Source organism: Microbulbifer bruguierae, assembly GCF_029869925.1.
Classification (GTDB): Bacteria; Pseudomonadota; Gammaproteobacteria; order Pseudomonadales; family Cellvibrionaceae; genus Microbulbifer; species Microbulbifer bruguierae.
Genome location: NZ_CP118605.1, coordinates 1915344 through 1973014, shown reverse-complemented (window position 1 = coordinate 1973014; position 57671 = coordinate 1915344). Strand labels below are relative to the sequence as shown.

The 57671-nt window shown below is 58.0% G+C and carries 44 protein-coding genes and 5 tRNA genes (2 of these 49 cut by a window edge); 38 read left to right on the top strand and 11 right to left on the bottom strand.

Features of this window, described 5'->3' with window-relative positions; genetic code table 11:
• The 4 genes from PVT68_RS08495 to PVT68_RS08480 form a co-directional block, all read left to right on the top strand.
• Positions 1 to 444: the final stretch of a DUF1329 domain-containing protein gene (locus PVT68_RS08495; protein ID WP_280322301.1), read on the top strand. It extends 936 nt beyond the left edge of the window; the window shows 444 of its 1380 coding nt (coding positions 937-1380); its start codon lies beyond the left edge, outside the window; it ends in the stop codon at positions 442 to 444.
• Positions 445 to 654: 210 nt separating this feature from the next.
• Complete coding sequence (locus PVT68_RS08490; RefSeq protein WP_280322300.1) at positions 655 to 1104, top strand: MarR family winged helix-turn-helix transcriptional regulator; 450 nt, start codon at positions 655 to 657, stop codon at positions 1102 to 1104.
• A complete protein-coding gene (locus PVT68_RS08485; RefSeq protein WP_280322299.1) occupies positions 1097 to 2224 on the top strand; it encodes an HlyD family secretion protein in 1128 nt (375 codons plus the stop codon). Before PVT68_RS08490 ends, PVT68_RS08485 begins: the two co-directional genes overlap by 8 nt.
• 135 nt (positions 2225 to 2359) lie before the next feature.
• Positions 2360 to 3880 carry an MDR family MFS transporter gene (locus tag PVT68_RS08480; RefSeq protein WP_280322298.1) on the top strand — a complete coding sequence of 507 codons (1521 nt, stop codon included), beginning with the start codon at positions 2360 to 2362 and terminating at the stop codon, positions 3878 to 3880.
• 198 nt (positions 3881 to 4078) lie between these two features.
• On the opposite strand, the gene PVT68_RS08475 is transcribed toward PVT68_RS08480, so the two are convergent.
• Positions 4079 to 4495 carry a DUF2147 domain-containing protein gene (locus PVT68_RS08475; RefSeq protein ID WP_280322297.1) on the bottom strand — a complete coding sequence of 139 codons (417 nt, stop codon included), beginning with the start codon at positions 4493 to 4495 and terminating at the stop codon, positions 4079 to 4081.
• Between the two features lie 237 nt (positions 4496 to 4732).
• Here PVT68_RS08475 and PVT68_RS08470 point away from each other — a divergent pair, with 237 nt between their 5' ends.
• The gene (locus PVT68_RS08470; RefSeq protein WP_280322295.1) at positions 4733 to 5410 is read left to right on the top strand and encodes an NUDIX hydrolase; all 678 of its coding nucleotides are present in this window, start codon (positions 4733 to 4735) and stop codon (positions 5408 to 5410) included.
• Between the two features lie 104 nt (positions 5411 to 5514).
• Here the strand turns inward: PVT68_RS08470 and PVT68_RS08465 are convergent, their stop codons facing one another.
• Together PVT68_RS08465 and PVT68_RS08460 are read right to left on the bottom strand one after the other, a co-directional pair.
• On the bottom strand, positions 5515 to 7125 hold the full coding sequence (locus tag PVT68_RS08465) for a glycoside hydrolase family 43 protein (RefSeq protein ID WP_280322293.1): 1611 nt from the start codon (positions 7123 to 7125) through the stop codon (positions 5515 to 5517).
• 24 nt (positions 7126 to 7149) lie between these two features.
• Positions 7150 to 8553 carry an MFS transporter gene (locus tag PVT68_RS08460; RefSeq protein WP_280322292.1) on the bottom strand — a complete coding sequence of 468 codons (1404 nt, stop codon included), beginning with the start codon at positions 8551 to 8553 and terminating at the stop codon, positions 7150 to 7152.
• A 289-nt stretch (positions 8554 to 8842) separates the two neighbouring features.
• On the opposite strand from PVT68_RS08460, the gene PVT68_RS08455 reads away from it, so the two are divergent.
• The gene (locus PVT68_RS08455; protein WP_280322291.1) at positions 8843 to 10051 is read left to right on the top strand and encodes an endo-1,4-beta-xylanase; all 1209 of its coding nucleotides are present in this window, start codon (positions 8843 to 8845) and stop codon (positions 10049 to 10051) included.
• A gap of 70 nt (positions 10052 to 10121) precedes the next feature.
• On the opposite strand, the gene PVT68_RS08450 is transcribed toward PVT68_RS08455, so the two are convergent.
• Positions 10122 to 11591: a protein adenylyltransferase SelO gene (locus PVT68_RS08450; RefSeq protein WP_280322290.1), complete on the bottom strand. Its 1470-nt coding sequence runs from the start codon at positions 11589 to 11591 to the stop codon at positions 10122 to 10124.
• A gap of 13 nt (positions 11592 to 11604) precedes the next feature.
• Positions 11605 to 13104, bottom strand: a complete 1500-nt coding sequence (locus PVT68_RS08445; RefSeq protein WP_280322289.1) for a Ppx/GppA phosphatase family protein — start codon at positions 13102 to 13104, stop codon at positions 11605 to 11607.
• Between the two features lie 172 nt (positions 13105 to 13276).
• On the opposite strand from PVT68_RS08445, the gene ppk1 reads away from it, so the two are divergent.
• The gene (ppk1, locus tag PVT68_RS08440) at positions 13277 to 15325 is read left to right on the top strand and encodes a polyphosphate kinase 1 (protein WP_280322288.1); all 2049 of its coding nucleotides are present in this window, start codon (positions 13277 to 13279) and stop codon (positions 15323 to 15325) included.
• Between the two features lie 182 nt (positions 15326 to 15507).
• Here the strand turns inward: ppk1 and PVT68_RS08435 are convergent, their stop codons facing one another.
• Both PVT68_RS08435 and aceK read right to left on the bottom strand, forming a co-directional pair.
• Positions 15508 to 16011: a hypothetical protein gene (locus PVT68_RS08435; protein WP_280322287.1), complete on the bottom strand. Its 504-nt coding sequence runs from the start codon at positions 16009 to 16011 to the stop codon at positions 15508 to 15510.
• Between the two features lie 113 nt (positions 16012 to 16124).
• On the bottom strand, positions 16125 to 17885 hold the full coding sequence (aceK, locus tag PVT68_RS08430) for a bifunctional isocitrate dehydrogenase kinase/phosphatase (RefSeq protein WP_280322286.1): 1761 nt from the start codon (positions 17883 to 17885) through the stop codon (positions 16125 to 16127).
• A 67-nt stretch (positions 17886 to 17952) separates the two neighbouring features.
• On the opposite strand from aceK, the gene PVT68_RS08425 reads away from it, so the two are divergent.
• Positions 17953 to 18561, top strand: coding sequence for a MarC family protein (locus tag PVT68_RS08425; protein ID WP_280322285.1), 609 nt, complete (start codon positions 17953 to 17955; stop codon positions 18559 to 18561).
• 176 nt (positions 18562 to 18737) lie between these two features.
• Here the strand turns inward: PVT68_RS08425 and PVT68_RS08420 are convergent, their stop codons facing one another.
• Positions 18738 to 18884, bottom strand: a complete 147-nt coding sequence (locus tag PVT68_RS08420) for a lmo0937 family membrane protein (protein ID WP_280322284.1) — start codon at positions 18882 to 18884, stop codon at positions 18738 to 18740.
• 290 nt (positions 18885 to 19174) lie between these two features.
• Here PVT68_RS08420 and msrP point away from each other — a divergent pair, with 290 nt between their 5' ends.
• Together msrP and PVT68_RS08410 are read left to right on the top strand one after the other, a co-directional pair.
• On the top strand, positions 19175 to 20188 hold the full coding sequence (msrP, locus tag PVT68_RS08415; protein ID WP_280322283.1) for a protein-methionine-sulfoxide reductase catalytic subunit MsrP: 1014 nt from the start codon (positions 19175 to 19177) through the stop codon (positions 20186 to 20188).
• Entirely contained in the window at positions 20188 to 20805 is a 618-nt protein-coding gene (locus tag PVT68_RS08410) for a protein-methionine-sulfoxide reductase heme-binding subunit MsrQ (protein ID WP_280322282.1), read from the top strand. Before msrP ends, PVT68_RS08410 begins: the two co-directional genes overlap by 1 nt.
• A gap of 79 nt (positions 20806 to 20884) precedes the next feature.
• Here PVT68_RS08410 and PVT68_RS08405 read toward each other — a convergent pair whose 3' ends face one another.
• Positions 20885 to 22837, bottom strand: coding sequence for a PhoX family protein (locus PVT68_RS08405; protein WP_280322281.1), 1953 nt, complete (start codon positions 22835 to 22837; stop codon positions 20885 to 20887).
• Positions 22838 to 23043: 206 nt separating this feature from the next.
• Here PVT68_RS08405 and PVT68_RS08400 point away from each other — a divergent pair, with 206 nt between their 5' ends.
• From PVT68_RS08400 to PVT68_RS08390, 3 genes are all read left to right on the top strand, one after another.
• Entirely contained in the window at positions 23044 to 25635 is a 2592-nt protein-coding gene (locus PVT68_RS08400) for a TonB-dependent receptor (protein ID WP_280322280.1), read from the top strand.
• 174 nt (positions 25636 to 25809) lie between these two features.
• Positions 25810 to 27753, top strand: a complete 1944-nt coding sequence (locus PVT68_RS08395; RefSeq protein ID WP_280322279.1) for a phytase — start codon at positions 25810 to 25812, stop codon at positions 27751 to 27753.
• 95 nt (positions 27754 to 27848) lie between these two features.
• The gene (locus PVT68_RS08390; RefSeq protein ID WP_280322278.1) at positions 27849 to 28763 is read left to right on the top strand and encodes an aldo/keto reductase; all 915 of its coding nucleotides are present in this window, start codon (positions 27849 to 27851) and stop codon (positions 28761 to 28763) included.
• A 120-nt stretch (positions 28764 to 28883) separates the two neighbouring features.
• Here PVT68_RS08390 and PVT68_RS08385 read toward each other — a convergent pair whose 3' ends face one another.
• Positions 28884 to 29840, bottom strand: coding sequence for a hypothetical protein (locus PVT68_RS08385; RefSeq protein ID WP_280322276.1), 957 nt, complete (start codon positions 29838 to 29840; stop codon positions 28884 to 28886).
• Positions 29841 to 29994: 154 nt separating this feature from the next.
• On the opposite strand from PVT68_RS08385, the gene PVT68_RS08380 reads away from it, so the two are divergent.
• From PVT68_RS08380 to tuf (PVT68_RS08260), 25 genes are all read left to right on the top strand, one after another.
• Positions 29995 to 31521: an alpha/beta hydrolase gene (locus tag PVT68_RS08380; RefSeq protein WP_280322274.1), complete on the top strand. Its 1527-nt coding sequence runs from the start codon at positions 29995 to 29997 to the stop codon at positions 31519 to 31521.
• Positions 31518 to 32267 (top strand): ABC transporter ATP-binding protein, encoded by a 750-nt coding sequence (locus PVT68_RS08375; protein ID WP_280322273.1) that lies wholly within the window; start codon positions 31518 to 31520, stop codon positions 32265 to 32267. The genes PVT68_RS08380 and PVT68_RS08375 overlap by 4 nt, the downstream gene beginning before the upstream one ends.
• Positions 32264 to 33466: an ABC transporter permease gene (locus tag PVT68_RS08370; RefSeq protein ID WP_280322272.1), complete on the top strand. Its 1203-nt coding sequence runs from the start codon at positions 32264 to 32266 to the stop codon at positions 33464 to 33466. The genes PVT68_RS08375 and PVT68_RS08370 overlap by 4 nt, the downstream gene beginning before the upstream one ends.
• Positions 33467 to 33496: 30 nt before the next feature.
• Positions 33497 to 34627 carry an alanine racemase gene (alr, locus tag PVT68_RS08365; protein ID WP_280322271.1) on the top strand — a complete coding sequence of 377 codons (1131 nt, stop codon included), beginning with the start codon at positions 33497 to 33499 and terminating at the stop codon, positions 34625 to 34627.
• Between the two features lie 36 nt (positions 34628 to 34663).
• On the top strand, positions 34664 to 35704 hold the full coding sequence (birA, locus tag PVT68_RS08360) for a bifunctional biotin--[acetyl-CoA-carboxylase] ligase/biotin operon repressor BirA (protein WP_280322270.1): 1041 nt from the start codon (positions 34664 to 34666) through the stop codon (positions 35702 to 35704).
• Positions 35694 to 36497 (top strand): type III pantothenate kinase, encoded by an 804-nt coding sequence (locus PVT68_RS08355; RefSeq protein ID WP_280322269.1) that lies wholly within the window; start codon positions 35694 to 35696, stop codon positions 36495 to 36497. Before birA ends, PVT68_RS08355 begins: the two co-directional genes overlap by 11 nt.
• Positions 36498 to 36552: 55 nt before the next feature.
• Positions 36553 to 37296: an SPOR domain-containing protein gene (locus PVT68_RS08350; protein ID WP_280322268.1), complete on the top strand. Its 744-nt coding sequence runs from the start codon at positions 36553 to 36555 to the stop codon at positions 37294 to 37296.
• Positions 37297 to 37436: 140 nt separating this feature from the next.
• A tRNA-Thr gene (locus PVT68_RS08345) sits at positions 37437 to 37512 on the top strand.
• A 110-nt stretch (positions 37513 to 37622) separates the two neighbouring features.
• Positions 37623 to 37706: transfer RNA gene (locus tag PVT68_RS08340), tRNA-Tyr, on the top strand.
• Between the two features lie 80 nt (positions 37707 to 37786).
• Positions 37787 to 37860 (top strand) — tRNA-Gly (locus tag PVT68_RS08335).
• Between the two features lie 110 nt (positions 37861 to 37970).
• Positions 37971 to 38045, top strand: a tRNA-Thr gene (locus PVT68_RS08330).
• Between the two features lie 172 nt (positions 38046 to 38217).
• A complete protein-coding gene (gene tuf / locus PVT68_RS08325; RefSeq protein WP_280322258.1) occupies positions 38218 to 39411 on the top strand; it encodes an elongation factor Tu in 1194 nt (397 codons plus the stop codon).
• Positions 39412 to 39533: 122 nt separating this feature from the next.
• Positions 39534 to 39609 (top strand) — tRNA-Trp (locus PVT68_RS08320).
• A gap of 117 nt (positions 39610 to 39726) precedes the next feature.
• Entirely contained in the window at positions 39727 to 40095 is a 369-nt protein-coding gene (gene secE, locus PVT68_RS08315; RefSeq protein WP_280322267.1) for a preprotein translocase subunit SecE, read from the top strand.
• 10 nt (positions 40096 to 40105) lie between these two features.
• Positions 40106 to 40639 (top strand): transcription termination/antitermination protein NusG, encoded by a 534-nt coding sequence (gene nusG, locus PVT68_RS08310; protein WP_077406736.1) that lies wholly within the window; start codon positions 40106 to 40108, stop codon positions 40637 to 40639.
• A gap of 178 nt (positions 40640 to 40817) precedes the next feature.
• The gene (gene rplK / locus PVT68_RS08305) at positions 40818 to 41249 is read left to right on the top strand and encodes a 50S ribosomal protein L11 (protein WP_280322266.1); all 432 of its coding nucleotides are present in this window, start codon (positions 40818 to 40820) and stop codon (positions 41247 to 41249) included.
• Entirely contained in the window at positions 41250 to 41948 is a 699-nt protein-coding gene (gene rplA, locus PVT68_RS08300; RefSeq protein ID WP_280322265.1) for a 50S ribosomal protein L1, read from the top strand.
• Between the two features lie 280 nt (positions 41949 to 42228).
• A complete protein-coding gene (gene rplJ / locus PVT68_RS08295) occupies positions 42229 to 42723 on the top strand; it encodes a 50S ribosomal protein L10 (RefSeq protein ID WP_280322264.1) in 495 nt (164 codons plus the stop codon).
• Positions 42724 to 42820: 97 nt separating this feature from the next.
• Positions 42821 to 43183, top strand: a complete 363-nt coding sequence (gene rplL, locus PVT68_RS08290; protein WP_280322263.1) for a 50S ribosomal protein L7/L12 — start codon at positions 42821 to 42823, stop codon at positions 43181 to 43183.
• A gap of 294 nt (positions 43184 to 43477) precedes the next feature.
• A complete protein-coding gene (rpoB, locus tag PVT68_RS08285; protein ID WP_280322262.1) occupies positions 43478 to 47551 on the top strand; it encodes a DNA-directed RNA polymerase subunit beta in 4074 nt (1357 codons plus the stop codon).
• 135 nt (positions 47552 to 47686) lie between these two features.
• Positions 47687 to 51916, top strand: a complete 4230-nt coding sequence (rpoC, locus tag PVT68_RS08280) for a DNA-directed RNA polymerase subunit beta' (protein ID WP_280322261.1) — start codon at positions 47687 to 47689, stop codon at positions 51914 to 51916.
• 246 nt (positions 51917 to 52162) lie between these two features.
• Positions 52163 to 52537, top strand: coding sequence for a 30S ribosomal protein S12 (rpsL, locus tag PVT68_RS08275; RefSeq protein ID WP_280322260.1), 375 nt, complete (start codon positions 52163 to 52165; stop codon positions 52535 to 52537).
• Between the two features lie 115 nt (positions 52538 to 52652).
• Positions 52653 to 53123 (top strand): 30S ribosomal protein S7, encoded by a 471-nt coding sequence (rpsG, locus tag PVT68_RS08270; protein WP_010130334.1) that lies wholly within the window; start codon positions 52653 to 52655, stop codon positions 53121 to 53123.
• 122 nt (positions 53124 to 53245) lie between these two features.
• A complete protein-coding gene (gene fusA / locus PVT68_RS08265; RefSeq protein ID WP_280322259.1) occupies positions 53246 to 55354 on the top strand; it encodes an elongation factor G in 2109 nt (702 codons plus the stop codon).
• A 62-nt stretch (positions 55355 to 55416) separates the two neighbouring features.
• Positions 55417 to 56610: an elongation factor Tu gene (gene tuf, locus PVT68_RS08260; RefSeq protein WP_280322258.1), complete on the top strand. Its 1194-nt coding sequence runs from the start codon at positions 55417 to 55419 to the stop codon at positions 56608 to 56610.
• 78 nt (positions 56611 to 56688) lie between these two features.
• On the opposite strand, the gene PVT68_RS08255 is transcribed toward tuf (PVT68_RS08260), so the two are convergent.
• Positions 56689 to 57671: the 3' portion of an alkaline phosphatase PhoX gene (locus PVT68_RS08255; protein ID WP_280322257.1), read on the bottom strand. It continues 520 nt past the right edge of the window; only the last 983 of its 1503 coding nucleotides appear in the window; its start codon lies beyond the right edge, outside the window; its stop codon occupies positions 56689 to 56691.

The window sequence follows — 57671 nt, the reverse complement described above, 5'->3', positions numbered from 1 at the left end:
CGCGAGCTGTACATCCCGTACAACGACTACAAGCTGCTGGACACCTCTCTGAAGTACGACGACATCGTACAGGCCGGCCACCTGAACCCGGAGTACCTGCGTTATGAGCTGCACCGGGTATGGGAAGTGGAAGCGACCCTGAAAGACGGCGAGCGCCATATCTACGCCAAGCGCACCATGTTCCTGGATGAGGACACCTGGGGTGTATCGGTGGTGGATCACTACGACGGCCGTGGCAATCTGTGGCGCCTGGGCGAGGGCCACAACGTGATGTTCTATGACGTGGGCACCCCCTGGATGTCCGCCGAAGTGTTCCACGACCTGGATTCCGGCCGCTACCTGGTGACCGGCCTGGCCAACGAAGAGCCGAAATTCATGGAGTGGGGCAGTAAGGTCAACCGTCGGGACTTCTCCTCTGCGGCACTGCGCCGTATCGGTCGCTGATCCGTTTGGTTTCCTGACACGCCTGACAGGGCCGGCATTGCCGGCCCTTTTCTTTTCTGTACCCTCGGCTCCCCTTCTCACTCTCCCTCGATTTATTTTCAGGCTTCGCAAGCAAGTAAGAAGCGGCATCTGGTGCGCAGATGGCTTGCCAAATTAGTAAGCATCCTTACAATAAGCGCCCTCAAGAAGACCTGATATAAAAGCCACTCTGTGAATAAATCTGATATCGCAGCGCATTTGGGGTTTGAGCTGCACACCGCCGCTCGCTTGCTAAAGCGCAATTTCGATCGCCGCGCGAAAACCCACGGCCTGACCCGCGCCCGCTGGCAGGTGCTCTGGATCCTGCACAAGAACCAGGGCATGAAGCAGGCAGAACTGGCCGAGCGTATGGACGTGGCCCCCATCAGCCTGACCCGCCAGATAGACCTGTTACAGGCGGAGGGGCTGGTGGAGCGCCGCCAGGATCCCCAGGACCGGCGCTGCTACCGCATTTATCTCACCGGGGCCGCCGCTCCGGTGTTACAGGCCCTGCACGGTCTCGCCGAGCAGACTCGCACCGAGGCGCTGGAGGGACTGTCGCAGGAAGAACAGCAGCAATTGCAGAATTTACTGAGTCGGGTGCGCGAGAATCTGAGTCGCGAGGAGACGGTGTGTGACTAACGCACTGGGAAACAAACCGCCTGTGGAAAACCAACTGCCCGCAGAAAACAATCGGAAGGAAAACAACATGGTGCAGAAGCTGAAATCCCGACGTGCGGGTTTTACTCTGGGGATTTTGATCGCCGGCGCGGTTGCCGGTTGGTGCATCTGGGGTGCTGACAGCAGCGTACACACGGAAAACGCCTATGTGAAAGCGGACAAGTTTGCGCTTGCGCTGGAAGTGAGCGGCATTGTCGCCGAGGTGCCGATTCGCGCGAACCAGCACGTGAATAAAGGGGATCTGCTGGTGCGCCTGGATGACACCGCCTTCCGCCTGGCGGTGGCGGAGGCCGAGGCCCATCTCGCCCAGGTCAAAAACCAGGTGCATGCGCGCCAGGCGGAGTACGCCGAAGCGGAAGCGGAACTGCAACAGGCCCAGAGCGATGCGGAATTTTTCCGTCGCCAACTGGACCGCAATGAAAAACTTGGCAAGGTGGCGCTGTCGGAGTCGCAGCTGGACGAATCCCGCCAGAAGTTGGATCAGGCCCGCGCCCGGATTGCGGTCAACACCGAGAAACTCGCCAGCCTGCGCGCGGAGCTGGGGGGCAATTCCCAGGTGCCGCTGGAACAGCAGGCTGACGTGATGGTGGCGCAGGCGAAACTGGATAAAGCGCGCTACCAGCTTTCCCGTACCCGTATTACCGCACCGGTTTCCGGTGTTATCGCCAACGAAGCGCCGCAGGTCGGTGAAATGGCGGCGATGGGTCTGTCGGTGGTGACACTGCTCAGCACCGAAGATATGTGGATCGAAGCCAACCTGAAGGAAACCCAGCTCGAGCACGTGCACGCGGGGCAACAGGCGGAAGTGACCGTAGATGCCTATCCCGGGGTGAAATTCCAGGCGCTGGTCGAAAGCCTGAGCGGCGCCAGCGGCAGTGAGTTCGCGCTGATTCCGCCGCAGAATGCCAGTGGCAACTGGGTGAAAGTGGTACAGCGGGTGCCGGTTCGCCTGCGCCTGCTGCCGGCAGAGGAGGCTCCGGTGCTGCGCGCGGGCATGAGCGCGGAGGTGATCATCGACACCACCGAAGACAAGAAACTGGTTTCTGCCCGCGCCGCCGATGACCACCGCGTCGTACTTTAAGTTGTTCTTTGAGTTGTACGCACCGATGTATGCACCGATGTATGCACCGATGTATGCACCGATGTATGCACCGATGTACCGACCGATGTACCCCGTGTCGTACTGCCAGCCGGATTGGAAAAGGACGCAGCGCACATGAGCCAGACGCTACAGCCCGGTGCCCTGTCCGCGCCGGCACCACAGGCAAAGGCATCGACCAGCGAGGCGCTGGTCGCGCTCAGTGTGATGCTGGCCACCATTATCCAGGTGCTGGATACCACCATCGCCAACGTGGCCCTGCCGCATATGCAGGGCAGCCTCGGCGCCAGCAGTGACCAGATCACCTGGGTACTCACCTCCTATATCGTGGCCGCCGCGATTATGACCGCGCCGGTGGGTTATATGGCCCAGCGCTTCGGTCGTCGTCGCCTGTTCCTCTGGTCCGTGGGCGGGTTCACCATTACTTCCATGCTCTGTGGCCAGGCCAGCAGTCTCAACGAGATGGTGCTGTGGCGGCTGTTGCAGGGGGTGTTCGGCGCGTCTCTGGTGCCGCTGTCCCAGGCGACACTGCTCGATACCTATCCAAAGGAGAAGCACGCTTCCGCCATGGGAATCTGGGGCGTGGGGGTGATGATCGGACCGGTGCTGGGCCCGACTCTCGGCGGCTGGCTGACGGAGTACTACTCCTGGCGCTGGGTGTTCTACATCAATCTGCCGTTCGGCATCCTGTCCATGCTCGGGATCTACTTCTTTGTGCCGGAGAGCGAGACCCGCAAACAGCGCTTTGACGCCCTGGGGTTTGCGCTGTTGGCTCTGGCGGTGGGCGCGCTGCAGATGTTGCTGGACCGCGGCGAACTGGTGGACTGGTTCGAGGCACTGGAAATCCAGCTCTACGCCATCGCTACCGCACTGGGCGTGTACCTGTTTGTGGTGCACTCGCGCACCACGCCGACCCCGTTCCTGTCTCTGGACCTGTTCCGCGATCGCAATTATGTGTCCGGGGTGGTGTTCATATTTGTTGTTGGGATCACACTGCTGGCCACCATGGCCCTGCTGCCGCCGTTTCTGCAGCAGTGGAAGGGTTACCCGGTGATGACCACCGGCATGGTGCTGATGCCCCGCGGGATTGGCACCATGATCTCGATGATGCTGGTGAGCAAGCTGATGCAGCGCTTTGATGCGCGCGGGCTAATCCTGCTGGGAATGGGGCTGATTTCCATTTCCCTGTGGGTGATGAGCGGTTTCACCCTGCAGGTGAGCCAGCACGATCTGGTCTGGACCGGGATTCTGCAGGGGCTGGGACTGGGCCTGGTGTTTGTGCCCATCTCCACCCTGGCCTACGCAACTCTGGCACCGCAGCTGCGAGGTGAGGCGACGGCGCTGTTCAGTCTGTCGCGCAACCTGGGAAGCAGTATCGGCGTGTCGATTGTAATGGCGGCACTGACGCGTAATCTGTGGATCAATCAGCAGCAGCTGGGGGAGCGGGTACAGATTCCACCGGGAATGGGACTGCCTTCGATGGACCAGGTCTCGGCGCTACCGGCGGAGCTGATGAACACCATCAGTCAGCAGGCGGCGGAAATTGCCTATGTGAACGATTTCCAGATGCTGATGTGGATCAATATTGCGGCCATGCCGCTGGTATTTTTGCTGTCTAATCCAGATCGGAAGGGATAGCGGCATGTGTGCGGTGCGATAGAGGGTTGGCTGGCAGCCTCTTGGTGGCCCTGTGCTCCACAACCTCATCGGCAATCGTTCCGCACAGGGCCACCAAGAGGCTTTCACATCTAGGCCTGTGTACAGAAAAGCAGGTAATGTGGTTTAGAAAACCTGCTTCTCTGTACCAGTCCGCCACAGGGCCTCAATCGAGAAAAGCTAGTTTGCCGGATACCACGTCTGGGTACGGTAAAAGAATCCCAGATAACCCCGCACTTTCAGGTTGCCGTCTTCCAGCCACATTTTGCAGTCGTAAACCTTACCCGTCACCGGATCGAGAATCTGCCCGCCTTCGTACCTGTCTCCGGTTTTCACCATGTTGGTGATGACATTCATGCCGACGATTTTCTTGCCCTTGTTGTCGCCGGAACAGGCGTCGCAGACGGTGTCGTCCGGCTTCATCAGCAGGTCTACCACGCGCCCGTAATACTTGCCGCCCTGTTCGTAAATCTCCACGATGGACTTGGCCTGGCCGGTTTCATCATCAATCGTTTTCCAGCGTCCGATCACGTCGTTGGCAAAGGCAAGCTGGGTAGTGAAAAGTAGGCTGATAAAGGTAAGGAATAGTGTCTTCATTGGGGTATCCATCGCTAACAGACCAGGTGTGAACATAACACCTAATGCGGTCGCTCTCCGCTGCGGGTTTCATTTGAGTGTAGTTGCTACGGGTCATCGCGCCGCGGGCTCTGGCCACTGGCGCTGCCAAGCTCGGTTAACTGTGGAATAATCCGCAACTCAAGCGGGCCCTGGTTCGGTCCCGGATGCAAGACGCCGGTGAGAAGTGCAGGCCGGGGATACAAAGAACATGCTTATATGGATACGCCAAAACACGCACTGACCGTAGACAATGTCATTTTCGGCTTCGACGATGGCGAGCTCAAGGTGTTGATCGTCAAGCACGGCGAGGGGGAAAGTCGCGGTCGTTGGGGGTTGCCCGGGGACTGGTTGTACCCGGACGAAACCCTGGAACAGGCCGCGAGCCGGGTGCTGCTGGACCGCACCGGGGTGCGGGATATTTTTCTTGAACAGCTACACGCGTTCAGCGAGCCGCAGCGGCACCCGGGGGAGCGAATTATCACCGTCGCATTTTTTGCGCTGGTGCGCTCCGATGCACATGCGCTCTCGGTGGGGAAAACCGAGCTGGATGCGCGCTGGGTCAATGTGCGTGAGACGCCGGAACTGATCTTCGATCACAACACCATCCTCACCAAGGCGCTGGCGCGCCTGAAGCACAAGGTGCGGCACGAACCCATCGGGTTCAATCTGCTGCCGGAAAAATTCACTCTGCTGGAACTGCAGCGCCTGTATGAAGCGGTGCTGGATATTTCTCTGGACAAGCCCAACTTCCGCCGCAAGATGATGAAAATGAACCTGCTGGTTTCCACCGATGAAAAACAGTCCGGTGTGAGCTATCGCGCGGCCAATTTGTACCGCTTTGATCTGCGGGTATACAAGGAACTGACCGAGCAGGGGTTTGTTTTCGAGGTATAAAAAAAAGCCCGGAGTGCAACGCTCCGGGCATGAAGTGTGAGAGAGACGACTCACCATTTACCACAGTAACTCCTGAAACCCGGGGGGAGCTTCAGGCTTTGATTTCAACCAGAACCTTCTAAATACTCGAAGAAATCAAAGTCGGCGGGGCGATTGGCCCCGGAAATATCCTGACAGGCCATGCCGACAAAAGCACCGGTAAAACTGGCGCCCTCACCGCGGCCCGCCTCGTCGGAAACGATGCTGTAATCCAGCGTTTGTCCAATCTTCTGCCAGTTTTCTCCGTCGCTGGACCAGAGGAAATCCAGCTTTTCAAAATTCACTTGTGCACGCAGGTAGATGGGCGCGTCTTCGGGCACGGCGACAACGCCTTCTGTTCCCGACCCGTAGTTGCCCAGAGGAAACTGAAGGTCGGTCACTTCGCCGTCGCTGTGGCTCATGATGCCCAGGTGTTTACCGTGTTCGTCGTCGTGGGAAATATACAGGTAGTGGAACTTCTGCCCGTTGTAGTAACAGGTGATGCCCGCCATCTGCTGAAAGGTTTCCGGTTCAAACGTCACGCAGGTGGTGGCGGTAAAACAGAATGCCTGCTGGCGGCGGGCGAGCAGTGCCTGCTCGAAGGTATTGCCGATGGACTGCTTGCCGTACAAACGCAGATATCCTGGCCGGTCCTTCAGGCTGTAGAAGTTTTCCGGGTAGGGCGTGCGCAGCCATTGATAGTGCATGGGCAGCACATCGCTGTTGAACTCGTCCCGCGCTGGGTCGCCAGGCCAGGGGTGTGGTGCCAGGTCAGGTGCATCCAGTGTGGCGCGGGGCTGGTTGTTACCGTGGGCGAGACGCAGCCAGCCATCGACACTCCAGTGCGCGCGCTGAATCGCGGTTTCGCGCCCAAGTGGGCTGCGCTTCAGGCCTGGTAGCGGGCGGGTGCTCAGGTGCACGGCGAAAATCTCGCCCTGTGGGGTTTCCACAAAGTCGCCGTGGCCGGAGCGCTGCAGTACCAGATCCGGGTTGTCCGCAGAGGTGAGGAAATAACCCTGTGGGTCCAGCTCGTAGGGACCCTCGATATTTTTCGCACGCGCAAAGGTCATACGGTGTTCATAGCCGGTGCCGCCTTCCGCGGTGAGCAGGTAGTAATAACCGTTGCGACGGTAAATATGCGGCGCTTCCGTAAGGCCCGCTTCGGTGCCGCGGAAAATATTGGTGATCGGCCCCACCAGTTTTTTCGCAATCGCATCGTATTCCTGCAACAGAATCCCGCCGAACGCGTTTTTGCCGGTGCGGTGATCCCACACCATATTGGTAAACCACTTGCGGCCGTCCTCGTCGTGAAACAGGGAGGGATCGAAACCGCTGCTGTTCACATACACAGGATCGCTCCACTCGCCGTCGATAGTGGCGCTGGTGGTAATGTAGTTGTGCGCATCCTTGTAATTGCCGTTGAAGCGCTTTACATCGGTGTATACCAGGTAAAACAGGCCGTCGCAGTAGGACAGGCAGGGCGCCCAGATACCGCAGGAGTCTGGATTGCCACGCATATCCAGCAGTGCTTCCCGATTCAGCGGGCGGCTGATCAGACGCCAGTTCACCAGGTCTTTCGAATGATGAATCTGTACCCCGGGGTACCACTCGAAGGTGGAGGTGGCGATGTAATAATCGTCACCCACCCGTACGATGGAGGGATCCGGGTTGAAGCCTTTCAGAATTGGATTGTTCATCACGTCCTTACTTCGAATACATGCTTAGTTGGAAACTGTTTGGGTTGCGGGCTTGCGGTGTGAGACTTCGCCCGACACGTCGTCCTCAGCCATACCCTCGGCGATATAGGCGTTGGTGAGTCGGTAGTAACGGAAAACCGCCATGGTGATCAGGGTGCAGATCACCGGGCCCGCGGCGTAGATCAGCACGATGCCGTTCAGAGTGCGTTCGCTCTGCTCGGCGTTGGGAACATAGTCGAAGTAGCCCAGCAGCCAGCCGGCACTGGCGCCCCCGAAAGCGAGGCCAAGCTTCAGTGCCATCAGGTGGCCGGAGTAGGCCATGGCCATTTTTTTCGGGTGGCCTTTCTGGGCAAACCAGTCCACGGTGTCAGGCACCATGGAGAAAATCAGTGGAATAGCGATCATGTGTACGAAGTTCGCCGCCATCGCCAGTACCAGCGCCAGGTACACCTGATCCCGCCCCAGTGGCAGCAGCGCCGCGTGGGTGACGATCACACCGATCATCGACCAGTTGAACAAACGCGCCTTGCAGAAATGTTTGGTGAGAAAGTTAGTGCACACCGCACCGGCGACACCTGCCAGCATCGGCAGGGTAACGAACATGCTCACCAGGCTTTCCGACTGGAAGTAGTAGGTTACATAGAAGGGGGTGACGGCACCGCGCATGGCCACCAGTACCAGCAGGAAGAAGGTCGCTGCGGCGATGACGGCCCACTGGCTGTTGCGGAACAGGTTGATAAAGTCCGCGGCAAAGTTGACCGCCACGTTTTGCTTTTCTGCGGCTGCGACTTCCGCTTCCGGCTGCACCCGCTCACGGGTACTCCAGAAACAGATAAAAAAGCACAGCGCCGCAATGGCCGCCATCACCGCCATCGCCATCTGGTAGCCGAACGCCTTGTCTCCCTGGCCGAGCAGATTGACCAGTGGCAATGTGAGTGCCGATACCAGAGCGCCGCCGACCATTGCCATGGCAAAGCGGTAGGACTGGATCGAAGCGCGCTCGGTAGTGTCTTCGGTAATTACCCCACCGAGGGCTGAGTAGGGAATATTGATGGCGGTGTAGACAGTCATCAGTAGTGTGTAAGTAATGTAGGCGTAAACCAGCTTGCCGTTTTCACTCAGGTCTGGAGTGGTGAACGCCAGCACTGCGAGGCCCGCATAGGGCAGCGCCATCAACAGCAGGTAGGGCCGGTAACGCCCCCAGCGGGAGCGGGTGCGGTCTGCCATACCGCCTACTAATGGATCCGTTATTCCGTCAAATATCCGCACGACCAGCAGCAATGTACCTGCAGCGGCGGCGGAGATGCCGAACACGTCGGTGTAGAACACCAACAGAAAATTGATTACCACCTGGAATACGATGTTGCTGGCGGTATCCCCGAGGCCGTAGCCGATTTTTTCACGGATGCTGATGCTGGACGCAGGCATGGTGTTTCTCTCATTCGTTATTGTTATTGATTTTTTATTCGTCACTATTGATGACGGCGCCGTCGCTATGTCGGCGGTTACCGCACCGGCTTCTTGGCTGGTGTCGATAAGCTTCACAGTTGGTTTTTACTGCTGTTATTTTGTTCTGGCTTTCATTGACCATTAATAATAGTCTCAGTGACTATATCACAGAGGCAAGGGCTGTCTAGCATTTTGCGCCGACTGGGATATCGTCCTGTTCAGATTAAAAAATAATCAGAAAAATAAGAAGGCAAATAAAGGTAGGAAGATGAAAAAAACGATGATGAGTGATCTGAGTGATCAACGGCGACAGTTTTTACGCAACGCCCTCACCGTCGCAGGAATCGGCCTGGTGCTTGGCAGTGCCAGCCCCCGGCGCCTGTTGGCGGAAGCGTTGAGCGCCAAAGCCGGACCATCTACACCGGGCCTCGGTGCACTTTTTGCCGGGGATTTCAAAGTCGGTACCGCCCTGTCCAACACCACACTCCTCGCGCAGAATCCGGAACTGGAAGCACTGGTGTCCCGGGAATTCAGCGCCATCACCGCGGAAAACGCGATGAAGTGGGAGGAAGTCCACCCGCAGGCGGATACCTGGGACTGGCAACGGGCCGATCACTTTGTGGATTTCGGCCATCGCAAACAGATGTACACCATCGGCCATACCCTGGTTTGGCACTCGCAGATACCCGAGTCCGTATTTGTCGACACCCACGGCCGACTGCGCAAGCGCGGCGAGATCGTGCGGGCAATGGAGACTCATATCGGCACCCTGGCGGGCCGATACCGGGGCAAGATCCAGGCGTGGGATGTGGTCAATGAAGCGGTTACCGACGACGGCCAGTGGCGCAAAAGCCTCTGGTACAACACGCTGGGGGACAGCTATTTTTCCCGCGCCTTCCACCTGGCCCGGGAAGCCGACCCCGGCGCGGAACTGTTGTACAACGACTACAGCATGCACCTCCCGGCCAAACGTGACGGCGTCATCGACAAGATCGCAAAACTTCGCAAGCAGGGCATGCCGATCCATGGCGTTGGCATGCAGGCCCACGTCCATCTGGACGATCCGGCAATCTCAGAACTGGAAGCCTCCATCGAGGCCATCGCCGCCGTCGGCCTCGATGTGCATATCACCGAGCTGGACGTGGACGTACTGCCAAAAGCCTACGATTACATGGGCGCGGAGATCTCCACCAACTTTGCCTACTCCGAAGAACTCAATCCTTTCCCCGAGCAGTTGCCGGAAAAGCTGGTCGACGAATTGGCGGCGCGCTACGAATCGCTGTTTAAATTGTTCCTGAAACACCGGGACAAGGTTCGCCGGGTTTCTTTGTGGGGGACCACGGATGCGGAGTCGTGGAAAAATGATTGGCCGGTAGTTGGGCGCACCAATTACCCGCTAATTTTTGATCGTGAAGGTGAGCCGAAGAAAGCGTATTACGCTGTTGCTGGACTAAAGGGAGGAGCTAGTTCCGGTTGAATGGCGCGTCATAGTGGAGCTTTGTGGCGGCACCGCTGCCGCCACCAAAGGTCAACAAAAGACCACGAAATTATGATGAGCAACTAATGGGCAAATGTTTCCCCGACTCGGGTGGTGCGGCAGACCAACCCTCAAACCCCGGGTGTTCATCAAACGGCGTCTGTAACAAATCAAACAAAATATGCAGCGGCTGGAAATCTCCGCCCTCTGCCGCCTCAATTACCCGCTGTGCCAGATAATTTCGCAACACAAACTTCGGGTTAGTCTGGAGCATTGCACGGCTGCGCTCCTGGGCAGAACGGGTTTCTTTCTGTAGACGCTGGTCATAGCGAGAAAGCCAGTGCCCCAGCGGCTCATGCTGAGACGGCGAAACAAGAGCTTCCAGTGCCGCAGCCGGCCGCTCCCCGCAGTAATGGCTCAACGTGCGGAAAAACAGCGAGTAATCCACCCGCCCGGATTCCAGCAACTGCATCAGGTCCGCACACAACTGCTGGTCCCCATCGTCCTCTGTCGCGAGCCCAAGCTTGCGGCGCATTAACCCGGCATAAAACTCAATTAACAGCGGCTGATACTGCCCCAGACAATCCTTCAGCGTCTCAGTATCCAGCAGCGAAGAAAGCGCGTGGGCCAGGGCGTTCAGGTTCCACAGCACCACCCCGGGCTGCGCGTCGAAGGCGTAGCGACCGGTGTGATCCGAATGGTTGCAGATCAATCCCGGTTCGTAATCATCCAGAAAACCGTAAGGGCCGAAATCGAATGTATCGCCGATGATCGACATATTGTCCGTATTCAACACCCCGTGGGCGAAGCCCACCGACTGCCAGCCTGCTGCCAGTTCCGCACTGCGCTTTACCGTAAGCCGCAACAGTGCCTCTGCCTGCACCTGCACCGGTTCCCCGACTACTTCCGGTAAAAACTGCGCGCACACATACTCCACCAGTTTGTGCTGTGCCTCCAGCTGACGGGTGTAAAACAGGTATTCAAAGTGTCCGAAACGAATATGGCTTTGGGCCACACGGATCAGTGCCGCACCGGTTTCCATTTTTTCCCGCGCCACCAGCTCACTGCTGCCCGCAATACACAGCGCGCGGGTGCTGCGAATGCCCAGGGCGGTAAGCGCCTCGCCCGCGAGATATTCGCGAATGGTGGAGCGCAACACCGCGCGACCATCGCCGAAGCGGGAGTAGGGGGTTTTACCGGCGCCCTTCAAATGCAGGTCCCAGCGTTTGCCATTGTGCGTCACCTCGCCCAGCAACAGCGCGCGCCCATCGCCCAGCTCCGGGTTAAAGGCGCCGAACTGGTGGCCGGTGTATTTCATCGCAAACGGCAGGCTGCCGGAAAACAGCTTGCCGCCACTGCTGAACAGCGCCCAATCCGGATGATTCGACTCCGCCGGGTCCAGTCCCAGTTCCGTCATCACGGATTTGTTGACATGAATGATGTGGGGCTCAGACAGCGGTGCGGGTGCCGTAGGTGTTCCGAATACAGGGCCGAGATCAGCGTAATGATGCTGCAGCGTGAAGGAGTCGAGTTTGTGCAAAACGGGTTTCGGATCAGTCACTGGATGCCTGGGTCAGGGTAAGCTTGATGTTCTTGTCGTCCCAGCAATCCACTTCCATGCTCAGCAGGTCTTCAATGGCCGGGTACTGGTACAGCCAGTCTTCGGGGATCGCAAGGGTATAACCGGGGCCGTCGGCGGCGAGCTGCAGGCCGGTTATGCTGCGGTCCACATGATCCCGGTGCACGATACAGGCCAGACGCAGGCACAGTAACAGGTCATTGTTGGGGTGAAAACCGTAGTGCTCCTGTACCGCTTTGATATCCCCGCGCTGGTTGCGCACAAGATAGGCGAGATTTTCCTGCTCGCTGCGGCTGAAGCCGGCCATATCCGCGTGCTCGATCATAAAGGCGCCGAGCTTGCGGAAGCTGCTGTGGGACAGGGACAGACCCACCTCGTGCAAGTCCGCCGCCCAGTGCAGCAGGCGGCGTTCGGCGACGCGGGAGTGAGGATTCAGTTGGCCAAAAAACTGCAGCGCGGTATTGGCCACCCGCTTGGCCTGGGTCGGATCAATTTCGCTGCGCTCCATCATATACGCCACGGTATCCGCGCGGCGGTCACCGCCCTGAGCGCGCCCGGCCAGGTCGTGGACGATACCCTCGCGGATCGCAAAGGGGGAAACCTGCATTTCGCGGATATCCAGTTCACGGAAAATACCGTGCAGAATTGCCAGGCCGGAGGCGAATACCGGGCGCCGCAGGGGGTCCAGATGGGGCAGGTCGATGGCTTCTACGGTCTTGCAGCGGGAGACTTTCTCCGCCAGCTGGTCGATATCATCCCGCAGGATAGGCAGCAGCTCGCCGTCGTTCAGAATCCGCGCCACCGATTTGATGGTGCCGGAAGCGCCCATCACCAGCGCCTCGTCGGCCATATGCTGCAGTTCCTGTAGTTCCGCCTGGGCGGCGCGGCGGGCGCGTACAAAATTATTGCGCTTGCCAGCGTCAATTTTGCCGCTGTCGAAAAAGCGCCGGTTGAAGGCGACGCAGCCCATATTCACGCTCTGCAGCTGCTTCGGGGTCTCGACTCCGCGCACCAGCTCGGTGGAACCGCCACCGATATCCACCACACAGCGGAGGCGCGGCGGCCCCTCGGCAGCGGCCATGACACCGGAGAAAATCAGGCGCGCCTCTTCAATCCCGGAAATGATTTCGATCGGCGCGCCGAGAATACTTTCCGCCGCTTCCAGAAAACCGTCCGCCTGGGTGCTGGCCATACGCAGTGTATTGGTACCCACAATACGCACATTGTCTGCCGGCAGGTCCTGGATCACCGGGGCGAAGCGGCGCAGAGCTTCCAGCGCCCGTTCCGCCACTTCCGGCGCCAGATTGCGTTCACTGTCGAGGCCCTCGGCCAGTCGCACCATGGCGCGGTCGGTGTGCAGGCGCACCATCCGTAGTTCGCGGAATTCCGCCAGTAGCAGGTGAAAGCTGTTGGACCCGAGATCGAGCGCAGCATAGCGCGCATGATTGGACTCGGTCGTGGAATTATTTGTCATGCTTATGGTTGTCAAATAACGGTAATAAAAATGTAGCAAACTGCGCAGCCATTACTTTGGCCGTTGGGTACAGATAAACTTGAAACCGAAAACCTTTGCATTGCCAACAGGCCTTCACTGCCCGGATGTCGCGGGACAGGATCAACACTTCCCGGAAAAAGCTGTAGACAGTATGGCAAAAGACATTCCCCTGTACCCCAAAGAGCTCAGCTGGCTCTCGTTCAACGCCCGGGTGCTGCAGGAGGTGGAAGACGAGAGTGTGCCCATTATTGAACGGGTTCGCTTTCTTGGCATCTTTTCCAACAACCTGGACGAATTCTACCGCGTCCGCGTGGCAGATGTCCGGCGCCTTGCCACCTTCGCCAAAGGCAGTAGCCAGAAAGAGCAGTTCTCCGAGCTGCTTGGCAATATCAATGAAAAAGTACTGCGACTGCAGGCCCGTTTTGGCAACGCCTACACCAAGGTGCTGAAAAGCCTGGGCGAGCACAATATCCATCTCATCAACGAGCGTCAGCTCACGGACAACCAGCGCGCGTATATCGAGGAATTTTTCCATCGCGAAGTGCTGCCGGAACTGGAGCCGTTTTTTATCGACGACCGGGAAACCATGCCGCTGCTGAATGAAGCGAGCATTTACTTCGGTATCTACCTGGAGCTGCAGGATGGCAGCCTGCGCTTTGCCGCGCTGGAAATTCCCACGGATATACTGCCGCGTTTTATCGCGGTGCCGCACCGGGAGAAGCGTCACGAGAAGGTGTATATCGTGCTCGACAATGTCATCCGCGCGTGTCTGGTGGACGTGTTCCGCTATGTGCTGCCGATCGAGAAGGCCGCCGCCTACACCTTCAAGATCAGCCGCGACGCGGAGCTGGAGCTGGGTGAGTATGTGACCCAGAACATCGTCGACCGGGTGGCAAAGTCCCTGAAGAAACGCAAGCAGGCGGAGCCGGTACGTCTGGTGTATGACTCCACCATGCCCGAGGCGCTGCTGGAGGCGGTCAAGAAAAAGCTCAAGATGGGGCGCTACGACAGTTACACCCCCGGTGGGCGCTACCACAACTCGAAAGACTTCATGAGCTTCCCGGCAGACAGCCGGCAGCATACCTACCGCAGTATCAAGCCGCTGCCCACCTTGCCGGACAGCGCCAATATTTTTGACTGGCTGCGGGAGCGCGATCGCCTGTGCTACTACCCGTATCACGATTTTCGGGTGATCACCAAGCTGCTGGCATCCGCCGCTATCGATCCGAAAGTGAAGGAGATTCGCATCAACCTGTACCGGGTGGCAAAAAACTCCCGGGTGGTTGCGGCACTGATCAATGCGGTGCGCAACCAGAAACAGGTCACCGCAGTGGTGGAACTGCAAGCGCGTTTTGACGAGCTGGCCAATATCCACTGGTCCAACGAGCTGAGCGATGCCGGGGTCGAGGTCATTTACGGTGTCCCCGGTCTCAAAGTGCACTGCAAACTGATATCAATCGTGCGCGAAGAGGGCGGTCGCGACCGCTATTACAGCCATTTTGGCACTGGCAACTTCAACGAGAGCACTGCGCGTCTTTATTGCGATTTCAGTCTGCTCTCCAGTGATAACAAGCTGGGTGCCGACGCCTATCGGGTGTTCGATTTCATCAAGCAGACCCACCTGCGACCGGAGTATGAGCATATCTGGGTTTCTCCCCACACCAACAGGCCTAACCTGCTGGCGGCGATCGATCGGGAAATATCCGCGGCGGTGGCGGGGAAACCGGCGGAGATTTTTATCAAGTGCAACAATCTGGTGGATTCGGAGGTGATCGAGCGCCTCTACCAGGCCGGGGACGCCGGGGTGCGGGTACGCATCATTGTGCGCAGCATGTGCGCGCTGTTGTGCCGGGCTGAAGGTGTTTCCGACAATATCCAGGTGATCAGTCTGGTGGACAAGTTTCTGGAGCATGCGCGGGTATACGCATTTCACAATGACGGGGATCCGCTGGTGTACCTGTCATCGGCAGATCTGATGACGCGCAATCTGGATCACCGGGTGGAAGTCTCTTTCCCGCTGCAGTTGCCAGAACACCGGCAAACCGTGCTGGATATTCTCGAACTGCAGTGGCAGGACAACCAGAAGGCGCGGGAGATGGATGCAGAACAGAGCAACAGCCGTATTGCCAATCGCGACAGCAAGCGCAATGTGCGTTCTCAGGATGCGATTTATCGCTACCTGAAGAAGCTGGAGGTATGAGTTGAGGATGCTCCGGTGCTGGCTATGTGGCGGTGGCGCTACCGGGGGCAGCCTTCCCAGACACGCCGTAAACCCCTCCCTGGGGGCTCTGCACCGCCATCCATGGCGGTGAAGGTCTGGCAAGGCTGCCCCCGGCATCGCCACCTTCGCAGAAATTTCATTCGCGCGAATACGGAATGTGGTTAGTTTTTGCTGAACCCCACCAGATTCCCATTCTCAAACGAAAGCCGGTAACGCTCCCCAACCTTGAGGCGATCCTTGCAACGGGATTCAATCGTGATGCGGGGAAACTGCGGCGTTACCACCCAGGTGGAAAAATCATTTTCCGGTCCACGCTTGATCAGCCAGTAGTGGTCACCGTTTTGGCACTGGCCTTTTTCCATGCAGTTGTCGTACCCCCACACGTAGGCGCGCACATCGTACTTGGCGGGAAGGTTGGTGGCGGGGCGAAACGGGTGTCGGGGGTCACTGGTAGCGTCGTAGAGGTCGCCAAAGTCCACCAGCTTGTAGCCCTTGGCTTTGACGTCGCAGCTGGCGGCGTGCAGGCTGACACCGTCGGCGGTCTCCGGCGACTTCTCGGTCTTGGGGGTCGGCTCCATTTCACTGGGCAGGTAGCCACAACCGCTCAAGGCCAGGCTCCACAGGGCCAAACCGGCGCAGATCGCGCCACAGCCGAAATACCGCACTTCCAACCTCCCTCGGTATCAAACCGCTCACCTAACTATAGCCCCTGATCCCGCCCTCGCCGCGCTAGTAAGAGGTTGGTTGTCGCGGCTGACAGGCGCGATGGGAGGGGGGTTCAGCGGAGGCGTTTTATCGGCAGGCGCGGGAAGCGCACCTTGCGGCGATAGGGGAAGGTGCTTTCTATACGGCCGGCGCGAATACGTTCCTGCAGTCGCTGCCAGTAGCGGTAGTCGTAGAGATCGCTGTGCTGATCTTCAAAGGCCTTGCGTGCCACCGGGTTGCCGGAGAAGAACAGCCGGAATTCCTCCGGGAAAACGTCGGCTTCTGCGACCGTGTACCAGGGCCTGTCTGCCAGCTCCTGCTCTGCGGTCTGGGCCTCGGGAATTTTTCGGAAATTGCACTCGGTCAGCGGACACAGCTCGTCGTAATCGTAAAACACCACGCGTCCGTGACGGGTAACACCGAAGTTTTTCAGCAGCATATCGCCGGGGAAAATATTCGCCGCCGCCAGTTGCTTGATGGCATTGCCGTACTCCTCCATCGCGGCGATGGTCTGCGGCTCATCCGCCACATCGAGATACAGGTTGAGGGGTTCCATACGCCGTTCGACATACAGGTGTTTGATAATTATCCATTTGTCGTCCACATGCAGTTTAGAAGGCGCCAGGGTCTGGAGTTCTTTTAGCAGTTCCTCACTGAAGCGATTGCGATAGAAAATGAAGTTGGTGTATTCCTGGGTGTCGGCCATGCGTCCCACACGATCGGCGCGGGATACGAACTTGTATTTTTCCTTGACGATTTCTTCGGTCACCGTTTTCGGGTTGTCGAATTTGTCCTTGATGACTTTGAACACCACCGGATAAGAGGGGAGGGTAAATACGCTCATCACCATGCCCTTGATCCCGGGGGCGATGATGAACTTGTCATTGCTCACTTTCATGTGCGCCAGAATATGGCGATAGAACTCGGTCTTGCCATGCTTGTGGAAACCGATGGAGTTATACAGCTCCGATTTTTCCTTCAGTGGCATGATCGTCGAGAGAAAGCGCACAAACCGCGAGGGAATGGGCGCATCCACCATAAAATACGAGCGGGTGAAACTGAAAATGATACTGGCGGAGTCGTTGTCGTGGATCACCGTATCGACATAGACGCTGCCGCGGCCATTGTTGAGGCAGGGCAGGATCAGTGGAATCACCTCACCGGCAAACATCAGCCGGCCCACCAGATAGGCGGCCTTGTTGCGATAGAAAACCGACTCCAGCATGTCGACCCGCAGGCGCTGCTCGTCGTCTTCATCCTCCAGCTTGCCGGCCAGCGGTCCATCCCGCAGGGCATCGCAGATATGTTCCAGGTCCCGCTCCAGATCCTCCCAGGGAATGGAGAATTCGTAGTCCGCGAGGATGTCCTCAATCATCGCTCTGAGCCCATGGCGGCCGTTATAGCTTATGTAGATGCTGTAATCCCGCAGGGGTTTTTCGTCTGGGGCGCGGGAGGATTTGACGAAGATATGACTGTCGTGAATATGGGCGTGCTGGAACTGACTACAGAACACCGAATTGAAAAAGGTTTCGGCAATTTCGTAGTTGTTGTTATTGGCAATCAACTGACTGTAAGTGGCTTTTGCCTGGCCCCAGAGTTCGAGCTGGGTGGTATCTTTGCTGGTCACCGAGTGCACCAGCTTCAGCACCTGGTTGGCCTTGACCTTGTAAAGATCGATTCGCTCCTTGTTGGTCTCGTGCACCGCCGGCCAGGCTGCGGTCTCGAAGCGCGCCTTGGCTCCCAGGGTAATATTCTGGAAATCTGCGAAGTAGGCATCAAAGCCATTGAGAATGGTTTTGGCGATACGCCGCGCGGTCGGGGAGTGGTTTGTCATGCACTAGACTCTTGAGGAATCATCTCCATTATTTTTCCGATACTAGCACGGGCCTGCGGGAGACCACTTGAACGATTGGATCAGCAGCTTTGTCTTTTTCTTTGCGGTGATTGACCCGGTAGGCACTCTGCCGGTGTTTATTGCGGTGACCAGTCGCCACAGCGACTGGCAGCGGCGCAAGATCGCGATTATTGCGGTGCTGGTTGCCACTGGCATCCTGTTTTTCTTCCTGCTGCTGGGGCAATATTTACTGGAAGCCATCGGTGTGCCGCTGTCGGCATTTCAGGTTGCGGGGGGCATCGTGCTGTTCCTGTTCGCACTGACTATGATCTTCGGCGAAGGCAAGCCGGAGCGAGAAGTGGAAATCATCCGCGAAGGACACGAGACGGCGATTTTCCCGTTAGCCGTACCTTCTATAGCATCACCGGGTGCGATGTTGGCCGCGGTGGTACTGACGGATAATCACCGTTTCGACACTATTCACCAGGCGAATACCGCCAGTGCCATGCTCGCGGTCCTGGCGATCGTGCTGCTGCTGTTATTGACCGCCAACTGGATTTACCGCTGGATTGGCAATGCCGGTGCCAGTATCGTCAGCCGGGTGATGGGGCTGATCCTGGCCTCGGTGGCGACCACCAATGTGCTGCTGGGTATTCAGCAATTTTTTATGAGTTGATCCGCAGCCCTGGTGCCAGCGTAAAATACAGCCATAAAAGTACAGCCATAAAAGTACAGCCATAAAAGTACAGCCATAAAAAACGCCGCAATAGCGGCGCTTTTTACCTCCGTTGAGCAATCATCGCTGCCGCAGCAGCATGAAGTCAGCGCAGTGTCGATCTGACAAAAATAACATTATGGCCTGCGGCCGCGCACAAGGCGCAGGATGAGCAGGATCACCGCAATGACCAGTAAAATGTGCAGAAACCCGCCCATGGTGTAAGAACTCACCAGTCCCAGTAACCAGAGCACAACCAGAATAACGATAATCGTCTCAAGCATCTGAGCTACCTCACTTCATTGCCAATTGCAGCCGCTGCCGGTGAGACGGACTCGGCTGTATTGAGGAAACGATAGTCTGCACTTTGCGCAGCCACCAAGAAAACTGTCCTACATTGCAATCGGATATAACGGTGAGGCGCGCTATCTGGAACCATTCTTAGTGCTTGCCTGAGTGCCCGAAGAGATGCTGCCATAGAGGCACAAGCGGCAATAAAGTGTAAGAAAAAACGCCCGGCAACGACCAAGTACTGTGGCGAGAAAAAGTTTCAGGACAGGAAAGAGGCCTTCACGTGTTGATCAAAGTACCCCCCAAGAGCGCGTTGCGCGAAGCACAAACCACCTCCGAATCTGCCTATGTATCCCGTCGCAGTGTGATCAAGGGCCTGGGCGCGGGTATTGGTGGCTTGCTGCTGAGTGGCAATACCGGTGCCGTGGATCTGTTTGGCGATGGCGTAGAAGGTGGCGCTAGTGAAGCGACCCCACGCAAGCCCCTGCAGTTCAGCCCTCAGCGGCCGGCACCGGATCTGGTACTGACACCGGTGGACAAGGTGACCAATCACAACAACTTCTACGAATTCGGCACCGGCAAGACCGACCCGGCCAAATACAGCCAGGGGTTCAAGACCGAACCCTGGACCCTGCGGGTGGAAGGGGAAGTGGAAAAGCCGGGCACGGTGGATGTCTGGAAGCTGATGAGCGACATCGGCCTCGAAGAACGCATCTACCGCATGCGTTGCGTTGAAGCCTGGTCCATGGTGATTCCCTGGGTGGGTTTTGAGCTGGGCAAATTCCTCCAGCGTTTCCAGCCAACCAGCCGCGCAAAATACGTCGCCTTCGAAACTGTCTATGACCCGGAGCAGATGCCCGGCCAGCGCAATCGCTATGTTGGCGGTGGGGTGCACTATCCCTACGTGGAAGGCCTGCGCATGGACGAAGCCATGCACCCGCTGACTATCCTCTCCGTCGGTCTCTATGGCAAAACCCTGCCCCCCCAGAACGGTGCGCCGATTCGCCTTGTAGTTCCGTGGAAATACGGCTTCAAGGGCATCAAGTCCATCGTCAAAATCACACTGGTGGAAAAAATGCCCCCCACCAGCTGGAACAAACTCGCCCCCAATGAATACGGCTTCTATGCCAACGTAAACCCCGATGTCGACCACCCGCGCTGGTCGCAGGCCAGCGAGCGCTTTATCGGTCCCGGTGGACTGTTTTCGGTAAAACGCCAACCAACCCTGCCGTTCAATGGCTACGGCGAGGAAGTGGCGTCGCTGTACAAAAATATGGACCTGCGGAAGTTCTACTAGTGGCTGCTATCGCGAAGAAATCCGTTGCCGTATTGCTGCAGATCGGTGTGCATCTCGGCGGGTTACTACCATTACTGTGGCTTTTTTATGCGATTAACGCCGGACATCTTGGCGGCGACCCGGTGGTGGAACTGATCCACTATCTGGGCATGGGCACCATTCGCTTGCTGCTGCTCACGCTAGTGGTTTCGCCGCTGGCGAAAGCACTGCATTTTGGTCAACTGAACCGTTTGCGCCGGCCTCTCGGGTTGTGGTGCTTTGTCTGGGCGAGCCTGCATTTCAGCACCTGGCTGGCGCTGGATCTCGGGCTCGACTGGTCGTTGATTGGTGAGGAACTGGTCAGGCGTACGTATATTCTGCTGGGATTTACCTGCTGGTTGATCCTGTTCGCACTGGCGATCACCTCGATACCGGCACTGCTCAGGAAAATGGGTAAAAACTGGAAGAAACTGCATGGCTTGCTTTATGTGGCGGTATTGCTGGCGTGCTGGCACTTTTGGTGGTCGGTGAAAAGTGGCTGGATTGAGCCGGCAATTTATCTCGGAATTGCGATTTCCTTGTTGTGCTGGAGAAAGGAATCCGTCATGCGTTGGATCAAGTCCTTACGAAGCTGGTAGTTTAGGAAGCTTTGAAGCGGGTGCAGTGGCGGTGCTTGGCCGCCACCGAGCCAGCGAAACAACCACTAAAACCAAACCATCAGCTACCCACAGCCCCACCGTCCTTGCGACGAATCGCCAAAACCGAAGGGCGTGGTGGCATAGCGGGATCGTTGTCTGGCCACCGATGGAGCGGATTATCAAAGGTCGAGTTATCCGTGTCCGCCGGGTGCTGTACCGAAACAAACAGGGTTTTGCCATCCGGAGTAAATTCCGGGCCGCAGATTTCAGCTCCCTCCGGGCAGCCAAAGAAGTGCTTCGGCGCCGCGCGCAGGTCGCCCTCGGTCGCCATCGCCCAGAGCCCATCGTGAAAGCCGAAACTCTCGCAACCATCTGTGGCAATCCACATATTGCCGTGTTGATCGAACGCTACATTGTCCGGGTTGGCAAACCAGCTGTGCTCGGACATAGTGCCCGGCAGTTGCTGACCATAAGCCCCGCGCTCCGCCGGGCTTTCCGCATTGGGATTGCCACCGAGTAAAAACGTATTCCAGCGGAAGGAATCACTCACGTGATCCCGCTCACCACTGCGCCCCGGCGGCACTATCTCAAGAACATGCCCCGCGGTATTGCGCGCGCGCGGGTTCGCCGCATTTTCATCGCCTTCCGCGCGCTTCCTGTTCTTTGTCAGCATCACATAAGTGCAGTCGTTCACCGGATTCGTTTCCACATCCTCCGGCCTGTCCATCGGTGTAGCGCCAATCAGTTTTGCCGCACGCCGGCAGTCGATCAGCACATCCGCCTGATTGCGAAAGCCGTTCTCCTCCGTCAGCGGCCCCTGACCGAACACCAGTGGCAGCCACATCCCGGCACCGCCCTCGCGGAACTGACCGGCATACAGCGTGCCTTCCGTCAGCAACTCGCGGTTGTGCCGGTTGTCGCCAGGGTGGTAAATGCCCGAAGACACAAAGCGATATACGAACTGGTGCTCATCGTCGTCACCGCCGTAGGCCACGATTGGCTGGCCGGGTTTGCTTACCAGGGTAAAACCCTCGTGCTCGAAGCGGCCGAGCGCGGTCAGCTTGCGCGGTCTGGAACCGGGGTCGTAGGGATCGTATTCCACCATCCAGCCGAAGCGATTGGGCTCATTGGGTTCTACCGCAATATCGAAGCGCAGGTCGTAGTCGCCCCAGTTGCGATTTTGCGGGGAGATACCAAAGGCGTGGTGATTGCGCGCCTCCACCTCGTCCGCCACATTGTCCGGATCGCCCTGGAATGCGCCGCCGAAGCCTTCCTCCGCAATCAGTACCGTTCCCCAGGGTGTTTTGCCGCCGGCACAGTTGCCGACGGTGCCGAAAACCCGGGCGCCGCTCGGATCTTCACTGGTCTGCAACCGCTGGTCCCCGGCGGCAGCGCCGATGATATCCATCGCAGTGGTAAGTGTTATGCGACGGTTATAGGGACTGCCCAATACCGGCTGCCAGCCTTCCGCGGTATTTTCGATTTCCACCACACTGTGGCCGCAGGCCTGCTGCTCCACCGCGATGTGTGGGTGGCTGGTGCCGCGGATCGAGCTGTCTTCGCTGTAGCCGGCGAACATCAGGTGCGGCTGGGTGTACTCGTGGTTGACGCATAGCAAGCCGCGTTCGCTATTGCGACTCTGGCAGTGTTTATCCCCCTCACCGGGGCCGGCCTCCGGGGCGAGGGGCATGAAGGCAATAAAGTCGTTGTTGTAGCCGAAGCGACGGGCCTGTTCGCCGGCGTCCAGGTTTTCCGGGTCGAAGTTGCCGGCAAACCCGTCCAGCGGATCCCCCCAGCGCATCAGCAGATCCGCGGCATAGCCGTCGGGAAGATGGTGGTGGTGATCCAGTCGGTGGGGAATTTCCGCGAATGCCAGGTTCTGCCTGCTGGCATTTTTTTTTTCAGCGCTGCAACCCGGCAGCAGACCACCGCCCGCCGTGGCTGCAGTGGCTACGCCCAGCGCTTTGATCAGGGTGCGGCGCGCCGGATTCTGCGGTGCAGCGCTCGTGGGTTGCTGGTTGTCGTTTGTCATAAATTATTCACCTGACTGCAATATTTTGCCGGGACCACCGGGGGACGCCTGTGTTTTCGGAGTCTGGGGCTGGTGCCCGATTCAAGTTGCGCCAAGATTAGCGGCGCAATATGACAAATTTAAAAAAAGCGTAACGAAATTTTCACATCTCAAGACTAGCCTGCGCCCCATCAAAATAACCGCCAGTAAATACGGGACGGGGAGCAATGACTAAAACTGCATTCACTTTCAAACTGGTAGCGCCCCTTGCGGCAGCGATTATCAGTATCAATGCCGGTGCCGAAGAGGCCGCGGTCAAATCGGACGCACTGATGGAAACCATAGTGGTTACCGGTCAGGCCGCCAACGCCCGCAGCGACATCGAGCGCCAGCGTGAATCCAACAAGGTGGTCGCGGTTCAGACCTCTGAGGCCATCGGCGAACTGCCGGATGCCAACGTCACCGAAGCTCTGCAGCGTATGGCCGGTGTATTTATCGCGCGCGACCAGGGTGAAGGCCGATTTGTCGGCGTGCGCGGTATCGACCCTAACCTCAACGCCTCCACCATCAATGGCATGAGCCTGCCGGCACCGGAAACCGACAGCCGCGCGGTGGCACTGGATGTGATTCCGTCCGACCTGCTGGCGAGCCTGGAAGTCTTCAAAACTCTGACCCCGGATATGAGCGCCGACTCCATCGGTGGCGCCATTGAGATCAAAAGCATCAATGCGCTGGATAAGGACGGCCAGACCTACAGCGTCAATATTGAAAACGGCTACAACGATCTACAGGGTGAAAACAGCCCGAAAATTTCTGGCAAATACACCAATCGCTTTGATCTGGGTGGCAGCGAGCTGGGTGTCGCAATCGCCGGCAGCCACCAGGAGCGCAAGTTCGGTTCCGAAAACATTGAAACCGACGGCGCATGGGAAATGATGGAAGCGGAAGATGGCACCGAGGCCGTCGGCGCGCCGGAAATCGAACAGCGCGATTACACCATTACCCGTGAGCGCACTGGCCTGGCCGCCAACTTCGATCTGAAAGTGTCCGACAGCAGTCAGCTTTACCTGCATACCCTGTATTCCGATTTCTCCGACGCCGAACAGCGCCAGCGTAACTCATTCAAGCTGGACAAGGGCGACCTGCAGACCATCAGCGCCAATTCCGCGACCTGGTCCGATGCCACCCTGGACAAGTCTCTGAAGGATCGCTACGAAGAGCAGGAAATCCTGTCACTGGTTGTGGGCGGTGAACACAATCTCGACGAATGGGGCATCGAATACTCCCTGGGCTACTCTCACGCGGAAGAAGCCGAGCCGCACCGCCGCGACACCGGCTTCGAGCAGAAAGACCTGGAGCTGGGTTATAGCTCCGCCGGTGAGATCCCGACCCTGGTTGCCGGCGACGCCGCGGCCATGGACGCTTCCCAGTTTGAGCTGGATGAAATCGTCATCGAAGACAACTACACCGAAGATGAGGAAATCAGCTTCCGCATCGATATCCGCCGCGATATCGAAGTGGCCGGTAACCCGTCCGAACTGAAATTCGGTCTGCACGAGCGCCGTCGTGAAAAATCCGGTGATCTGAATGCCACCGTGTACGGCGATTTCGGTGGTGATTACACGCTCGCGGACTTTGCTCTGAACGATGTGGATTACAGCCTCGCCGCCTTCGGCCCGGGCATTAGCAGAGAAAAACTCAACGCGTTCATCAACCAGAATCTGAGCAGCTTCGAAGTCGACGAAACCGAGACCGCGCTGAGCTCTGCGCGTGACTACGTGATGAACGAGGATATCTCCGCGTTTTACCTGATGAACGACATCGATTTCGGTCGCGCCAATCTGGTCTACGGTGTGCGCTACGAAACCACCGACTTCAGTGCCAAAGGCTACCGTGTGGCCGAATCTTCCGAGGTCATCCCCGGCGCCGAGGAAATTGCTGAAGATGTCTACGCCAGCGAAGTCAACTTCGATCGCAAGTACAGCAAGCTGTTCCCGAGTGTGAACTTCAAGTACGACTACACCGACAACATCGTGCTGCGCGCTGCCTACACCGAGTCCCTGTCGCGTCCATCCTTCGGCGACCTGAATCCGTCTCCGGAAGCCATCGAATACGACGAAGGCGAGCTGGAAGTGGAAGCGGGCAATCCGGCGCTGGATCCCTATGAGGCCCAGAACCTGGACTTTTCCGTGGAGTACTACGCCGACAAGCTGGGTATGTTCTCTGTGGGTGTATTCCACAAGAACATCGATAACTTCATCGTGACTGCGGATGTGTCCGGTACTGTGGATGTGTCCCAGTACGTAGGCTCTCTGGCGGTGGAAGAGGCAGAAATCTACCTGCCGATCAATGGCGACAGCGCCACCCTGACCGGTGCGGAGCTGTCCTGGACCCAGGGCTTTGACAATGGCCTGCTGCTGCGCGCCAACGCCACCTTCACTGACTCCGAAGCGAGCCTCGGCCTGGGCGCAGACGCGGAGCGCAGCGACAAGATCAGCCTGCCGTCACAAGCGGATCTGGTTGGTAACTTCATCGTCGGCTACGAGCGCGATGCCCTGAGTCTGCGTCTGTCCACCACCTTCAAAGGCGAACGCCTGCTGGAAGTGAATATGGAAGACGAAGCCGCCGACCTGTATGAAGACAACCATATGCAGGTGGACTTCTCTGCCAAGTACCGCTTCAACAACGGCCTGAAGCTGTCCTTCAGCGCGGTTAACCTGACCGATGAGCCCTTCTACACCAATAACTCCGGTTACAACGGTGTATATGAGGAGTACGGCACTTCCTACGTGCTGGGCCTGACTTACTCAAGCTTCTGAGTTTCGGGTTGACAGGCAGATGGCCCGGGCAGCAGGTGTGCCCGGGCTTTCTGCTATTTTTTTACATGGGATTCGGCGGTCATCTGTTTGACATGGTTTTGTCATCGGTGGGGCGTATTTTGGTGCCCGGCGCGGTCGAAACCGCAAATCGACTCTTTGCAAAGCGTGAGTACTATGACGCGTAAAACATTAATTTTTCCCGCGATTGCGCTGGTTCTGGCCGGTGCGCTCGGTGGCTGTGGCCCACAGATCGACAAGTCCGCAGCGACGCACAAACCCCTGACTCCTCAGAGTGCACTGGATCTCAGCAATGTGATTTCCAGCCAGCTGGCACCGCTGGTGCTGGGCGGTACCGATTACCTGTTGCTGGCCAGCGAAAAGCGCGGCCTGGTACTGGTAAACGCCGCGGGTGAGGAAAAACTGGCGCTGGATGGCGGCAAGGTCGAACGCTTTGCCTTGCAGCAGCTGGAGCAGGACCGCTGGCTGGTGGCTGTGTATGACGAAGATAGTGGTCAGCTGCAATTGCGCCTGCTGGATATGGAGCAGGGCAGCCCGCGTATCCGCTATCTCGGCGCCATGGCTACCAGTGCACCGCAGGTCGCCATGTGCTTCTCCCGCCAGGCAGAGCGCACGCACCTGTTCTCAATCGATGAAAACGGCCTCGGCCACGAGTACGTGGTGCACCCCCGCGAGCAGGCCTGGGAATTTACCGGCGTGCGCCCGCTGTATTTCGGCGAGCAGGTTTCTTCCTGTGCGGTGGACGATCACAGCGGCAAGCTGCTGGTGGCGCAGCCGCCTCTGGGGATCTGGAGTCTCAATGTCGATGCGGAAATGGATGAAGACCGCCAGGTTTTTGCTACTTCCGCAGCGCTTGGCGCCAACGAATTCGGCGGCCTGTGGCTGGACAGCAGCAGTGGCAATCTGTGGCTGACTTCTGGCGATCGGGTGCTGGCATTCAGTATCAACAATCCCGGTCAGCCGCATTTTGTTGAAACCCTGGCGGATATGGAGCCGGTGTCTGCGGCGGTACAGCAGGGCTCCCTGCTGGCGCTCGAAGAAGAGAGCGATCGCGTGCAGCAATTTGCCGTAACCCTGCCCGAGCCTGCGGCAGAAATGCAGGCCTTCCGCGGCGCGGTGGAAATCCCGCGAGTGCGCGCCAGCGCCCAGACGGCACCGGTACAGTCCGGGGGTGACGCCGCCGATGATCCGGCGATCTGGGTCAATCCGGTCAATCCGTCTGCCAGCCTGATTCTTGGCACCGACAAGAAAAGCGGTCTCAGTGTTTACAACCTGAACGGCAAACTGTTGGAGCACTTTCCGGTTGGACGTGTGAACAATGTCGACCTGCGCCCGATGAAACACGGTAAATATGTCGCGATTGCTGCCGCCAGCAACCGCACCGATCCCGGTGTCAGCCTGTTCGGTATTACCGCGGATGGCAAGGTCGAGGACCTGGGGCTGCGCAACCTGGACATGGGCGACCCCTATGGCCTGTGTGTGTACCGCCGCGGTGCGGACCTGATGACCTGGGTGTCCGACAAGGATGGCGCGGTGCATCTGCTGCAGATACTCCCCGGTGAGGGCAACGTGGACTGGCGCCTGCAACCGGTCGCGCAGCTGGCGGTGCAGAGCCAGGTGGAAGGTTGTGTGGTGGACGACGAGAAACAGATGCTGTTCTTCGGTGAAGAAGATGGTGGCATCTGGCGCCTGGATATCGCGGCCTTTCTGGCGGGTGAAGCCCGGCCGCAGTTGATAGCGCCGGTGGATGGCGAGCGCCTGGCCGCGGATGTGGAGGGCATGGGCCTCTACATTAATAATGAGGACGCTGGTGAAAACAGCTATCTGGTGGTCTCCAGTCAGGGCAATAACAGTTATGCGCTGTTCAGCCGCGACGGCAGCCAGTTTGTTGGCCACTTCCGGGTGGATATCAACCTGGACAAGAATCTGGATGGCAGCTCGGAAACCGATGGCCTGGAAGTCTCCAGCGCTTCCTTCGGTAGTCAGTACCCGCGGGGTCTGCTGGTGGTGCAGGACGGTCGCAATCGCATGCCGAGCGAAACCCAGAACTTCAAGCTGGTGTCCTGGGCAGATATTGCCGATACCCTGCAGCTGAAATAGATTCCTGGCCTGGTCCTGCCCCCCCGGGGGCGGGTTTGTCTCCGGGAAATTTATGCGAGAATCCGCCGGTATCCTTTGATCCGGCGGATTTTTTTATGCAACGCGTTTCCTCCACACTTGTTCGCGAGTTTTCATTTTCCCGCATCGCCTTTGGTCTCTGGCGCCTGACTGACTGGAATTACTCTCCCCGCGAGCGCATTGCTCTGTTCGAGCAGATGCTGGATCTCGGCGTCACTACATTTGACCTTGCGGATATTTACGGGGATTACCGCTGTGAGCAGTTCTTTGGCGAGGCGTTGAAGCTGAAACCGGAACTGCGGGCGCGTATGGAAATCGTGAGCAAGTGCAGTATTCGCCTCGCCGGTGCGGTGTCTGGTGCGCGCATCAATCACTACGACACCAGCGCGGAGCACGTGCGCAAGGCGGTGGAAACCAGTTTGCGGGATATGGGGGTGGAGCAGATGGATCTGCTGTTGCTGCACCGGCCGGATCCATTGATGGATGCGGGCACACTGGCGGCAGTACTGGAGCAACTGGTGGCTGAGGGCAAGGTAAAACACTTGGGGGTTTCCAATTTCCTGCCGCAACAGGTGGATCTGTTGCAGTCGCGACTGTCGTTGCCGTTGGTGGCGAATCAGATAGAAGTTTCCCTGTTGCACTCGCAGCCGATGTTTGACGGTCAGCTGGATCACTGCCAGCAGCACCGAATTATTCCCATGGCGTGGTCGCCATTTGCCGGTGGCCGGTTGTTTGCCGGCGAGGATATGGACTCGTCGCGGGTGCGGAATTGTTTGCGGCAGCTTTGCGAGGCACGGGGTTTGAGACCTGAAATGGGTGCTATGCAGTTGGCGTTGGCGTGGTTACTGAAACACCCGGCGCAGATGGTACCGGTATTGGGAAGTGGTAATCCGGAACGTCTGGTTGCTTGTCTTGAGGCTGTGGAATTGGAACTGGATCGGGAAGACTGGTTTGAATTGTTGCGTGCGGGGCGCGGCAGGGATGTGGATTGAGTTCCGGTTCTGGTGGTAATTTCTTTTAAGGGGGGCGTAAGGCGGTGCGGTGGTGCCGAAGCACTGCCGCTGAAAGTGCGACAAAGCTATATACATAGCTATAAACGCATCCCCCAGGTGTTACACAGCGTAAGCGTTCTCAGGCACCAGATCGTAATTCACTTCCCCAAGATCGATCTGCTCGAGAGGGGCAAGGTGCATGGGCACGCGGTAGCAGCGCAGTAGTTCGTGGTCCTGGCGGTCCATCACTTCGAGTTCGCTGCCGGCGATACTGTGTATCAGGCGCTCGAATTCAGTGACCGCTGACGCAATCAGAGCCTTGTACTCCAGCTCATCTCCCAGCTTGATAAAGCGGGCATCGCTGCCCACCTGCTCGATGCGCAGCCAGCCGGGGCCGCGCTCTGTGCCGGAAACCCCCAATACCAGCGGGCCCTGCTGGTCCTGACACAGAGGGGTCAGTTCGTGTGTCGAGGGCTCGGCCTCTACGGTGTGGCCTACCCACACCCAGCCCGACAGACCGATGCGGGTCAGGTGCCACTCGGACAACCACACCGTCTGGTCGTCATCCACGCGAAACTCGCTGTACTCACGCTGGCCGCTGCGGCTCGCCAGGTTTACGTTGGCATCCGGGTTATGTTTGCGGAAATTGTGCAGCTGCTGGGTCATCTCGTAATTCACTTCCCAGTGCTTCTCCAGTCGCCACTGCAGCGGATACTCGCCCCATTCCACCAGATATTCCTCGCGCTCGCGGATTGTCTCGGCAACACGCCAGAAGGCTCCGTCAATCAGGATACAGGTATCCCCCGGCTTGCTGCCGGGGGCAATGATGCTGTGCTCGGGGGATGCTTCGGAGGCGTTGACCACATGTTCGCTGCGACCTTCGATGGCTTCGTACCAGGGGAAGCCGTGACGCAAGGGGGGTGGAAATGCCAGGGGCGGCCGGCCGGCCAGCAGGCGGCGGAAGAGAACCGATTTTTCGATTTCCAGGTCAGACAGGGTGTAGCCTTCTTTCTGGGTGATTTGCCCCCAGGCAAAAGCCGCCCGTATTAGTTGTTTTTCTCTATCTGAAAAGATCATTGATCGGAAGTCTGGAAATTGTGCGGAACCAACGGACCGCAAACCTTATCACTGTGCGTGATGGGGCGCTATGGCTATGTGGAATTCGTCGGCAGCGGTGGCGGGGAAACTTCGGTAGACTGCGTAAGCTTATGGCGAATCTTCGGGAGAAAGTGTGAACGTAAGGATACATTTACTCGCTCTGCTTGCGGTATTGGGGAGTGGGGCGCAACTTGTGCAGGCTGAACCGGCGCGGCAGCTGCCGCTTGCTGAACCCTGTTTTATCGATGGCTGGCCTAACGCCCTGAACTGTCATCAGGTCGACGTCGCCGATGGGCCGGAGCACGAAAAAATCGCGCTTTCGGTACTGGTGGCGCCGGCGCTTGCCGGAAGCGAGAAAGAGCCGCTGTACCTGCTGGCCGGTGGTCCGGGGCAGGCAGCCAGCGATCTCGCGCGATTGCTGCACCCGTTGCAGAAAATCAATCGCGAGCGGGATATCGTTTTGGTGGACCGCCGAGGGGCCGGTCGCTCCGATGTGTTCGACTGCGGCATCAAAGCCGAGCCTCCCTCTGACCCGTCAGAGTTTTCACAATTGCTGGCGAACTGCTACGCGCAGAATCCTGAACGTCCCCAGACCCTCAACAGCCGCCAGGCGGTCAATGATCTGGAGCAGGTGAGGGTGGCTCTGGGGCACGAAAAAATTTCCCTGTGGGGCGGTTCCTGGGGAACCCGCACCGCGCTGCTGTATCAGCAGTGGCACCCGGAATCCCTGCAGAGTCTGGTGCTGGACGGGGTGGCGCCGATCGAGAGCAAGGTGTTTCTCTCCGCGCAGAAAGCCGAGGCCGCATTGCAGCAATTGCAGCGCGACTGTGCAGCGGATGCCGTTTGCGCCGGTTTTGGGGACTGGCGCGGTGATATGGACCGGTTGCTGGCCAGCTGGAGTGATATTCAGGCGAGCAATTTTCCCGATCCGTTCACCGGCCGGCGAGTAGAGCAGCCGGTTGAGGCCTGGATGCTGGCCAATGCCGTACGCGCGGCCCTGTATGACCCCGCGGCGGCGGCACAGCTGCCCTTTGCCATTCACCAGGCCAGCAGCGGCAACCTTTCGCCGCTGGCGGGGATTGTCGGGCTGTTTGCGCAGATGGAAGGCAGCATGGCGATGGGCCTGACCTTTTCTGTTGCCTGTGCCGAAGAGTTGAACCGGATTACCCCGCAGGAGATTGCGGCCGATGGTGCGAATACCTTTCTCGGCGACGGCTTTATCCGCGTGTTTGTACAGGGGTGCGCGTCCTGGTCGGTGCCGCCGCGGCCATACGCTCGCAGCGAACCCCGCGCGCATCCGGTGCTGTTGATCAGTGGCAGTGCCGATCCCATAACCCCGCCACAGTATGCGGAACAGGCGTTGGGCTACCTGCAAAATCGCCAGCATCTGATCGTAAACGGCGGTGGACATATCAATACGCCCCGCGGCTGTATTCCGGACCTGATCAGGGATTTCCTCGATACACCGGAGCAGCCGCTCGACGCCGGTTGCGTGGCGGAGATACGCCGGCCGCCGTTTATGGCGGCGGCCTACGGGCCGGCGCTGGCGGTGCCGACATTGATGGCGCAAGGCGGTGATCATCCTGATGGGGAGCATCAAGTGGCTGATAAAGACAGCGCCGGGAAACAGCTGGCCGACAAAGGAGATGCTGCCCAGTGATTCGTGTGGAAAATATTCGTAAATCCTTTGCCGGCAAGCCGGTATTGCAGGATCTGAGTTTTGACGTTCCGGACGGTCGCATCACCGCACTGCTCGGTGCCAACGGCGCGGGTAAAACCAGTTGTCTGCGCATCGTCTGCGGGCTGCTGCGGGCGGAATCCGGGCGCGTGTTGGTGGGCGGTGTCGACCCGGCCCGGGATCCTCGGGGTGCGCGGCGACAACTGGGCGTGGTGGGAGACCGCGAGGGGCTGTATGAACGCCTGACCGTGGCTGAATATTTGAAAATCTTTGCGCAGATGCAGGGGCTTGTAGGGGCGGAACTGAACACGGCGCTGGAGGCCGTGTGTGCCGAGCTGGAACTGGAGTCCCTGTGGCAGCGCCGTGTGGCAGGTTTTTCCCAGGGCGAACGGATGAAGGTATCCCTCGCCCGGGCTCTGGTGCATCGTCCCCAACACCTGATTCTGGATGAGCCCACCCGGGGGCTGGATGTGCTGGCCGTGCGCCTGTTGCGCAAAACCCTGCTGCGTCTGCGAGCCGCCGGAACCGCTATCGTGTTTTCCAGTCATGTCATGCCGGAGGTGGCGGAACTGTCAGACGCCATTCTGGTGATGTCTGCCGGTCGCATTGTCGGACGTGGTACTCCCGCGGAGCTGGCGCAGCAGAGCGGGTGTGACACTCTCGAAGACAGTTTTGTTGCGCTGGCGTATGGCCAGAGTCCCGTGCAGCCACAGGGGGTGCCAGCATGAGTCGTGTCAGGGAAAAAGGCCGGTGGATCGCCGAGCTGGGACTGATTGTGCCGCTGTTGCGCAAAGAATTCCTGGAAGCCTGGCGCGACCGTCGCGCGCTGATTATGGCGGTGAGCTTTGCGCTGCTGTTTCCAGTGATGATGGCCGGCGGTGCAACCTTCATGATCAAGAAGCAGATCGAAGAAACCTCCAGGGTTGCGATTCTCGGCGGGGAGCGCGCGCCGCTGCTGCTGGAACGACTGCGTGGGCCGGGCCTGGAAGTAGAGCGCCTGGAAGCGGGGGAGCCCCGCGAGTTGCTGGCGCAGGGCTATCACCTGGTGCTGTCCGTCAGCGAGGGCTTTGTCGAGCGCTATCAGGAATTCCGTGCACCGCAGCTGTACCTGTATCTGGATAGTTCGAGCAGAGAGGCCGGTCGCGCTCAGCGCCAGGTGCAGGAACGGCTTGCCGCGCTGCAGCAGATGGTGGTGACACAGCGCCTGGTCGCACGGGGCGTGGGAGCGGGGTTGCTGGCACCCTGGCAGCTGGAAGTGCGAGATGTGAGCACTCCTTCGAGCCGCGGCGCCTTGTTACTGGCGATGGTGCCAGGGCTGCTGGTGTTGACGCTATTCGTGGCCAGCCTGGCTACATCCGTGGATACTTCCGCGGGCGAGCGCGAGCGCCTGAGCATGGAAACCCTGCTGCTGCAGCCACTGCCGCCATGGCAGATTATTACCGCCAAAATGTTTGCGGTGGCGAGCCTCGGCTGGATCGGATCCGTGCTGGCGATCGGCGCACTGGTACTGTTGATGCCCACCATGCCGCTGGCAGAGCTCGGCATCAAGCAGGACACTACTCCGGTCGGTGTGTTGAGTATGGGATTGCTGTTGTTGCCACTGGCATTGCTGGTGGCGGTGCTGCAGATATTGCTGGCACTGCGCTCCAGGTCATTCAAGGATGCGCAAACCCAACTGAGTATTTTCCAGATAGCGCCGCTGCTTCTGTTAATGGCACTGGACATGGCGCAGGTCAGTCTCACAGGAAGCTGGCAATTGTTGCCCCTGGTCGGTCATCAGCAGTGGCTCAAGGCACTGTTGATCGGTGATTCGGTGTCACCTCTGTGGGCACTGGCCGGGTCTGCCATCACCCTGGTGCTGGTGGTTGCGGCGGTAGTAACCGGTGCGCGCGCGCTGCGCCGGGAAAGTTTGTTGTCCGCCGGATAAGCGGCAGGAATAAGCGAGTAGATTTTGACAATGTCGGATTACGAGGGCGAAGGGCTGCTCACCATTGATCTGGGTGCCATTGCTGAGAATTACACGCGTATGCGCGCGCGCCTGAAAAATGGCAGCGAGTGCGGCGCAGTGGTGAAGGCCGATGCCTATGGCCTCGGTGCTGCCAAGGTGGCGCCGGTTCTGTACCGGGTCGGTTGCCGGACTTTTTTTGCCGCGACCCGGCAAGAGGGTGAGCAGCTGCGCGCCCTCTTGCCGGAAGACGTGCGTATTTTCCTGCTTACCGGGGTGCGCAGGGGCTGTGAGCGCGCCTGTGCCGAAGCGGGCTTGATTCCCGTTCTGGTGACTCCCGCGCAGGTGCAGCGGTGGATTGAAGCCACCGGGGAACTCGACGGCGGCGGTCTGGCTGCCCCCTCGGCACTCAAGCTGGACTCGGGAATGACGCGCCTGGGGATGGGGACAGAGGAGCTCGCGGAATTGCTGGCGCAACCAGCGTTGCTACAGCGAGCGAACCTGCAACTGGTGCTCAGTCACCTGGCCTGTGCCGATGAAAATGGACATGCACAGAATGATGCCCAGCTCGCCACATTTACTGGTGCACTGGCCCAGTTGCGCCGGATATGTCCGCAGTTACCGGCTAGTTTTGCCAATTCATCCGCTATCTGTCTTGGTGAAGCCTATCATTTTGACCTGGTACGTCCAGGGTGCGCACTCTACGGAGTGAACCCGACCCCCAGCGAGCCCAACCCGATGCGGCCTGTGGTGAGCCTGCGGCTGCCGGTACTGCAATTGCGCCGGGTTTCCCATGACAGCGCAGTCGGTTACGGCGCGACGCAATTCGCCGCGGCGGGTAGCTGGCTGGCGGTGGTGAGAGGGGGCTATGCGGACGGTATACTGCGCGCCCAGAGCGGCCGCGGTTGCGGTGTGGCACTGGCCGGCGATGAGCGGGTTGTGGTGCCGATGATGGGGCGTGTCTCCATGGATACGACGGTGTTTGATATTTCCGCGCTCAGCGAGGCCCAGCGCGCGCGCCTGGAGGTGATCGAGTTGCTGGGTGATTCGGTGACGGTGGACGATATGGGTGCCGCCGCCGGCACCATCGGCTATGAAATTCTCACTTCACTCGGGCGCCGTTACAGCCGGCGCTACCTTTGACCTCTTGCAGAATCGTTTACTCGGAGTTCGCTTAACTTGGCCACGCGCAAATCCTACGAACAAGTCCCCGCAGCGGCAGCTGCTGTCGCTGTGGAAGCGTTACGGCCGCTGTTGCTGCTGCTGGCTGATGGCGAAGTGCATTCAGGGGAGACGCTCGGCGAGCTGCTCGGGGTCAGTCGCGCAGCGGTATGGAAACAATTGCACAAGCTGGAACCCCTGGGGTTGGAAGTTGAATCCGTAAAAGGACGCGGCTATCGGCTCAGGGGTGGACTCGATCTTTTGGAATCCGGCGAAATTACCCGGCAATTGGGCGGCGAGGCATCGGGTCTGATGGCGGACCTGCAGATATTCGATCAGCTGGATTCCACCAATGCCCGCGTTCTTTCCAACCTCGAGGACGGTGGTGGGCATGGTCTGGTGGTCCTGGCGGAACAGCAGACTGCCGGGCGCGGTCGTCGCGGCCGCAGCTGGGCGAGCCCTTTCGCTTCTGGTATCAGTATTTCCATCGGCTGGCGCTTCAGTGGCGGTGTCCAGCTGCTCGAGGGGCTCAGCCTCGCGGTGGGGGTGGCTGTAGCGCGTGCGTTGGCGCGCTTCGAAGTCCCCGATGTGCGCCTGAAGTGGCCCAATGATGTCTGGTGTCGCGGGCGCAAGCTGGCAGGTGTGCTGCTGGAATTGAGTGGTGACTTGACAGACCGCTGCGCTGTGGTCATTGGTATCGGCCTGAATATGCGCCTGCCGGCGGCCGCTGCGGACGCCATTGATCAACCGTGGATTGATCTTGCCGCCGTGCGCCCGGGTATTTCCCGCAATGCGCTGGTGGCGGCGATGCTGGACGAGTTGCTGCCGCTGTTGGCGGCCTACCCCGGGGGCGGATTTGCCGACTGGCGGGAGTCCTGGTTGGCGCTGGACCAGTTTGCCGGCGCCGAGGTGTGTGTTCACTCGGGACAGCAGCGCTGGTGTGGTATTGGTCGCGGTGTAGATCGCAGCGGCGCACTGCTGCTGGACGTCGATGGCGAGCGCCGCAGTTTCCATGGCGGCGAGGTATCTCTGCGTCCGGCAGGCAGCGATGGTCAGTGACGTGGAGCGGGATATGCCGGCAATTCTAGAACTGGACCAGGGCAACACCCGCTGTAAATGGCGCTTGCTGGCGCCTTCAAAGGATCGCTCGGGAGGGTTTTCTGTCGTCGAGCGCGGGGCCCTCGCCCGTGGACCCTGGTGGGAAAGAGATGTCTTGCCCGCGGCCTGGTTTCTTCATCCGCAGCCGAGAGTGCGGGTGGCCAATGTGGCGGGCAGTGAGGTGGAGCGGAAGATTTCCACCTGTTTGCGTCAGCAACTGTGTGCAGATGTGGAGTTTGCACGGGTAACCGCCGAGTGTGCCGGCGTACACTGCGCCTACGAGGAGGTACATCGACTCGGGGTGGATCGCTGGCTGGCCGTTGTCGCCGTCCACCATCGCGATCCTGGTCCGGCATTGGTGGTGGACTGCGGCAGTGCCGTGACTCTGGATCTGCTCGGCGGCGACGGCCGGCATCTGGGCGGTTACATCGTTCCGGGGTTGGGGTTGATGCGCCGCGCGCTCTACAGCGATACCGATGCAGTGAAGGTCGAGTCTGCATTCGCTGAGCGGATGTCGCTGGCGCCCGGTGAAAACACCGCGGATGCGGTCAATCGGGGGTTGCCGATGATGGTACTCGGTGCCATCGAGCGCGCTTACGACTATCTCGCACACCAATGTGTGCTCACCGGGTTGCCCACACCGAGGTTGTGGATGACCGGCGGCGATGGCGCGCTGATGGCATCCCTGTGTGACCGTCCGAGCCAGTTAGTCGAAGATCTGGTCATGGAGGGGTTGGCATTCACCAATCCCTGAAAATATTTTGTGCGGCTGAAATAAATGCGGCTGAAAGAGGAAGGTATTGAACCTTATGCGTTGGATCTTTCTTTTCCTGGTGGTGGCCAATCTCGCCCTGCTTGGATGGTTTCTGACTTCCGGGCGCAATCCCGCGGTGGTCTCTGCGCCGGCAATCGATGACGACAGGGTGCCTGGTATCACTCTCGTCGGTGAAGCTGGGCCAGGACAGTTGGCCCCCGCGAAAGCCAAAAATAGCCGTGGGAGGAGCGGGGAAGCCCCGGTTGTGGAGGAGAAGCCGGGTGATGGCGCGGAGGATAAACGCCCGGCCGGTGGTCTGTGCACGATGGTCGGTCCGTTTGCTGAGGGATATCAGGGGGAGGATGTCGCCCAGCGTCTGCAGGCGCTGGATGTCGAAGCTGCCTTGCGGGAAATCGAAATGCAGGGACAGATGCGCTACTGGGTGTACCTGGCTCCGTTGAACTCCTCCCAGGAGGCGTTCAGGAAATTGCGTGAGTTGCAGGCTGCGGGCGTCGACAGTTACGTGATTCCCAAGGGCTCGCTGGAAAATGGAATCTCTTTCGGCATCTTTTCTGAAATGGACCGGGCCAAGGCGATGACTGCGGATCTCCAGCAGCGCGGCTTTGCCGCTGAGTATCGCGAGGAGCCGCAGACGTATCTAGAACGTTGGGTCGTTGTGGAGGGTGGTGGTGAGCGCCAGATTGCCGACGCATTCTGGCAGCAATTACAGTTGGATTACCCGGATATTGGTCGCCGCCAGAACCTGTGCAGCGAAATTCGCGCAACGGAAAATCCGTAAAATCCGAAATCCAGTATGGAGGTGAAGAAAAACGACAATAGGCTGTTGCTTGTCGAGTTCTCTTCCCCTAGAATCCCGCCTCCACTTCAGGGGGTGTTAACAACCCGGAAGTGGCGGGAGCTGAAAAAGTTTCTGGAGGTGCTGGCGTAGCTCAGTTGGTAGAGCAGCTGACTTGTAATCAGCCGGTCGGGGGTTCGACTCCTCTCGCCAGCTCCATTTCTTTCTCGCTTCACTGCTTGGTCAAGAAAATCTGCTAAGTGTGTGAATTTGAAAGAAAAATTGTTGACAGTCAGCGGTTTGCTGTAGAGAATACGCACCGCAATCGGGCAGGGGTTCCCGAGTGGCCAAAGGGATCAGACTGTAAATCTGACGCGCAAGCTTCGGTGGTTCGAATCCACCCCCCTGCACCATTATTCAGATGCCGGTGTGCTGGCATCGAAAGTAGAAGAGGTTGTTTGGTCTTCTGCTTGGAGGTAACGCACGCGATTGCGCGGGCATAGTTCAATGGTAGAACCTCAGCCTTCCAAGCTGATGATGCGGGTTCGATTCCCGCTGCCCGCTCCATTTTTTGTGCGGAGCCTGGTCGGTTAGGTTTGATTGTTAAGTCACTCGCAAGAGTGCATATGCAGGCAGCCCCGCTTGCAGTCGGTAGTTCGCTATCGATGTCGGAGTAAGCTCATGTAGCTCAGGGGTAGAGCACACCCTTGGTAAGGGTGAGGTCGGCGGTTCAAATCCGCCCATGAGCTCCATTTTTCGTGGCCGCGGTGACCTGTGTCTCCGCGGCTATTTGTATCTGGCTTTTTTGCCGTTAGGCGGGCCTGGGTACGATGGCTCCCGAGCCGCCTCTTGTTTGTGAGTGTGCGGGAGCCGTTCTTACGTAAAGTCGCTAGTTCGGCTCACGCTTATATTGGGAGGCCTGCAATGGCAAAAGAAAAGTTTGAACGTTCCAAGCCCCACGTAAACGTGGGCACCATCGGTCACGTTGACCACGGTAAAACCACCCTGACCGCTGCGCTGACTCGCGTATGTGCGGAAGTATGGGGCGGCTCCGCTGTTGCCTTTGACGGTATCGACAATGCACCGGAAGAGCGTGAGCGCGGTATCACCATCTCTACCTCTCACGTAGAGTACGAGTCCCCGACTCGCCACTACGCGCACGTAGACTGCCCGGGACACGCCGACTACGTTAAGAACATGATCACCGGTGCTGCCCAGATGGACGGCGCTATCCTGGTATGTTCCGCAGCAGACGGCCCCATGCCGCAGACTCGTGAGCACATCCTGCTGTCCCGTCAGGTAGGTGTACCGTACATCGTGGTATTCCTGAACAAAGCCGACATGGTTGACGACGAAGAGCTGCTGGAACTGGTAGAAATGGAAGTTCGCGAACTTCTGGACCAGTACGAGTTCCCGGGTGACGACACCCCGATCATCGTTGGTTCTGCTCTGATGGCGCTGAACGGCGAAGACGACAACGAGCTGGGTACCACTGCTGTTAAGAAGCTGGTTGAGACTCTGGATTCTTACATTCCTGAGCCGGAGCGCGCTATCGACAAGCCGTTCCTGATGCCGATCGAAGACGTATTCTCCATCTCTGGTCGCGGTACCGTAGTAACCGGCCGTGTAGAGCGTGGTATCGTCAAGACTGGTGACGAAATCCAGATCGTTGGTATCAAAGAAACCACCACCACCACCTGTACCGGTGTGGAAATGTTCCGCAAGCTGCTGGACGAAGGCCGTGCTGGTGAGAACATCGGCGCCCTGCTGCGCGGCACCAAGCGTGACGAAGTAGAGCGTGGTCAGGTACTGGCCAAGCCGGGTTCCATCACTCCGCACACCAAGTTCGAAGCGGAAGTGTACGTACTGTCCAAGGACGAAGGTGGTCGTCACACCCCGTTCTTCAAAGGCTACCGTCCTCAGTTCTACTTCCGTACCACCGACGTAACGGGTGCGTGTGAACTGCCGGAAGGTACCGAGATGGTAATGCCGGGCGACAACGTACAGATGGTTGTTACCCTGATCGCGCCGATCGCGATGGAAGAAGGTCTGCGCTTCGCGATTCGCGAAGGTGGCCGTACCGTTGGTGCTGGCGTGGTAGCCAAGATCGTCGAGTAATCGATGTATCGAGTGCGATCTTCATTTGAACGGAAGGTCGCGCTTGCAAATGCTGGGGTGGGTGGTATGATCCGCCCCTCATTTTTTCCGGAAGTGGCGCAGATTACTTTCGGAAGTGTTCCAGGCCAGTAGTTCAATTGGTAGAGCACCGGTCTCCAAAACCGGGTGTTGGGGGTTCGAGTCCCTCCTGGCCTGCCAACTTCAAGATGCCCGCAAGGGGCCTGCAGTTGGGCTATCCTGTACTGCTGTCGCTCTTTGCGGTCGTTGGCAATTAAGGCGCCTTGCGGTATCCAGGCGCGCTAAAGGCTTCAATGTATGAATGCTAAAGTAGAGGCGAAAACCTTTCGTCTTGACGGCCTGAAGTGGCTGCTGGTTGCGCTGCTCGTCGGCGGTGCCGTAGCAGGCAATTCCTACTACGCCGAAATTCCCCTGTTGTATCGTGTGCTGGCAATTGTTGCGCTTTGCCTGATGGCAGCGTTTGTTGCAGTGCAAACCGAGAAGGGTAATGCCTTCTGGAATCTGTTGCGGGAAGCTCAGAATGAGGTGCGCCGGGTAGTATGGCCGAGCCGTCAGGAAGCTACTCAGACCACCTTGATTGTGGTGGTGTTTGTACTGTTGATGGCGGTCATTCTGTGGGCGCTGGATTCCGGTCTCGGCTGGGCCGCTTCCAAGATTATTGGCTAAAGGTTAATCCATGGCAAAGCATTGGTACGTGGTTCAGGCTTACTCCGGTTATGAGAAGCGTGTAAAGACTTCTCTGAAGGAGCGCATTGAGCTGCACGAAATGGATCACCTGTTTGGTGAAGTGCTTGTCCCCACGGAAGAGGTGGTGGAGATGCGTGCCGGCCAGAAGCGCAAGAGTGAGCGCAAGTTTTTCCCCGGCTATGTGCTGGTGGAGATGGAGCTGAATGACGATACCTGGCACCTGGTGAAAGAGACACCGCGCGTGCTGGGCTTTATCGGTGGTAAGGCGGACAAACCGGCGCCGATTACCGATCGCGAAGCTCAGGCGATCCTGAATCGCATCGATGACTCTGTCGATAAGCCCAAGCCCAAGACTCTGTTTGAGCCGGGCGAGATGGTACGTGTTATCGACGGTCCGTTTAATGATTTCAATGGTGTGGTCGAAGAAGTCAACTACGAGAAGAGTCGCCTGCGGGTGGCAGTGTTGATCTTCGGTCGCTCCACTCCGGTAGAGCTGGAATTCAGTCAGGTAGAAAAGAGCTGATTTCGAGCTGAAAGGATTCGGCCCTCTTTCGCGGTTTGCGGAAGGGGGCTTTCGCGTCCCTGGAAACCAAGTATCCCTTCGCGGGGTTCGGCTACAGGGCAAACAGGGGAGCTGAGCGCTGCACGTTTGTATGAGTGTACAGCGCAGGCGTTAGCACCCAGTTAAAGAGGAAGCTGTAATGGCTAAGAAAGTAGAAGCTTACATCAAGCTGCAAGTTAAGGCCGGTCAGGCCAACCCGAGCCCGCCCGTCGGCCCTGCACTGGGTCAGCACGGTGTGAATATCATGGAGTTCTGTAAGGCGTTCAACGCACAGACTCAGGGTATGGAGCCGGGCCTGCCGGTACCGGTTGTGATCTCTGTATACAGCGATCGCTCCTTCACCTTCATCATGAAGTCTCCGCCCGCCGCGGTTCTGCTGCGCAAGGCTGCCAAGATCAAGAGCGGTTCCGGTCGTCCGAACACTGAGAAAGTCGGTAAAGTAACCCGCGCTCAGATCGAAGAGATCGTGGAAATCAAAAAGGCAGACCTGACTGCATCCGACCTGGAAGCAGCTGTGCGCACCATCGCTGGTTCCGCACGCAGTGCCGGTATCGAAGTGGAGGGTCTGTAAGTGGCCAAATTGACCAAGCGTCAGCGCGCTATCGCTGAAAAACTGGAAGCGGGCAAAGCTTACGGTATCGATGAAGCCGTAGCCCTGCTGAAAGAGATCTCCAACGTCAAGTTCGCCGAGACTGTCGACGCAGCTATCAATCTGGGTATCGACCCGCGTAAATCTGACCAGGCTGTTCGCGGAGCAACCACTCTGCCCCACGGCAACGGTAAAGACGTACGTGTCGCGGTATTTACCCAGGGCGCCAACGCGGAAGCTGCGAAAGAAGCGGGCGCTGAGCTGGTAGGTATGGACGAGCTGGCTGCTGAAGTGAAAGCTGGCAAGATGGATTTCGACGTGGTTATCGCCTCTCCGGACGCGATGCGCGTTGTCGGCCAGCTGGGCCAGATCCTCGGTCCGCGCGGCCTGATGCCGAACCCGAAAACCGGCACCGTAACTCCAGACGTTGTGACTGCGGTTAAGAATGCCAAAGCTGGTCAGGTGCGTTTCCGCGCTGACAAGGGCGGTATCATCCACGGTGGTATCGGCAAGGTTTCTTTCGACGTGAATGCTCTGAAAGAAAACCTGGAAGCACTGGTTGCTGACCTGAAGAAGGTCAAGCCGGCTTCTGCAAAAGGTGTGTATCTGAAAAAGATCACCCTGAGCACCACTATGGGCCCGGGTCTGACCATCGACCAGGCTTCTCTGGACGTTAAATAACTTTCTAGGAAGGTTATTGGCGTTCAGTAAAAAGAACTTTGGGGTTCGCCGCACTGCTTTGGCAGGGCGGCGGGCCGTCAAAGACCGTAGGTGTAGCGGGTGTTTGAGGTTTAAATGCCCGCTGCTTAATCCGCTCTCAGGCCAGGCTGGTCATTGACGAGAGCGAGCCTACGCAGACGGTGTGCCCAAACCAGTATTTTTTACTGGATTTGAGCTTTAAGCACCGGAACGGATCGGGTTCATGATGTCCCGATCTTTTTTCAAATCCAGGAGTGACACTATGGCTATTGGACTCGTAGACAAGAAAGCGATTGTCGCGGAAGTCCAGCAGGCTGCTGAGGGTGCTCTGTCTGCGGTGGTTGCGGATTCCCGTGGCGTAACCGTGAATGACATGACAGCCCTGCGCAAAGAGGCTCGCGAGAACGGCGTTTGGTTAAAAGTCGTCCGCAATACTCTGGCGCGTCGCGCTCTGGCCGGTACCGAATTCGAATGTCTCCTTGAGAAATTCGTCGGTCCCAGCATTATTGCCTTCTCCAACGAACACCCGGGTGCCGGCGCGCGCATCCTGAAAGAGTTCGCGAAGAAGAATGACAAGCTGGAACTGAAAGGTGCCGCCTTCGAAGGCGTAGCGACTGACGTTGCACTGTTGGCAAGCCTGCCGACGTACGACGAAGCAATCGCCAAGCTGATGAGCGTCTTGAAAGAAGCCTCTGCTGGCAAACTGGTTCGCACTATTGCGGCCGTTCGCGACCAAAAAGAGCAAGAAGCTGCTTAATCGTTTCGCAATTGCGAAGCGGCAGTTTTTTCAAATACTCTTTTTATTAATGAATAGTCGAGCAGTTTGCTGCTCACACGAAATCAGGTACTAACTCATGTCTCTGACTAAAGAAGATATCATCAATGCGATCGCTGAAATGTCCGTTAAGGACGTTGTTGAGCTGATCGAAGCTATGGAAGAGAAGTTCGGCGTAACTGCAGCGGTAGCAGCTGCTGCACCGGCTGCTGCTGAAGCTGCTGAAGAGAAAGACTCTTTCGACGTTGTTCTGACCTCTGCAGGCGACAAGAAAGTGAACGTGATCAAGGTTGTTCGCGGTATCACTGGTCTGGGTCTGAAAGAAGCCAAAGCTCTGGTAGACGGCGCTCCGAGCCCGCTGAAAGAAGGCGCTACCAAAGAAGAAGCCGAAGCAGCGAAGAAAGAGCTGGAAGAAGCTGGCGCTACCGTAGAACTGAAGTAATTCGGATCTACAAGCTACCGTCGTTGGATGTTTTTTGTTCAGCGACGGCAAGGCTGGTGGACGTTTGTCCGCCGGCCTTTTTGCCGTTTGCGGGATGGTGGTTTTGTCCGCCAAGTCGCAAAAGGGTTCGAGAGGTTTGTGCACAGGGCAGTTCGTTTTATGACCGCCTGTAAAAAGCGTAGTGCAAAGCCGCTGCATTGTGCAGAGACTTCTCGCCCGGATGGGTTGCGTATCGTCAGGCTACTGACCGCAACCCGACTGAAGTCTTGTCACCGATCAAGCTGGGGAATATGAATGGCTTACTCATACACTGAGAAAAAACGTATCCGCAAGGATTTTGGCAAACTGCCTAAGGTCATGGATGTGCCTTTCCTGCTTGCGATACAGCTCGATTCTTATCGCAATTTCACACAGGCTGACAAGCGCCCTGACGAGCGGCTGGATGTCGGTCTGCAAGCGGCGTTCAAGTCAGTATTTCCAATAGTCAGCTACTCTGGCAATGCCGCTCTAGAGTACGTGAGCTATACCCTCGGCAAACCCGCCTTCGATGTCAAGGAATGTACCCTGCGCGGTGTTACCTACGCCTGCCCGCTGCGCGTGCGTGTGCGTCTGATCATTTACGATAAAGAATCTGCGAATAAGTCCATCAAGGACATCAAGGAGCAGGAAGTCTACATGGGCGAAATTCCGCTCATGACCGAGAACGGTACCTTCGTAATTAACGGTACCGAGCGCGTGATCGTGTCCCAGCTGCACCGCTCCCCGGGTGTATTCTTCGATCACGACAAAGGCAAGACCCACTCTTCCGGTAAGCTGCTGTACGCTGCGCGGGTAATCCCTTACCGCGGTTCATGGCTCGACTTCGAGTTCGACCCGAAAGATCTGGTTTACGTACGTATCGACCGTCGCCGCAAACTGCCGGCGACTATCCTGCTGCGCGCCCTGGGTTTCAGCTCCCAGGAAATGCTGGAAATGTTCTTCGAAACCAGCAATTTCACCCTGAACAACGAAACCGTCAGCCTGAAACTGATCCCGTCGCGCCTGCGTGGTGATGTTGCCTCTTTCGATATCAAAGACGACAAGGGCAAGGTCATCGTTGAGGAAGGCCGCCGTATCACTCCGCGCCACATCCGTCAGCTGGAAAAAGCCGGCGTGGAAACTCTGGAAGCGCCGGTTACCTACGCCAATGGTCGGGTACTGGCGCACGACATCATCGACGAGTCCACTGGTGAAGTGGCCATCGAATGTAATACCGAAATTACCGATGAGGTCGTCAACAAGCTGCGTGTCCTGAACATCCAACAGTTCGAGACCCTGTACACCAACGACCTGGACTGTGGTCCGTTCGTGTCCGACACCCTGCGTGCCGATCCTTCCCGCACCCAGCTGGAAGCGCTGGTAGAAATCTACCGCATGATGCGCCCGGGCGAGCCGCCCACCAAGGAGTCTGCGGAGTCCCTGTTCGAGAACCTGTTCTTCTCCGACGAGCGCTACGATCTGTCCGCGGTTGGTCGCATGAAGTTCAACCGTCGTCTGGGTCGTGAAGACGAGACCGGCCAGGGTACCCTCAGCAAGGAAGACATCGTTGATGTTCTGAAAACCCTGATCGAGATCCGCAACGGTCGCGGTATGGTGGACGATATCGACCACCTGGGTAACCGTCGTGTACGTTCCGTGGGTGAGATGGCGGAAAACCAGTTCCGCGTCGGCCTGGTGCGTGTAGAGCGCGCGGTGAAAGAGCGTCTGTCCATGGCGGAATCCGAAGGCCTGATGCCACAGGATCTGATCAACGCCAAGCCGGTGGCTGCCGCGGTGAAAGAGTTCTTTGGCTCTTCCCAGCTGTCCCAGTTTATGGACCAGAACAACCCGCTGTCGGAAGTGACCCACAAGCGCCGTGTGTCCGCGCTTGGCCCGGGTGGTCTGACTCGCGAGCGCGCGGGCTTCGAAGTGCGCGACGTGCACCCGACCCACTACGGTCGCGTGTGTCCGATCGAAACCCCGGAAGGTCCGAACATCGGTCTGATCAACTCGCTGGCGACCTACGCCCGCGCCAACCACTACGGCTTCCTGGAAAGCCCGTACCGCAAGGTAGTGGACGGTCAGGTAACTGACCAGATCGAATATCTGTCTGCGATCAACGAAGCCAATTACGTGGTTGCACAGGCGTCTGCAGCAGTTGATGAGAACGGTCGTTTTACCGATGACCTGGTCAGCGTGCGTTACCAGTACGAATTCACCCTGAAGACCCCGGACGAAATCCAGTACATGGACGTGTCCGCCCGTCAGGTAGTGTCCGTGGCCGCGGCAATGATTCCGTTCCTGGAACACGATGACGCCAACCGTGCACTCATGGGTTCCAACATGCAGCGTCAGGCGGTTCCGACCCTGCGTGCCGAGAAGCCGCTGGTAGGTACCGGTATGGAGCGTACCGTAGCGCGCGACTCCGGTGTATGTGTGGTAGCGAAGCGCGGTGGTGTGATCGAGCGTGTCGATGCCAGCCGTGTAGTTGTACGCGTACGCGACGACGAAGTGGAAGCTGGTGACGCCGGTGTAGACCTGTACGGTCTTACCAAATACACCCGTTCCAACCAGAATACCTGTATCAACCAGCGCCCGATCGTGAAGACCGGTGATGTGGTTGAGCGTGGCGATATCCTGGCCGACGGCCCGTCCGTTGACCTGGGCGAGCTGGCCCTGGGCCAGAACATGCGCATCGCGTTCATGCCCTGGAACGGCTACAACTTCGAGGACTCCATCCTCGTGTCCGAGCGTGTAGTTCAGGAAGATCGCTTCACCACCATCCACATCCAGGAGCTGACCTGTATTGCCCGTGACACCAAGCTGGGCAGCGAGGAAATCACCGCGGATATCCCCAACGTGGGTGAGTCTGCGCTGAATAAGCTGGACGAGTCCGGCATCGTGTATATCGGTGCGGAAGTGGGTGCCGGCGATATCCTGGTGGGCAAGGTAACGCCGAAAGGCGAAGCCCAGCTGACCCCGGAAGAGAAGCTACTGCGTGCGATCTTTGGTGAGAAGGCGTCCGACGTAAAAGATACTTCTCTGCGCGCGCCTTCCGGCACTCGCGGTACCGTGATCGACGTACAGGTGTTCACCCGCGACGGTCTGCAGAAAGACCAGCGCTCTCTCGCCATCGAGAAAGCCCAGCTGGACGAAGTGCGCAAGGATCTCAATGAGGAATACCGCATCGTTGAAGGCGCTACCTTCGAGCGTCTGGCTGCCGCACTGGAAGGCCAGGCCGTTGCCGGCGGTAAGGGCGTCAAGAAAGGCGACGTGCTGAACGCTGAAATCCTGTCCGCGCTGCCGCGCGAAGACTGGTTCAAACTGCGCATGGCGGAAGAGAGCCTGAATGAGCAGTTGGAAAAAGCCGAAGCCCAGCTGAAAGAGCGCCGCAAGCTGCTCGACGAAGCCTTCGAAGACAAGAAGAAAAAACTGGAATCCGGCGACGATCTGGCGCCCGGCGTGCTGAAAATCGTCAAGGTGTACCTGGCGATCAAACGTCGTATCCAGCCCGGTGACAAAATGGCCGGCCGTCACGGTAACAAAGGTGTTATCTCCGTGATCAAGCCGGTCGAAGATATGCCGTACGACGAAAACGGCGACCCGGTAGATGTGGTTCTGAACCCGCTGGGTGTACCGTCGCGGATGAACGTCGGCCAGGTACTGGAAATGCACCTGGGCATGGCAGCCAAGGGCCTCGGCGTGAAGATTGATCGCATGGTCAAGGAAAAGCAGGAAGCAGCCAAAGTGCGGGGCTTCCTGGAAGAGGTCTACAACTCCACCGCTGGCCGTGTTGAGGATCTGAACGAGCTCACCGACCAGGAAGTTCTGGCAATGGCCGAAAACCTGCGTCGCGGTGTACCCATGGCGACTCCGGTGTTCGATGGTGCGGCAGAGCCCGAGATCAAGAAGCTGCTGCGTCTGGCGGATATCCCGGATTCCGGTCAGATCACCCTGTTCGACGGCCGTACCGGCGACGCGTTCGAGCGTCCGGTTACCGTGGGCTACATGTACATGCTGAAGCTGAACCACCTGGTAGACGACAAGATGCACGCGCGTTCTACCGGTTCCTACAGCCTGGTTACCCAGCAGCCGCTGGGTGGTAAGGCGCAGTTCGGTGGTCAGCGTTTCGGTGAGATGGAGGTGTGGGCACTGGAAGCTTACGGTGCCGCCTACACCCTGCAGGAAATGCTCACGGTCAAGTCCGATGACGTGGAAGGTCGTACCAAGATGTACAAAAACATCGTGGACGGCGACCACCGCATGGAGCCGGGCATGCCCGAATCCTTCAACGTACTGGTCAAGGAAATCCGCTCGCTGGGTATGAACTTCGAGCTGGAAAACGAGTAAGACCGGAAGGTAATAGGTGTAGGAGCCTGCTTGCAGGCGAACTGTTGAAAGTGCCGGCAGAATATCGATTCTGCCGGCCTTCCCGGCCCCGAGAAGTGATGGCCGGGTTGACCACCCCCTAGTGGAGGAAAGGCCTTGAAAGATTTGTTAAACCTGGTGAAAGCCCAGGATCAGCTGGAAGAATTTGACGCTATCCGTATCGGTCTGGCATCCCCGGACATGATCCGCTCCTGGTCCTACGGCGAAGTGAAAAAGCCGGAGACCATCAACTACCGTACCTTCAAGCCGGAGCGTGAAGGCCTGTTCTGTGCCAAGATTTTTGGCCCGGTAAAGGACTACGAGTGCCTGTGCGGTAAGTACAAGCGCATGAAACACCGCGGCATCATCTGTGAAAAATGCGGCGTGGAAGTGACCAAGGCCAAGGTGCGCCGTGAGCGCATGGGCCACATCGAGCTGGCGAGCCCGGTCGCGCATATCTGGTTCCTGAAATCCCTGCCGTCCCGGATCGGCCTGCTGCTGGATATGACCCTGCGTGATATCGAGCGTGTGCTGTACTTCGAAAGCTATGTTGTGACCGATCCGGGTATGACTACCCTGGAGCGCGGCCAGCTGCTGAACGACGAGCAGTACTTCGAAGCGATGGAAGAGTTCGCCGACGAGTTCGAAGCGAAAATGGGTGCGGAAGCCATCCAGGAGCTGATGAACGACATCGACCTGCCCCAGGAAATCCAGCGCCTGCGCGAAGAGATCCCGGCCACCAATTCCGAGACCAAGATCAAGAAGCTGTCCAAGCGTCTGAAACTGCTGGAAGCCTTCTACAAATCTGGCAACAAGCCGGAGTGGATGGTCATGCAGGCACTGCCGGTTCTGCCGCCGGACCTGCGCCCGCTGGTACCGCTGGACGGTGGCCGCTTTGCGACCTCCGACCTGAACGACCTGTACCGCCGCGTGATCAACCGTAACAACCGTCTGAAGCGCCTGCTTGAGCTGAATGCGCCGGACATTATCGTGCGCAACGAAAAGCGCATGCTGCAGGAGTCTGTGGACGCGTTGCTGGACAACGGCCGTCGCGGTCGTGCCATCACCGGTTCCAACAAGCGCCCGCTGAAATCCCTGGCCGACATGATCAAGGGTAAGCAGGGTCGTTTCCGTCAGAACCTGCTGGGTAAGCGCGTCGACTACTCCGGTCGTTCCGTGATCGTGGTAGGTCCGACCCTGCGCCTGCACCAGTGTGGTCTGCCGAAGAAAATGGCCCTCGAGCTGTTCAAGCCGTTCATTTTCGGCAAGCTGGAAGCCCGCGGCCTGGCCACCACCATCAAGGCGGCCAAGAAAATGGTCGAGCGCGAAGAAGCTATCGTGTGGGATATCCTCGACGAGGTGATCCGCGAGCACCCGGTACTGCTGAACCGTGCACCGACCCTGCACCGTCTGGGTATCCAGGCGTTCGAGCCGGTGCTGATTGAAGGTAAAGCGATTCAGCTGCACCCGCTGGTGTGTGCGGCGTACAACGCCGACTTCGACGGTGACCAGATGGCGGTACACGTGCCGCTGACCATCGAAGCGCAGCTGGAATCCCGCGCGCTGATGATGTCCACCAACAACATCCTGTCGCCCGCGAACGGCGAGCCGATCATCGTACCGTCCCAGGACGTGGTACTGGGTCTGTACTGGATGACCCGCGAACGCGTAAACGATAAAGGCGAAGGCATGTTCTTCACCGATATCAAGGAAGTCAGCCGGGCCTTCTACGCCAAACAGGTTGGCCTGCAGGCGAAGGTGAAAGTGCGTATCGACGAAGTCGAGGTGGGTGAAGACGGCGAGAAGCACAAAACCCGTACCGTATACGACACCACTGTTGGCCGCGCGCTGCTGTGGAACATCGTACCGGACGGCCTGCCCTTCGAATTCGTCAACCAGCCGATGAAGAAGAAGGCGATCTCCCGCGTACTGAACGAGTGCTACCGCAAGGTGGGCCTGAAGGCGACCGTTATCTTTGCTGACCAGCTGATGTATACCGGTTTCGACTTCTCCACCAAATCCGGTTCCTCCATTGGTGTGAACGACTTCGAAATCCCGGCGGCCAAGGCCGACCTGATTGCCTCTGCGGAAGCGGAAGTGAAAGAAATTGAGAGCCAGTTTGCTTCCGGTCTGGTAACCGCGGGTGAGAAATACAACAAGGTCATCGATGTTTGGTCCCGTACCAACGACAAGGTGACCCAGGCGATGATGGCCGGTATCAAGAAAGAGCCGGTGATCGATCGCGAAGGCAACGAAACCGAGCAGGACTCCTTCAACTCCGTATACATGTACGCCGACTCCGGCGCACGGGGTTCTGAAGCTCAGATCCGCCAGCTCGCCGGTATGCGTGGTCTGATGGCGCGTCCAGACGGCTCCATTATCGAGAACGCCATTACTGCTAACTTCCGTGAAGGTCTGAGCGTACTGCAGTACTTCATTTCGACCCACGGTGCTCGTAAAGGTCTGGCGGATACCGCACTGAAAACCGCGAACTCCGGTTACCTGACCCGCCGTCTGGTGGACGTGGCCCAGGACGTGGTGATCACCGAAATCGACTGTGGCACCGACGACGGCCTGACCATGGCGCCGGTGATCGAAGGCGGTGACGTGATCGAATCTCTGGGTGACCGCATCCTCGGCCGTGTCGTGGCCCGCGATGTGATCAAGCCCGGCAGCGACGAGATCGCCGTACCCGCCGGTACCATGATCGACGAAGCCTGGGTTGAGCGCATTGAAGGTATGGGTATCGACGAGGTTATCGTGCGTTCTGCGATCACCTGTGAAACCGCCCACGGTATTTGTGCCCAGTGTTACGGTCGCGACCTGGCTCGCGGTCACCGCGCCAACCCGGGTGAAGCCGTGGGTGTTGTGGCAGCACAGTCCATCGGTGAGCCGGGTACCCAGCTGACCATGCGTACCTTCCACATCGGTGGTGCGGCGAGTCGTGCGTCTGCGGCGGACAGCATCCAGGTGAAGCAGCCGGGTACCGTGCGTCTGCACAACGTGAAGACCGTAAAAGCCGAAAGCGGCAACCTGATCGCGGTTTCCCGCTCTGGTGAACTGGCGGTCGCTGATCCTTCCGGTCGTGAGCGTGAGCGCTACAAGCTGCCCTACGGTGCCAATATCAGCGTTTACGAAGGTGCTGAAGTCGAAGGCGGCCAGATTGTGGCCAAGTGGGACCCGCACACTCACCCGATCATCACCGAGGTGGCCGGTTGGGTGAAACTGTCTGGTATGGAAGATGGTCTGTCCATCCGCAAGCAGACCGATGAAATTACCGGTCTGTCTTCCATCGAGATCATCGATCCGGCTGAGCGTCCGGCTGCGGGTAAAGACCTGCGCCCGGCGGTGACCCTGGTGGATGAGAATGGTGAAGAGCTGACTCTGGCGAGCTCCAACGCACCTGCGCACTACGCGCTGCCGCCGCGGGCGATCCTGAGCCTGGCCGAGAATAACAAGGTGAATGTCGGTGATGTTATTGCCCGTATTCCTCAGGAATCCGGCAAAACCAAGGACATCACCGGTGGTCTGCCGCGGGTTGCCGACCTGTTTGAAGCGCGTAAACCGAAAGAGCCGTCCATCCTGGCGGAAATCTCCGGTACCGTTTCTTTCGGCAAGGAAACCAAGGGCAAGATCCGTCTGCAGATCACCCCGCGTGACGGCAAGCCGCTGGCCAATGGCAAGGATCACTACGAAGTACTGATTCCGAAGCACCGTCAGCTGACCGTGTTCGAAGGTGAAACCGTAGAGAAGGGCGAAGTGATCTCCGATGGTCCTTCCAACCCGCACGACATCCTGCGCCTTAAAGGTGTGGAGGAGCTGGCTCGCTACATCACCAACGAGATTCAGGAGGTTTACCGCCTCCAGGGTGTAGGTATCAACGACAAGCACATCGAGACCATCGTGCGTCAGATGCTGCGTAAAGTTGAAATCCTTGAGATGGGTGACTCTGAGTTCATCAAGGGCGATCAGGTGGAATACCAGCGTGTGGTGGAAGAGAACGAGCGTCTGCGTGCCGAAGGCAAGCAGCCGGCGCAGTTCGAACGCCTGCTGCTGGGTATCACCAAGGCGTCCCTGGCGACCGAGTCCTTCCTGTCTGCGGCCTCCTTCCAGGAGACCACCCGGGTACTGACCGAAGCCGCGGTAACCGGCAAGGAAGACAGCCTGCGTGGCCTGAAGGAAAACGTGGTTGTGGGACGTCTGATCCCGGCCGGTACCGGTCTCGCATACCACGCCGAGCGCAAGCGCAAGCGTCAGCAGCAGGTGAGCCTGAGTTACGGCGAGGGGCCTTCTGCCGAGGAAGTGGAAGCAGCGTTGACCGAAGCGCTGAAGTCTTCCGGCGAGTAACGCTCGCAAAGGCAACTCTGACCGAGAGGTTTCGCCTTTCGGTCAGAGTCAGAATGCTGTCACCAGACGGAGTTAGTGGTTACTTCGTTTGGTGATTGACTAGGGGCGCCACCGCTTATAGAATGCGGCCCCCGCTAATGGGGTACGGCTAACCGGCAGTCTTCGGACAGGTCGGAAGGTCGTGCACTGACGATAGGCCCTCACTGCTGTTAATGGTGGGGGCGTTTTATTTTGGAGTGATTTTTAATGGCAACGATCAACCAGTTGGTTCGTAAGCCGAGAAAACGCAAAGTTGAAAAAAGCGACGTGCCTGCACTGCAAGCCAGCCCGCAGCGTCGTGGAGTTTGCACTCGTGTGTACACCACTACACCGAAAAAACCGAACTCTGCGCTGCGTAAAGTTTGTCGTGTGCGCCTCACCAACGGTTTCGAAGTAACTTCGTACATCGGTGGTGAAGGTCACAACCTGCAGGAGCACAGCGTGGTACTGATTCGCGGCGGTCGTGTAAAAGACCTGCCGGGTGTGCGCTACCACACTGTACGCGGTGCACTTGACTGTGCCGGCGTAAACAATCGCAAGCAGGCCCGTTCCAAATACGGTGTTAAGCGTCCTAAAGGTTAATCCTTAAGGTCTCAACTGCGTTTCGGTTTAACGAATAACCGGAGTAAGGCTGAGCTCGCCGAGTAGTAATTGTTTACGGCGGCGTCTCAGAGTAACCCTGAAGAGAGGCAATCCCATGCCAAGAAGACGAGTAGTCGCCAAGCGCGAAGTACTGCCCGATCCCAAGTTTGGGAACGTGACTTTGGCCAAGTTCATGAACCATGTCATGATCTCTGGTAAGAAGTCTGTGGCAGAGAGCATCGTATATGGTGCACTGGATCTGGTTTCAGAAAAGCTGAACAAAGATCCGATCGAGATTTTTGAAGAGTCCCTGGAAAATATCGCCCCGATGGTGGAAGTAAAGTCCCGTCGTGTTGGTGGTGCTACCTACCAGGTACCGGTAGAAGTGCGTCCTGCGCGTCGCACTGCGCTGGCAATGCGCTGGCTGGTAGATTTCTCCCGTAAGCGCGGCGAGAAGTCTATGGCTCAGCGTCTGGCCAACGAAATGATCGATGCTTCCCAGAACAAGGGCGGCGCGGTCAAGAAGCGTGAAGACGTTCACCGTATGGCGGAAGCCAACAAGGCGTTCTCTCACTATCGTTTCTAAGATAGTGGCGCTTCTAACTCTGATGAATACCCACATCGGAAATTAATACCGAAAGGCAGCAAGGACCTGAGTGTTAAGTTTGGGGCCTCGCTGCCTTTTGCCGTTATATCGAGGATACAACTGTGGCACGTAAAACGCCTATCGCGCGCTATCGCAATATCGGTATCTGCGCCCACGTAGACGCCGGTAAAACCACTACTACCGAGCGTGTACTCTTCTACACTGGTCTGTCCCACAAAATTGGTGAGGTGCACGAAGGCGCCGCTACCATGGACTGGATGGAACAGGAGCAGGAGCGTGGTATTACCATCACCTCTGCTGCCACCACCTGCTTCTGGGCGGGCATGCAGCAGCAGTTCGACCAGCACCGCATCAACATCATCGACACCCCCGGGCACGTTGACTTCACCATTGAAGTAGAGCGCTCCCTGCGTGTTCTCGACGGTGCTGTCGTGGTTCTGTGTGGTTCCTCCGGCGTACAGCCGCAGACTGAAACCGTTTGGCGTCAGGCCAACAAGTACGAAGTACCTCGCATGGTCTTCGTCAACAAGATGGACCGCACCGGTGCAAACTTCCGCAACGTTGTCAGCCAGCTGAAAACCCGCCTGAACGCTAACGCTGTTCCGCTTCAGATGACCATCGGTTCTGAAGACGAGTTCAAAGGTGTTGTCGACCTGGTCAAAATGAAAGCCATCCTGTGGAACGAAGCAGACATGGGTATGACTTTCGATTACGCCGACATCCCGGCTGACATGCAGGAAGAGTGCGAAGAAATGCGCGAATTCCTGGTGGAAGCGGCGGCGGAAGCCAACGAAGAACTGATGGAAAAATACCTGGAAGAAGGTGAGCTGACCGAAGAGGAAATCAAGGCAGCTATCCGTCAGCGTACTCTGGCCAATGAAATCGTTCCGGTTCTGGGCGGCTCTGCGTTCAAGAACAAGGGCGTACAGGCCATGCTGGACGCGGTTATTGAATACCTGCCGGCACCGAACCAGGTTAAGGCGATCGAAGGTACTCTGGACGACGGCGAAACCATCGAAACCCGTGAAGCTGACGACAATGCGCCGTTTGCTGCACTGGCGTTCAAAATCGCTACCGACCCCTTCGTTGGTACCCTGACCTTCTTCCGTGTGTACTCCGGTAAGCTGGAAAGCGGCACCGCGGTATACAACTCCGTGAAGATGAAGCGTGAGCGTGTCGGCCGTATGGTGCAGATGCACTCCAACAACCGTCAGGAAATCAAAGAAGTACTGGCAGGTGACATCGCGGCAGCCATCGGTCTGAAAGACACCACCACTGGTGACACCCTGTGTTCCGAAGACGCCAAGATCGTACTCGAGCGTATGGAGTTCCCGGAGCCGGTAATCTCCGTAGCGGTTGAGCCGAAGTCCAAGCCGGATCAGGAAAAAATGGGTATCGCACTGGGCAAGCTGGCTCAGGAAGACCCGTCTTTCCGCGTAAAGACCGACGAAGAGACTGGCCAGACCATCATCTCCGGTATGGGTGAGCTGCACCTGGACATTATCGTTGACCGTATGCGTCGCGAGTTCAATGTTGAAGCCAACATCGGTAAGCCGCAGGTAGCCTACCGCGAGCGCATCACCAACAAGTGTGAGATCGAAGGCAAGTTTGTTCGTCAGTCCGGTGGTCGCGGTCAGTACGGTCACGTATGGATTCGCTTCGAGCCGAACCTGGACGAGGAAGCGGAAGACCAACTGGAATTCGTCAACGAAATCGTGGGTGGTGTGGTTCCGAAGGAATACGTACCGGCGATCCAGAAGGGTATTTCCGAGCAGATGCAGAACGGTGTTCTGGCCGGCTACCCGCTGCTGGGTCTGAAGGCTACCATCTTTGATGGTTCCTACCATGACGTGGACTCCAACGAAATGGCGTTCAAAATCGCTGCTTCCATGGCGACCAAGCAACTGGCCCAGAAGGGTGGTGCAGTTCTGCTTGAGCCGATCATGAAAGTAGAGGTGGTTACGCCTGAAGAGAACATGGGTGACGTGGTAGGTGACCTGAACCGTCGCCGCGGTCTGATCCAGGGCATGGATGAGAATTCGTCCGGTAAGGTTATCAATGCCGAGGTTCCGCTGGCGGAAATGTTCGGTTACGCAACTGACCTGCGTTCTGCGACCCAAGGCCGTGCCACCTACACCATGGAATTCCAGAAGTACGCGGAAGCGCCGAAGAACGTTGCCGACGAGATTATCGCCAAGAACAAAGGCTGATTCTCAAGGTAATAACGCTAAGGTTTACTCTTTTTAATTCTTTTAGCTAGAGGACATCTAAGATGGCAAAAGAAAAGTTTGAACGTTCCAAGCCCCACGTAAACGTGGGCACCATCGGTCACGTTGACCACGGTAAAACCACCCTGACCGCTGCGCTGACTCGCGTATGTGCGGAAGTATGGGGCGGCTCCGCTGTTGCCTTTGACGGTATCGACAATGCACCGGAAGAGCGTGAGCGCGGTATCACCATCTCTACCTCTCACGTAGAGTACGAGTCCCCGACTCGCCACTACGCGCACGTAGACTGCCCGGGACACGCCGACTACGTTAAGAACATGATCACCGGTGCTGCCCAGATGGACGGCGCTATCCTGGTATGTTCCGCAGCAGACGGCCCCATGCCGCAGACTCGTGAGCACATCCTGCTGTCCCGTCAGGTAGGTGTACCGTACATCGTGGTATTCCTGAACAAAGCCGACATGGTTGACGACGAAGAGCTGCTGGAACTGGTAGAAATGGAAGTTCGCGAACTTCTGGACCAGTACGAGTTCCCGGGTGACGACACCCCGATCATCGTTGGTTCTGCTCTGATGGCGCTGAACGGCGAAGACGACAACGAGCTGGGTACCACTGCTGTTAAGAAGCTGGTTGAGACTCTGGATTCTTACATTCCTGAGCCGGAGCGCGCTATCGACAAGCCGTTCCTGATGCCGATCGAAGACGTATTCTCCATCTCTGGTCGCGGTACCGTAGTAACCGGCCGTGTAGAGCGTGGTATCGTCAAGACTGGTGACGAAATCCAGATCGTTGGTATCAAAGAAACCACCACCACCACCTGTACCGGTGTGGAAATGTTCCGCAAGCTGCTGGACGAAGGCCGTGCTGGTGAGAACATCGGCGCCCTGCTGCGCGGCACCAAGCGTGACGAAGTAGAGCGTGGTCAGGTACTGGCCAAGCCGGGTTCCATCACTCCGCACACCAAGTTCGAAGCGGAAGTGTACGTACTGTCCAAGGACGAAGGTGGTCGTCACACCCCGTTCTTCAAAGGCTACCGTCCTCAGTTCTACTTCCGTACCACCGACGTAACGGGTGCGTGTGAACTGCCGGAAGGTACCGAGATGGTAATGCCGGGCGACAACGTACAGATGGTTGTTACCCTGATCGCGCCGATCGCGATGGAAGAAGGTCTGCGCTTCGCGATTCGCGAAGGTGGCCGTACCGTTGGTGCTGGCGTGGTAGCCAAGATCGTCGAGTAATTTTTACTCCTGATCTGCATCAAAAAAACCGCGGCGGAAACGCCGCGGTTTTTTTATGGCCTCAATAAAAGTTCCGGTTCAGAGGCAGCCTTTTTTCCAGGGACCGCGAATGGCGAAGGTCACACCGGGCGACTGGATATTCGCAAACAGCCAGTCACCGTAAAAGGTCGCACCGGCCCACTCCCGCGAGCGGTAATCACCAATCGGGTTGTCTTGAAAGTTGGCTTTGGTGCCGGGATAAATACTGTCGATCAGATCCAGGTCCCCCTCCGCCAGTTGAATACGATTTTCTGCGAATGGGAAGGTCTCGCCGGCGCGGCTGAGCCCGACCATCCGTTTGGGGTCGGAGCTGCCGTCTTCGCACATGATGATGCCGCCCCGCGGGCTGATGGCGATATTGTCCGGACCGTCGACATCGGATGCGTCGGTGGATTCGAACACCAGGCTCAGGGTTTCGTTGCGCGGGTTGTACATCCAGATCTGCCCCAGGCGTGCGGCGCCACCATTGGTGGACACGAAATAAATGTTACCTCCATCTTCCCAGCAGCCTTCACCGCGGCTGATTACGGCCGCGGTGGGTGCCGAGTCGAATGCGCGACCGTGTATTCCCTCGGGATCTGTCACTAGCTCCCAGGTCACATCAAAGGTGTCACCGGGGGTGAAACCACCGCGCAGATCCATAGACGGTGTGCCCTTCACCACCATTGCGTAAAGCTGGCCGCCATCGCGCAGGGTTTCGCCTTTATGCCAGCGGCCACGCCAGCTGCGCTCTCCTGCGCCGGGCTGGACGTATTTGTAGAAGGCACTGCTGCCAGCGTCTTCGGTCTCATAGACCACGCCGGTATGTGGGTCTACCGCCACTGCCTCGTGGGAAAAGCGCCCTGCGGCCCGGATGGGCTGGCCGCTGCTGGTGCCAAACGCTGGTACGTCAAAGAGGTAGCCGTGGTTGTATCCGTCGTCTCGCCAGGTGTGGAAGGTCTCCTCACAGGAAATCCACGAGCTCCAGGGGGTGGGGCCGCCGGCGCAGTTGCGGATAGTGCCGCCGAGGCTGGTGTAGCAGC

What these genes read in the sequence shown, in the direction of transcription:
- PVT68_RS08480 (WP_280322298.1), top strand. Translation starts at nt 2,360, where the DNA reads ATGAGCCAGACGCTACAGCCCGGTGCCCTGTCCGCGCCGGCACCACAG.
- PVT68_RS08475 (WP_280322297.1), bottom strand. Translation starts at nt 4,495, where the DNA reads ATGAAGACACTATTCCTTACCTTTATCAGCCTACTTTTCACTACCCAG.
- PVT68_RS08470 (WP_280322295.1), top strand. Translation starts at nt 4,733, where the DNA reads ATGGATACGCCAAAACACGCACTGACCGTAGACAATGTCATTTTCGGC.
- PVT68_RS08465 (WP_280322293.1), bottom strand. Translation starts at nt 7,125, where the DNA reads ATGAACAATCCAATTCTGAAAGGCTTCAACCCGGATCCCTCCATCGTA.
- PVT68_RS08460 (WP_280322292.1), bottom strand. Translation starts at nt 8,553, where the DNA reads ATGCCTGCGTCCAGCATCAGCATCCGTGAAAAAATCGGCTACGGCCTC.
- PVT68_RS08455 (WP_280322291.1), top strand. Translation starts at nt 8,843, where the DNA reads ATGAAAAAAACGATGATGAGTGATCTGAGTGATCAACGGCGACAGTTT.
- PVT68_RS08445 (WP_280322289.1), bottom strand. Translation starts at nt 13,104, where the DNA reads ATGACAAATAATTCCACGACCGAGTCCAATCATGCGCGCTATGCTGCG.
- ppk1 (WP_280322288.1), top strand. Translation starts at nt 13,277, where the DNA reads ATGGCAAAAGACATTCCCCTGTACCCCAAAGAGCTCAGCTGGCTCTCG.
- aceK (WP_280322286.1), bottom strand. Translation starts at nt 17,885, where the DNA reads ATGACAAACCACTCCCCGACCGCGCGGCGTATCGCCAAAACCATTCTC.
- PVT68_RS08420 (WP_280322284.1), bottom strand. Translation starts at nt 18,884, where the DNA reads ATGCTTGAGACGATTATCGTTATTCTGGTTGTGCTCTGGTTACTGGGA.
- PVT68_RS08405 (WP_280322281.1), bottom strand. Translation starts at nt 22,837, where the DNA reads ATGACAAACGACAACCAGCAACCCACGAGCGCTGCACCGCAGAATCCG.
- PVT68_RS08400 (WP_280322280.1), top strand. Translation starts at nt 23,044, where the DNA reads ATGACTAAAACTGCATTCACTTTCAAACTGGTAGCGCCCCTTGCGGCA.
- PVT68_RS08395 (WP_280322279.1), top strand. Translation starts at nt 25,810, where the DNA reads ATGACGCGTAAAACATTAATTTTTCCCGCGATTGCGCTGGTTCTGGCC.
- PVT68_RS08390 (WP_280322278.1), top strand. Translation starts at nt 27,849, where the DNA reads ATGCAACGCGTTTCCTCCACACTTGTTCGCGAGTTTTCATTTTCCCGC.
- PVT68_RS08385 (WP_280322276.1), bottom strand. Translation starts at nt 29,840, where the DNA reads ATGATCTTTTCAGATAGAGAAAAACAACTAATACGGGCGGCTTTTGCC.
- PVT68_RS08370 (WP_280322272.1), top strand. Translation starts at nt 32,264, where the DNA reads ATGAGTCGTGTCAGGGAAAAAGGCCGGTGGATCGCCGAGCTGGGACTG.
- alr (WP_280322271.1), top strand. Translation starts at nt 33,497, where the DNA reads ATGTCGGATTACGAGGGCGAAGGGCTGCTCACCATTGATCTGGGTGCC.
- PVT68_RS08355 (WP_280322269.1), top strand. Translation starts at nt 35,694, where the DNA reads ATGGTCAGTGACGTGGAGCGGGATATGCCGGCAATTCTAGAACTGGAC.
- PVT68_RS08350 (WP_280322268.1), top strand. Translation starts at nt 36,553, where the DNA reads ATGCGTTGGATCTTTCTTTTCCTGGTGGTGGCCAATCTCGCCCTGCTT.
- tuf (WP_280322258.1), top strand. Translation starts at nt 38,218, where the DNA reads ATGGCAAAAGAAAAGTTTGAACGTTCCAAGCCCCACGTAAACGTGGGC.
- secE (WP_280322267.1), top strand. Translation starts at nt 39,727, where the DNA reads ATGAATGCTAAAGTAGAGGCGAAAACCTTTCGTCTTGACGGCCTGAAG.
- nusG (WP_077406736.1), top strand. Translation starts at nt 40,106, where the DNA reads ATGGCAAAGCATTGGTACGTGGTTCAGGCTTACTCCGGTTATGAGAAG.
- rplK (WP_280322266.1), top strand. Translation starts at nt 40,818, where the DNA reads ATGGCTAAGAAAGTAGAAGCTTACATCAAGCTGCAAGTTAAGGCCGGT.
- rplJ (WP_280322264.1), top strand. Translation starts at nt 42,229, where the DNA reads ATGGCTATTGGACTCGTAGACAAGAAAGCGATTGTCGCGGAAGTCCAG.
- rplL (WP_280322263.1), top strand. Translation starts at nt 42,821, where the DNA reads ATGTCTCTGACTAAAGAAGATATCATCAATGCGATCGCTGAAATGTCC.
- rpoB (WP_280322262.1), top strand. Translation starts at nt 43,478, where the DNA reads ATGGCTTACTCATACACTGAGAAAAAACGTATCCGCAAGGATTTTGGC.
- rpsL (WP_280322260.1), top strand. Translation starts at nt 52,163, where the DNA reads ATGGCAACGATCAACCAGTTGGTTCGTAAGCCGAGAAAACGCAAAGTT.
- rpsG (WP_010130334.1), top strand. Translation starts at nt 52,653, where the DNA reads ATGCCAAGAAGACGAGTAGTCGCCAAGCGCGAAGTACTGCCCGATCCC.
- tuf (WP_280322258.1), top strand. Translation starts at nt 55,417, where the DNA reads ATGGCAAAAGAAAAGTTTGAACGTTCCAAGCCCCACGTAAACGTGGGC.